Consider the following 57,671-nt stretch of genomic DNA (forward strand, 5'->3'; position numbering starts at 1 on the left):
AAGCGTGTTTCACTCCGTGCGAATCGCGACCACGGGCGGCACCTTGGCGGCATATCGCGCCGGCCCCCACACGGCCACCTGACCGAGCAGCCACAGCAACAGCGCACCAAGTGGCAGTACGTAAGGAGGCATGCGTGGCAACTCATAGACATGCATCAGGCCGAGATTCGCCAAGAACGCAAGCAACACCCCGAGTACGATGCCGCCGCCGACAATCAGGAAATTCTCGGCGTGGAAATAGCGCAGAATGTCGCCCGTTGTTGCGCCGAGCGAACGGCGGATGCCGATCTGTTTGCGCCGCTGGCTGACCCAGAAACTGCTCAACCCCACGATACCGCCCGCGGTAGCCATCAGCAGCAATCCGCTGAGGATGCTCATCAGCAACGCCACGCTGCGATCGGTCGCATAATCGCGTTCGCGCGCCTGGAGCAAGGTAATAACGCCTTCTTTCGGATCGATAAGGCGGACCGCGCCGCGTTCTTGTAGCGCTTTCAGTGCTGCGGCGATCACGGGTTTCATGGCGGTGGCGTCGGTACGCACCAGATACACGACACCCTCGGGATCGAGATAACGTGCGGGAATCAGCACGCTATCCTCGTCGATGGATCGTACCGAGCTGTCAGCATATGAACCTTGCAGGCTGGCGAGGATGCCGATGATGGTGGCAGGCCCAGCGGGCAGGTAAACCGTTCTGCCCAGGGCCGAACCATCGGGAAACAACTTGTTGGCAGCGCTGCGCGTGATGATGATGCCCGGCGGAGACATCTTGTCGTAGGGGCCGATGGCGGTGATTTCCTCGGGACGAAAGTTGCGCCCGGCAGCTAGCGAAATGCCAAGCGTATCGATCGCATGCTCGTCGGCAGCGTAGGCGATGGAAAGTTTCGGGCGTGTCTTCTGGTCCGGTTTGAGTTTCAGTCCCAGCGGTATTCCGCCGCCGCCTTCCAGCGGATAAGCCTCGCTGGAAAACGCGTCGCGCACGCCCGGCACCTGGCGCAGGGCAGCGAGGTCAGTGCGAATATTGGTGTCGATCTGGGCGGCGTTCTGACCATTCTTCCACTCGTTGCGGATGATGAATATATGAGCTTCATCCGTGCCAGTGGGGCGAGACAAATGGATAAAGCGCGTTGCCACGATAAAGAGTGCGTTGGAGGCCACCGCCAGCGTCAACGCCACCTGCAGCACGATGAGCACGGTAGCTACCTTGTGTCGGCCCAGCGCAGCGACGATCGGGCGCAGCTGCATCCATGTCCTGATGAGTGCCATGACGGTAACCTCAACTATTGATCTTGATTTGCCAGGCAGGCTGGATTTTCGCCGCGCGCCAGGTCGGGTACAGGGCGGAAATCACTGTGGCGGCCATCGCAAGCAGCACGGTCAGTACGATCAGCGAGGCGTCGGCGTGCACGATACGCGCAATGCTCGGCTCAAAAAGCGCCCCGGCGCCACGCAGGCCGAGCAGCGTCAGCGCCACGCCGAGTATGCCGCCGACGCAACCCAAGGCGGCCCCCTCGATCAGGAGTTGCCGGTAGACGGCGGCTCGCGAAGCCCCCAGCGCTCGGCGTATACCGATTTCCGGTGCGCGCCGCATGAATCGGGCAAGCATGAGCCCGACGACGTTGACCATCACAATCAGCAAAAAGCTGGCAGACACCAACATGGACAAGTTGGATGCCTTGGGCGTGACGTGTTCGTGCGCCATCCACGCCATCAAGTTGCGCAGTCGTATATTGGGAGCCCATGAAAAGCGACCGTTGCGTCGCTGTTCCTCGGCATAATTGCGCAGGAATTCACGGTAACGCTCTACGTCGCTTGGCGTCACAAGCTCCACCCAGGCATCGATCCATACACATTCGCTGCGCAGGTATTTATCCCAGTCGGAAATGCCAAGGTCCGTGGAATACGAAGGGCAGAGATCGTATTTGGTGCCCTTCTTCATATCGATCGCACGGGTGAACGGTATATAGATATCCCCCGTGTCACTGAAGATTCCCGGGATATCAAGGCTGGCGATATCAAAGAAGCGAGGCTTCGGGTTCCAGTCGTCCAGCACGCCGCCGATGCGAAAAATCTTCCCATCCAGCCGGATCTCCAGCCCAACGCTGTTTTGTCCGCCAAACAGCTTGTCGTTCAAGCGCCGGCTGATGACTACCACGCTGGCGTGCTGTGTATCGTCAGTCGGCGTCCACCCGCCGCCAAAACGAAAAGGCACATCGAACATGGGAAAAAAATCGGCGGTTACCGCATCGCCACTGAGCGGCATGGCCGGAATCAATCGATTATCCGATTCCATTTGCCATGTTGCGGGATAGAGCAGTGTTTGCCGGCTTGCCTTCCGCGCCTGGTACAGCGCGATCGCATCCGTATAGCTCAACACCGGAGATGGCTCGCTCCCGTTCCAGTTGATGGTGGGGCCAAAACTGTCGATCTGCGGCACGTAAAGCCGGGAAGACTTGGCGGGGATGGGGTCGCTCGTTGTGGCACGGAACACGGCATAGGACACCATGCAGGCCGACACGCCGAAAGCCAGCAGTGCGATCACCAGCGCCGTCAAAGCCTTGCTTCGTGCGCTGCTTCGCCATGCCAATGCAACGTAATACCCCCACATAAGGCCCCCTGAGGCGTCATCCGGTGATCGGGAATCGCTTGGTCTGTCGGCCCGAACAATACCTAATAACGCTTTCGATCGGCCATAAAAATTATCGATGCATGTTGGCGCTTACACCGGCACCCCGGGAATTGGCGTCACGGATTTGGCCCGTATGAGTGCGAATGGCATAAGTGATGGCTCATACGGTGCTAGGTCACGTTGACGCTGCCCGCAAATCCGCCAGCTCCTTGCGCAGCGCTGCGTTTTCTTCTTGGAGCTCGGCCACCTGCCTGCGCAACTGCGTCAGTTCATCTACGGCTTCATCGACGTCTGTCTCTAGCGGAGGCGTGACCGGCTCCTTGGCCGCCACTTCCCGCGGTTTGCGCTTGGCATCGCGCACTCGCTTGGCGACTTCCTTCAATTCCTTGCTGCCCGCCAAGGCGGCCTCTCTCTGTTCCTCTTCCGGCAGGCTCGACACCGTTGCCGCGGCATTGATGGAGATCTTGCCCGAGCGTACGGCCGCAATGACCTCAGGCGCTGCCTGTTTCTGGATCTTTTCGATCAGGGCCACTTGATTGCCACTGAGCTTGGCTTCGCGCGCGAGCGCCTCGCGGCTGGGTGGCCGCTCAGCGGGGGCTGTGGCCGGGGCGGGGGATGTATCGGCGGCGTCTGCCTCGCTCTCGTGCTCGGTGATGGGTACAGGGCCTGTCGGGGTTTGGGTGGCCGATCGTTGCGCGAGAATCTCGCGCTTGCGCAGCGCCAGAATGCCACGCTGGAAATCCGACACACTGCGTCGGCCTAGGTGCTGGTCGATCATCCATAGGTGTACGTCCTCGATCGACTGGAAGCGGGGGTTTTGCACCGTCTGAAATGGCAGGCCGTGCTTCTGGCAAATGCCATAGCGATTGTGGCCATCGACCAACACGCTACCCCACAACACCAGGGCATCGCGGCAGCCTTCTGCAAGAAGGCTGCGCTCCAGCGACTCGTGTTCCTCCGGCGTCAGAGGATCAATGTAAGCCTTGAGTTCTTCGTTGACGACGATGTCCAAGTCCGCTTCGCCCGGTATCAGAAGAAAAGGGCGCGCATTGTAGTGTGCTTGACTGGGATGGGAATACCGCCCCGGCGAGCGGGGAGGCTCGGCGCCCATCAGGAAATGCCTGCTCGTTTACTGCAACGGCTTACTTCGCACTCCAAGCCAATTCTCATTACCTAGACCGTCAAGCACATCATCAAGCTGTACGTTGACGGCCTGAAAGATAAAGAAAAGCTCCGCGCGGCCAATCGTTATCGTGGCGTCGCAGTCCTCAGCATGTTCTTCGTTGTAGGTGATGTGTGCCATCAAATCCAGCATGTCTTGAAGACGTTTGAGGGTTTCGTAGCCGTCTCGGGACAATAGATAGAGTTGCGGTCCGCAGCGGCCGCCTTGCATGTCTTCCATTTGTGTTCTCCGCACGCTTAGGTCACGCCGCGTATTGCACGCGGCGTGAAGGGCTTCAGGAAAAATCCTGCCTGTTTTGTCGGAATCAGCTGCTTCCGTTTCGACAAGTGCCCACTTCGGCTCGACGTCGCGCAGCCTGCGCGGCGGAGAAGTAGGGGAAATGCACCAAGGTGGGAGCACGAAAGTGTGCCGGTGCCGTATGATCGAGGATAACCATGGTCAACTCTCCTTTAGTTGGTTGTGGCCAGCGGATCGTTTGGGTTGCAGCCCAGGCGATCCGCGCTACTTCTCTCATGTCGGGCGTGTCGTAGTCATCGTTTCGGATGGGCACGCCCGACAGCCGCACCTTCGCATGAAATGCATCTCGGCATCTGTCGGGCTCGAATGATTCGCTGTGTTAGCGAATGCCTACTTGATACAGAGATTGGATGACGTCGATAAGTGCAGATGCTTATTCGCTTCGCTGCTGAGAATGGGGCGATGCCGCGGCCAGGTCAGCCGTCTATCAGTTCATCGGCGAACCCTGGGTGTCTGAATCACAGTCTCGAATGTATAAGAGCTCCCCAACTTGGGGAAATTGCGCTTTAAGGTCCGGAGCGATTTTTGAAACCAGCCAATCTTTCCAAAATCTTGCTGTCCTCGCCCCAAACAGCCGAATGCGCAATTCAGCGCCAGCTTCTTCTACTTCAGGGATGGCAAGGAATTCATCGCTATAACTGAGCACCTCATCTCTCTTTGTCGCCAAATTTGGACCTGACGCCCAAGTACGAGTCCACGTTTTATTTCGACTTATCCAATCATCGTTGAACCATGATTGGATACGGGCAGCAATGTCCGGCGTGGAATCATCCAGGTGGATTCGAAGCCCAACTTCCACGCAAAACGAACCATCGTGCTTGCGAGTAGGAAATTTTGGATGAGTCATCACGGCACCAGTTGAAAGGTTGCGTTTTGATTTCGCGAATTGATAGTGGTCTCCAGGAGCCGCCAGGGAGGGACGAGTGCCGTTGCATGTGTTATGAAAACGGCTGCTACACAGTTCGCGTGACAGCGGCAGCGAAGTGATGAGTAGGATTGCCATCGACCGTGAAGCTCATCTTTTGCTATTGGACTTACTTTTTAATAAAGGTCGCGTCAACGTGGCCCAAATCATTACGCCATACAAGACTCCTCCTATCGCGCATCCACCTATGAGCTGAAAACAGCGTGCTGCCGTCAAAATTCCTTGCTTTTGACTCAGGTAGGCAAACATAAGAAAAAGCGGAAGCCCTACAAAAATCTCGCCCACTGCGATGTTTCCTACCAGGGTTCTGGCGGCCCAAGTGGCGGGTCCCGACTTTATGACGCGCCTTAGTTTGCTCATCAGGATTACCTTGCCTTGCTCACGACTATGGGTTTGACGTTTGATTCGGCCAGTACTGTTGACCCAAAGATGCATCATACGTAGGAATAGGAGGGTCCCGATGCTGCCCGCGCTCCTTATTCAACTTGTTGATGTGTCTTAAAGTTCACGCACACTGATGCGATGCTTGGCGACGCAGGCTTGCAGTTGCGCCAACAATTCGTTCATTTCGCCAGGCCGCTCTTGAAAAATAATCAATCGTGAAAATACCGGGGCATCCTTTGAGCCCCTTAGTGCAAAAGAACGCACCTTACGGCCGGTCTCGAGGTTGGTGGATCTTGTAATGGTCAGATGCGCAACGTCAGCCCATTGCAAACTTTGCCAAGTCCATCGCTGCACTCTGCGAGTGATTCCCCTGTTTGAAATGCACACGTCAGCCAGACTATGGAAAAGGAGCCACGTTGCAAGTAGAGCGAAGGCTATCCCTATAGCCAGAATAATCAAGCCATCTTGCCACCCAGTCCGTCGGCTGGCCACCATTGCCAGGACGGCGGTCAGCATCACAATGAACGGCAGCCAAAAAAATGGCATGGAGCGCCATTTATATCGGTAAACAATCTCAAACTGGCCAGCTTCGTTGATCATTGTATTCATGGGCAGTTGAGGGGCGGGATCGTCGGCGAAAGCGATAGTTGACCAGGAGATACTTGGATTGGAAAGCTTTCAGCAGTAAACGTTATTGTTCAAGCCAATCCCAACGCCAGGCATGGTCGAGAAAAAAAGGAGCGTAGTAAGCAAGGATTTTTGACTACTTTCGCTCCCGTTTTTCCGAAGATAGACGATTTACCTCTTCGACTTTCTATCCATTGCTGGCTTGGCAACCGTTATCCAAATGCAGACTCCCAATACGACAGATCCTAGAGCTGCAAGCAAAAAAAGGTAGGCGACGCGATCAGGTGACAGTATTCCTTGCACATAACTCTTGTAGGAGAAGACAAAAAATATTGGAAGACCAAATACAATTCCAGAAAGAACCATATTGCCCAACGGGGACCTGCTCAACCATGTCAACTGCTTCGATCTAACAATCTGCCTTAACGTGATCATATTGATGACATTATTTAAGATGAAGTTGCTGGTATACGCATATGGAAAGAGTGTGGTCAGATAGGCAAAACTTATTCAATCCGACAAGGCTTCCTCTATATCTTCGAAGGGAGCGTCCCTATCTATAGGCATGACTTTGGCCAGCTCCTTTTGTCGCAATAGACCTGCGTCCTTATAGCGCCAAAATCGCATATATAAGTTCCTTTTGTCTTTTAGTCCGGCAGTAATAAGCATGCCACATTTTATTGAAAGCACAACGAAAACTGGCAACGAAAAAATATATAGATATTTCCTTATTTTTCGGTATCTAAGCCTTGCTAATAGCATCGCAGAAGGAATGTGCCCTGCCTTCGCTGCTTTCTCTAACATTTTTCGGGCCATCGGATGGTCTTGAAAAACATCTAATCGTGCAATCATAAACGCCCCCATAAATGGGGAAATTTTGTTTGCTTTTGCAAAATAGCGCATGCCAAGTCTCGTATCGCGCGCCAATCTCTTCCCCTGAAACACCGCTTCACCTGCAGCAACAAGGACCTCTGGGTCAGTCGACCGCATGCCGAAATTCAAAAAGAATTCGTATTCGGAGTTCAATCCTTTGCGCTGTGCAATTGATGGGAATTTATGGATAAGCATGGCTGCAGCAATGGCTTCTTTAGGATCCCCCGCCCGCGCAGAAGCGACCTTATCCAAAAGTAGGATGGTGTTACTTTCTTCTGATTTGATCGTGGACATGTATTCTGAGTGCCTGGCACCGCCAGCGGTGTGGTTGCGAGAGTCGTTGGAGCTAGATGGTTCGGCGGAGCAGGGGAAAGCGGAGGTGGTTAAAGCTACTTAACTATTCCCGCCCGATTTTCAAATCCTGCCCTATTTCACAGACGAAGCGAACATCAATAGCCCTTTTCCTTGACTCGTGTCGCTATCATCGAAATCCTCTAGCCCTTCGCATCGGCTCGATAAACACAACCCACATAATAACCGCAAATGCTATCCCAGCAGCGATGCATATAGCAGCGACGATGAGCGCTATATGCAATGTAAACGGACCCCGTTTAGGCTGCTCTACGCAAAAAAACAAAAAAAATGGCAAAGATAAAAAAAGTTGAGACGTCCACATCGCGTAAACGAAGCTGGACCACTTTGTAGCCATACGCTTAGGGTCTATAAGTTTCAGACTCATGGCATCACCCCACTCCAAATGCAGTAGAAATTTGTCCCTTGGAGATGGAATAGTAGTGCCGTGGCCAAGATACAGCACCACTACCGCCTTGACTGTTAGAGCTTGGGTTATTGGTTTGAGGTGGTACATCAGACGTGACATTGCCTATAGCTCCAAGGCCGCCAACGACGCTAGTGAAAGCGGGGCGTCGGTGCTTGGGTGAGGCGTCTTTCAAAAGGCTACTAAGTTTTTGGCTTGTTCCGTACAACAATAACGGAATATCTACGAGGTAAAAAGCCGAAATACTTGATCCTTTCAAGATACTTAATAACCCTAGGGAGGATGCGATCTTTTTCCTCTTCATTCAGTTCATGCACCTCATAATGTTCTCCTCTGGAGCAAGGTAAATAAAGCCTCCAGGCTCGATCGACGAGTTCTACATGAAAACGATATACGTCAGTATCGTCCACATACTTGATGCCCTCATTGCGAGCGACAAGACGTATGGCATAGCGATTATCGCTCATCTATCAGGACCATCGGACGACGATTGAGCATGATTCATTTCGAACGTCGACCTCTGAGCTTATTTCACCCCATGGATATCGATAAATTGTGCAGTGCGATTTCACTTCGTTAGGCGGTCCGAGCTCATTCGAAAGAAATTTATCATGACTTTTTCGGACAACTTCAAGATTTTGCTCAAGCTCATGGCTGATCGAAAAACTTACGACCTTGAGACTTTGATCATTAAATTTGAACAACAAAGTAATTCTCTTTCCGTCCAAAAATAGCGGTGAAGCTTGCTTAAGAAGCCAGCCATTTTGCATGTCGAAATCACGAATAAAGGTGACTCCATGCTTTTCGAGATCTACAGCTGACATATCAGCCATCGCGACTATGTGAGCACCAATACGGACAAGGCCGTGGGAGATATCGAAACGAACGGGCATGGTTGAGGTCATGTGACAGGCAATGTCTTAAGCGAATTCGCTAGTGCCTCGAAGCGCTTCATATAAAAACCTTTATTGTCCTTCGTCATCATGCCTGTGTGGAACGAAACAAGATCTTCATAGTTTGGCCTTTCAACAAGTTTGGCTACAATGATCCCAGTAGAGCAGCGAAACCAAGCAGGGCCACCCCGAACATATGACACCTTCACTGATGGTTTTTCGTTAATTGCAGCATCAATACTTTTAAGTGTTGCCTAGCGATCGAAGTACGGAGCTGCGGCCTCTACATATAAATTAAGCAATTCATTTGCTACTTCGTCCAATTGTGACAATGATTCGAGGATATACTCGTAGGCGCGATTCGTTCCGACAACAATGGCTTCAACGGACGCTCCGACGGTGCTCGTATCCTTTTGATATTTCTGTTCGAAGCCGGAAGTTTGGTGGAAAATGTTTTCCACTCGTTCATGACGTACCCCAACATGTGGTCGAACACGCCAGCCGGAATTATGTTCTAAGAAAACGAGCTGAAAAACATCTGTTCTTCCTTCATGCTCTCGTATGTAAGCATCTTTACGCGGGTGCGCCTTGAATCCTTTCTCCCTCATCAAGGGAGAAAGAGCTTTGTGCAAAGCTTCTTTTAGCTTTTTTCTGTTATCCGAGCGCATGTATCTATCTTAATATGAAAACAGTGGGTGGACCTACGACGTTCACTGGTGTAGGTGGAATCACTGTGCCTGCGGCAAAAGCCGAGGGCGATTTTCTAGGTTTCCAAAGCCACTGGGTCCCGGCTTTCTCCGGGACGACGAATATTGAATTAATCTGAGGTGTGTTCAGTTCGGGCTTTAGCGGTGCACCGCTAAAGCCGCAGCTACCAGCTGCTCAACTCCAGCGCGGATAGCAGGCATGCCGAGTCCACCAAAACGCAGCAGTAAACCATCGCCATCGGCAGGTTCATGCCGATAAGAACTCAATAAATGAAGTGCCAGTCCGCTGGCCTCTGCCGTACGTTGCACTTCGTGCGCATCCGGGTGGCGCAACAGGATTTGCACGCCTGCCGTGCCTTCTTCCCAGGTCCAGCCGTGGTCGGCCAGTGGCCTCAGGCCTTCCGTCAGGATGGCGGCTTTCTCGGCATACACGTTGCGCATATGCCGTACATGGGTGGAAAAATGGCCTTCATCCATGAATCGGCTCATGGCCAGTTGAATCAATGGGGCACTGAAAGCATCGAGCTGGGTGCGGATGTTGGCGAGCTGTTCGACCATGGCTTCCGGTACCACGGCAAAGGCGAGTCTCAGCGATACGAACATGGATTTGCTGAGTGTGCCGAGATAAAGCACGCGTGCATGACGATCAAGCGCATGCAGTGGTGTTGCCGGTTGGCGCGCGTGGCCGAACTCGCCGTCATAGTCGTCTTCCAATATCCAGGCATCGTGTTTCTGCGCCCATTCCAATAGCGCGATACGGCGCTGCATGCTCATGGTGAAGCCGCTGGGGAACTGGTGCGATGGTGTTACGCACGCCAGTCGAGCATGCGATGCGCGTCGCAGCCCTTCTTCGACCTGCAAGCCATGTTGATCGACAGGTACAGGTACAACGGTGGTCTCAGCAAGTTCCAGTGCGGCGCGCGCACCGGGATAGCCGGGATCTTCCACCCATGCGGCATCACCTGGGTTCGTAAGCAGCAGCGCCAGCAGGTACGTGGCTTGCTGAATGCTGTTGAAGATGATCACCTGATCCGGTACGCAGCGAATCCCGCGCAGTTGCGCAAGATGGTGTGCGAGCGAGCGGCGCAGCGCCGGAACACCGCGCGCGTCGGTGAAGTTCATGTCGGCGCGCCGCAGGTCACGCACTGCGCGCGCCTGGATGCGTTGCCATATCTGCCAGGGAAACGCCGTCGTGTCCGCCACGCCAGCGTTGAAAGGCTTGAACTCGCGCATGATGCGGCAGGCGAGGTTGCCTGCAAGCTTGCGCCCGCGTGTCGACACGGATGACACGTGCTGCACGGCTTCCTCATGCCGGGCTGGATCTGTTCGCTTCGTTGCGCGTTGGGCAATGAATGTGCCGCGCCCAATGACGCGCTCCAGCAGACCTTCCTCTACCAGCTGGCTATACACCTCCTCCATCAAACCACGTGACACGCCATAGTCGGTCGCCGCCTTGCGGCTGGATGGCATGTGCTCGCCGGCTGCAAGCGTTCCTTGCAGCACGGCATCGCGCAGGGCCAGGTAGACATCGGCGCGTCGTGGACGGTTGCCGGCTACTGGCGGCAGCAATACACCTCGGGAGCTGCGTGGCATAAGTCCCCTGATATCGGTCCGATTTAGCCGTTCAATACGGTACTGGAATGCGGTTCACGCCACAGTAGCATGGCATCGATTCTCTACTCCCACGAGGTGCCGAATGTCTTTCAAAACGTCTGCTGCATGCACGCTGGCTTTGGTAGTGATGTGCGGTGCGATTGTTGCCCTGCAACCGCTTCGGGCGAGTGCCGACACGTCTGCAGCGCATGATGGGCAGCACGATTTCGACTTCCATCTGGGTACCTGGAAAAGCGATATCTCAAAGCTCCAGCATCCGCTGACAGGCTCCACGACGTGGATTGCGTGCCAAGGCAAGATTGTGGCGCGCAAGATTTGGGATGGACGTGCCCAAATGGAAGAGCTGGAAGCCGATTGCCCGGCGGGTCACATGGAGGACATGCTGGTTTTTCTCTACAACCCAGACACGCATCAGTGGAGCCTCAACGCGGCAGCCGTCGGTGACGGTGTCATCGGCAAGCCCATGTTCGGTGAATTCAAGAACGGACTCGGCGAGTTTTATGACCAGGAGACCTACAAGGGCCGAACCATCCTGGTTCGACAGGTCTGGTCGGACATCACGCCGACGTCACATCATTTTGAACAAGCGTTCTCGGATGACGGCGGCAAGACGTGGGAGCCCAATTTCAGGGCAACGCTTACACGGATGCAGTGAGCGCGTGACGGTCGTCGAGTGGCCCAGTGGTGTCACTGGGCCTTGCGGGATGCGTGTCAAAGGAAATGGGGCTGATCACTTGCTGTATGCGTTAGCAACTTGTCCGACCAGCTTCGCCCAATCCATATCGCTATTTAAAGCAAACGCCCCCAAAAAAAGACCAGCGAAGAAACCTTCGCTGGTTCACCTCTAGGGTGAATTACCGGGGAACTCGTAACGGCAGGGACTGCCATGCACGGGGAGTCGTTTGATGGCGCTCCCCATGCATGGTCGTCGGGTTACTGCACCAGCGTCATGGCCATGATCTGTACATGGGCATTGTTCGGCAGCTGGATGCTCTGAACCGTCTTGGTATGGTCCAGATTGAATCGGTAGTTATAGAGATAGGAAGCGCTGCTGTTGCGGCCACCGACGGGTAGTTTGGCGGCCTGCAATTCACCGGCATAGCTCTGTGGACTGAGCCAGTCGCTGAGGCTTTGCGTAAAGGTCGACTTGGTGCCATCGGTGTACGTGACCGTGAAGGTTTGCGAGGTCTGGTGACCGTTCACGGCGGCCGCCAGCAACTGCAGGCCGGAGAACTGGCCGGATGGCAGGTTGATCGTCTGTCCTGATGCGCTTACGGCATTGGCAGCATTGGCCTTGCCGAAGCGATACAGCACATCATTGAACTCCAGCGATGATCCCAGCAGCTGCGCCGGATAGGCATCGCCTTTGCCATCGGCGCCGCCGGCGGCAGCGGAGGTGGTTCCACCGTTGCTGATGGCACTCTTGTTGAAAGACGATGCAAGACTGACCTGCGTGGCATTCGTGGCCGGATTGCTTAATGCATAAGACAATACTGCCACGTTGCGGTTGCTCGGCAGCAGCACGCTCTTGACGGTCTTGGTGCTGTCGATCGAGAACGAGTAGCCGTACAAGTAGAACGTCCGGTTGTCCTTGCTGCCGCTGCTGCTGTCGCGATACGCCATCGTGACGGCCTCGGATTCGCCAGGGTAGCTTTGCGGCGTGAACCAATCGCTCAGGCTTTGACTGATGACCGTGCTGCTGCCGTCGGTGTAGTTGACCGTGAAGGTCTGCGACGGCTGGTTGCCATTGAGGCCGGTCGCAAGGATGTTGAGTTCGCTGTACTGGCCTTGCGTAAGATTGATGGTGCCACTGCTATAGGCATTGGTGGTGTTGGCGGCACCAAAGCTGAAAGTATTGCCATTCCAGCTCTTCGAGCTGCCGAGCAGGTTGGACGAGTAGGCGTAACCGTCGCCATCCAGGCCACCCGTGGTGAACGTCGTGCCATCGCTGTAGATGCCATACACGCTAGGCCCTGTGGTGCTCGTTCCACCCAGTCCAGCATTGATGGCGCTGGCGTATGCGGCCGTTTCGTTCTGGCCGTTGTAAGTCTTGCCGGCAATGTCGTCATACAACCACAGGAAGGCGCCAGTAATGCCGCACTGCGAATGCCAGCTGCTTATGGCACTTTGCGCTTGCGGGGGCGTGTCGTCGGCATCCCACACGCCGGGATAAACCGGCACGCTGCCGAAATTCCAGCCGGAGCAAGGACTGTTGCCTGAGCCACCGGAATAGGTTTGCAGATGTACCCCGTCGACCGTGCCGGGACTTTGGCTATTGATCTGCGAGACCACGGACGTCCAATAGGAAGCGTTGGTGTACGGATCCACTTCCACGTGGTAGCCAAGGCTGCCGAGCATGACGGCGAAGGCAACGGTCGACGCCGAGTCGTAGCTGTTCTCGTCATCGAAGTCGACGGCGTCGACGGAGGGCAGGGCCTGTTTAAGCGCCTGGAAATCCTTGTAGAGGATGCTGCTTGGACCGGTTCCTTGCGCGTTGACCAAGGCCTTGATGTCTTGCCAGTCACCGACGTTCGACGAGCCGACGCTGAAAGTGATGCGCTTGGGTGTTCCTTGTTTCATGGTGACGAGGTCGGCAGCGAACGACGGCCAGGTGTTGTTGCCGACGTAGGTGCCACCGGATGTCAGCGGGAATTCGCCATTGAAGTTCAGGTCGCCGGCGGAATTGACCTCGACACTCCAGACCACGACTTCGGTGAAGCCGGAGTTTTCGATCTCCGAGATGTTGCTGGCCACGTGCTTGTACATCGGGCCGCCGCCGAAGATGCCGGTATAGCCCGTGCTTTGGGCGTTCGCGCTGCCGCATGCAAATGCAAGCGCCGAAGCCAAAAGCAGCAACGCCGGTTTGCGACGCCACGGCGAATGCTGAGCCTTCGTATGTTTCATGGACATGTGTCTCCTCTGCCTTTCGGCGTGTTAGCTGTTGTCGAGTGCCACGCAGTTTTCTGCGGGCACAAATCCACCTGCGGGCGATGGCTGCTGCCACGCCCCTTCAGCACTGCTTTTCAGAGATACACAAACGGGTCCAACTACTAATGCTGTTGCAAGCGAGATGACCGCCTCGCCATGCCTCCCCCAGAGTCTTTACGGATGCCGATTTTTGAATCGCTCCGAATGCTCGTGACAACGTGAGTCAAATGTCGCGAGTGGGCTAATCAATAAGCCAGTCATTAGCGTCTGTCAACAGAAATTTGCATCGATCCAAATTTAGATTTTCTAAATATATCTGATTGATAGATATGAAATTATTGTGATGATGGTGCTGCGTGACAGCAAAATAATTGAATCGATCTAATTGCCATCGGATTTAATCGGTGCTGCATACGCAAAAATGCCTGGGGCATGTGCGTGGAACGCCTTTGATATGTGCGACGAAATGCGCCGTACTTAATGTCTGAGCTGGTGCTGTTTCAGAGCGACTCGTCATTCGGACAAAAGCCGGAATTCATATATGTAGGTTGGGGTGAAAACCCCAACATCGTGGCGTATGGGTGCGTGGCAATGTTGGGGTTTGCACCCTGAGATATCCCCACGTTTTTTGCGTTGTCCAAGCGAAAAAGTTGGAGTTCAGGTCACTGTTGTTTCAGAGCGAACCGTCATTCCGGCGAAGGCCGGAATCCATCGCCAGTGCGAAGCATGGATTCCGGCCTTCGCCGGAATGACGACTGGCTTCGAAACAAACTTCATGCAAACCCAGGACTTCTCCGGCATAACGGGCAAAAAACGTGGGGATATCTCAGGGTTTGCACCCCAACCTACGAGTCTGGCTTACATTTCGACCCATGGAAGCCCAAGCACCTGCCGCAACGGATTCAACAATCCGCCATGGCGCGGCGCACGCAGTGGTTCCCGCATCTTCGGTGCGTTTCGCGTTTTGTCATAGCGCATGGTGCGGGTGAGAAACAAGTCGAGGTTGTAGCCGTTGACTCTTACCTGGCCTATCGGCGGCTGGCTTAGTGAAATGCCGCAATCGTTTAATACTCTCTTCAAAAAGAAGCATCGCTAAAGCCTGCGAGGCACTAGCGACGCTTCCTTTTCGAGCATATCTTGAGAGAAGAAGTTACGGGACAGACGGTTGAGTAATAGTCCCCTCGGCTTCTATGAGCTCATGTAAATTAGCCCCGCCGCACTGCTGCGATCCTTCAAAATAACCATATAACTCAATAGTGTAAGTACCTGCCGGCAAGAGTATGCCAATGTTCCCCGACACCGGCAAATTGGTTATATATGTACCTCTGCTGGTGAATTGTATACTGGCCCCTGCCGGAATACTGTACGGTACGGCGGTCGTATTACTGAGGTAGATTTGTGAAACGATTACCTGACGAAGACCTCCTATGTTTTGAATACTCCAACTAAGTAGCCCGGATGACGTCGTATTTCCTCCTGGATAATAGTTATATTCACCTTCAGAAGCGGGTGGATACCCGCAGGACTGAGCGTAGGAAGCGCTGGATATACCTAAAAGTAAAAGACCAACGAACGAAACAAGGAATCTAGCGAGTGTAAATCTCATGATTTACTCCTATCCGTGTTGGGTAATGTCATTTTTCGCACTAAGCGAAGGCGGTGGCTTCACTGGTGCTTATGGCCGTAATAGGGTGGGAATGTCGCGGCCGATTTGATGAATAATGAAATAAAAATCTAATGTCAAGAAAAATTTGCATCGATTAAAATTTAAATTTTCTAAATGGTTTTATTGATGCAAAAAATTATTGTTACCTACAATGCTTGGAGTTGCGTGTGAAATATTTGGTTAGATTTGGCAAGTATGCGATATTTTCACCTATTTTATACATTCACGCTAAATAGATAAAATTTTAGGTGAGGAGCTGACATAAGAGGTCGCGGGGGAGGTGGTGATTTCATCCCCTTTTATTTGTTATTACCGTTTATCCATATTTCAATTGCCAACCAGCGAAAAGCCAAGCGCCTCGCGCAACGGGTTCAATAATTCGCCATAGCGTGGTGCACGCGCCGTATCGGCACGCAGCGGTTCCCGCACTTGCATGGCACTCGGTGTGCCGATGGCACGCTGCGTTTCATTGAAACGCAGGCATGCATCTTCGAATGGCAGGCCGCAGAAGGCGAGTAGTTCTCGAATGTGTGTCTCGGGATCTTTAACCAGATTCTCGTACACGTGCTGGTAAACGTGTGCGGGTTCTTTCTCCGCCCAATGATTCGCCGCCGCGTCGAAGCTGCGCCAGTACGACGCCAAATCGGAAAACGCGCGCGTATAGTCATTGCCGGGAAAGAACTGTCGATAACACGAGAAACAGGTTTCCAGCGCATCGCGCCGGCTGATGACGATGCGCGCACCCGGCAGCATCGCGCGAATCATGCCGATGTGCATCCAGTTGTTGGGCAGCTTGTCGGTAAATAGGGGACGGCGCTTGCGCCAGTGTGCAGTCCGTTCCAGATAACGTTGGCCCAATTGCCGCCAATCATCCGCGCCCATGTCTGCAAGCCATCGTGGATAAGGCTTTTTGTGCCGGTTCGATGCTTCGCCAATGATCGAGGGCAGGTCGGCCAGCTCTGCGGTACCTTCGACCTTGGAATGCGACGCGAGGATTTGTTCGATGAGGGTCGATCCGGAACGCGGCATACCGACGATGAAAATGACTTCTGATCCCAGTTCTTGCCCGGCATCGGCGGTGCATCTTGCAGCGTTGATGGACGCGACTGTTGCCTCAAATGCTGGCGCATTCCACGACCGGTGCCTTCGAGCGATGTCGTTCGCCTCGGCCAATGCCTGCATGGATTCGGCATAACGGCCTTGATCGTCGAATGATTTGGCCAAGGCGAAACCCATGGCAATGCGGTCGCCATCGGTAGCGTGCGGGTGCATGAATGCGCGCCGGATGGCATCGCTGTCGGCTGTGTCCATGCGCAAGGTTTTGATTTCCGCCAGACCCCACCATGCCATGCCAGCCCATGGTTGTTCGGCAAGCAGCTTTCGATATTCGGCGATGGCTTCGTCGCGGAGATTGTCCATGCGCAACAAGTCGGCAAGCTGCGCCCGTGCTGCCGTGTAGCCGGGTGCCAATGCCACGGCGCGCCGTAGTGCGTTACGCGCTTCATCGAAGCGTGCAGTACGAGTCAGAAACAAGCCGAGGTTGTACCAGGCCAAGACAAAGCCTGGTTGCAGTTCGCAGGCGTGGCGCAACCCATCGATTGCCAGATCGAGTTCGCCGGCTTCGGCAAGGAAGAGGGCAAAAGCGTTGTGGTACAGAGCTTCCTGCGGGCGTTGCTGCAAAGCGCGACGCATGTCGTGCAACGCCGCTTTGTGCTCGCCGCGCAGGCTCAGCAAGCTGGCACGCATGCGTAACACTTCGGGATGATCGGGATAGCGCGCTAAAACCGGAGCCAGTTGGCCGGCGCCCTGATCGGGGCGATTCATCTCCAGCGCCTGCGCCGTGGCAATCACTTGGTTTGCCGCAGCGGGATCCAGGCCTTGCAATAGCGGATTCAAATTCATCTCCGGAAGCACGGCATACACTTGCATGCAGTCTAGCAAGCCAAACAAAGATGCCTCCAAGCCTTGGCGGACATGGAGGCATCGATGTCAACTACAGCGTCACGCTATTAGTTGTATTGCCAGCGGAATACCAACTGTCCTGTGCGTCCTGCCTGGAACGTCTCCGGTTGCATGAAGTTGGCATTGAACTGCCCGTTGCCATTGGTTATCTGGTTGACGTACGACGTCACGGTCTGGTTATTGAAGAGGTTGAGCACCTTCAAATCCACCGAGAAGGCATTTTTGCCAATAGCCCAGTCGTAGCCAATATCCAGATCCACTTGCTTGGTGGACGGCAGGCGTGTGTAGCTGCCACGGGTGTACAGGATGCTGGATGACACCGGATTGCCGGCTACTGCATTCTGCAGCGTATTGCAGTAATAGGCGTTGGCATTGTTGAGCTGATTACTGCCCACTGCCAGGGTCCCGTTCGCCGGATAGGCGGAAAGGCAGTTAACCGGGCCACCTGCGTAGTACGTGAGGGCACCACCTACACGCAGTCCTCTCAACAGATTGTCCTGATGGACGAACTTGTAATAGCCAAACACCTTGAAGGTGGACGGGATATCGTCGGCCAGATTGCCAGCGGCACCCTGCAAGAAGCCTGGCGCTGACAACCCACCGTCATAGGCGGTTGCTCCGGTGTTGGCGACGCCCTGTGTGCCCTGCGCACCGGCATAGCTGGTGGTGCCATCGGTGTTGCCGAATTCATGGCGCCATGTGTACGACGCGCTTAGATAGTACGGCTCGTCGTCCGAATAGGCGTGGTCCATCGTCAGGCTCAGCTGGTAGATCCTGCGCTTGAGCGACGAGTAGCCGATGTAGCTGTTCGGGAACGTGAACATCGTGAGCGGGCTGTTGGGGCCGTTCAACTGCACGGGGATGGTGATGTCCTTGCCCGGAGTAATCAGATATTGGCCGAGCAACACTGCATTGGGATAGCCCTTGCTCTTGAGGTAGGCATACATCTGGCCTGGATTTCCAGCACTACCCGTATTGCTGTCGATATTCGGCAGCCCCGTCAGCTCGCTGGTGAACAGCGAAGCGCCGGCCACCCAGTTGTTGCCGAGCTTTTGCTGCGCGTAAACCTCGAATTGCTTCAGCTTTGCATTTTGTGCCGAGGTCGCAATGAACTGTCCGGCCGTCAAGTAGTGCAGTCCTGCACCGGCGGCACCTTGCACGGGACCGACTTGCGTCAGGCCGGTCGGCACGGAACCACCACCCACCCCGGAATAGATATAGGTGGTCTTGGTACTGATGTAACCCTGGCCCGGCGTACCACCGTAGGCGTTGAAGTAAAGCGGTATGCCCTCGGTGTACTCACCCGCGGTGGCGCCGATCTTCAGGCTTGAATCGCCATGGACGTCCCAGGCCACGCCAACGCGCGGCGTCGCATTCCCTTTACTGTACATCTTGGTATTGATGTTATCGGTCATGGCGTAATTGTCGTAACGCCCGCCGATATATGCCGTCCAGTTCTCGGCAAAGTGCCAGCTATCGGCCAGATAGAAGCCGTAGGTGGGCGAGCTGTTGTAGTAGATACGTGGTGCGTAGGCCAAGGTGACGTACGACGTTCCCGGCGCAAAGGGCTGACCGGTCGCGGGATTAATCGTCTGACCGTTGATGCTGCAAGCCTCGTTCGGACCCAGTGCCGTGCTGCAGTGGTTGTAGGTCCACGAGTTCGGATTTGGAATATTGGACTGCGCCATGGTGGGGCTGTATTGCTCCCCGCCGAAGGTGATTTCGTGGTTGTCAGTGACGTCCCAGGTGAAGTCGACGCGGGAACCCATCATGCGGTAGCGCAAGGAATAGAGGCTGCTCGCGCCGTTGGATACCGTCTGCGTGTTGTTCGAGTTATCAGGGTCAGCCACCTGCACATAGGGCACGTTTATGCCGTACTGCGGATACGAGAAGAAGTCCTGCTGCGATGTGCCCCACATCGCCGATACCGAGAAGTTGTCGGTGATCTGGCCGTGGTAGTTGGCGACCAGCATGCGATTGCGCCAGGCGTTGGCACCCGAATATTCCAGTGCGGGTGCCGCGCTGGAAGGATCGTATGGCGTCGACAACGGATACTGGGATTGCGAGAAGTTATTGAGCTGACGATCGAAGAAAATGTTGAGCGTGTGGCCGGTGGCAATATTCCAGGTGAAGTTGCCGAGAAGCTGCTTGTTCCGGCTTTCGTTGAGGTCCTTGTACTGACCATTGTAGGTGGTCGTTGGCGTGGCACCTTGCACGCCCTGGCCATAGTTGTTCGGCTGAATTTCGGCGAGCAGATAGAAGAATGCCTTGTCCTTGACGATCGGGCCTGACACCCAATAGTCCTGCAGCACGCTTGGCGACCAGTGGTTCAACTGATTGGCAGAGACCAGGCTGCCGTTGTAGTTGTAAATGTTCTTGCCGTTTTCATTGAAGAAACCGGTGGGTGGATTGAACTGCAAATCCACGCCGCCTTTGAATTCATTCGAACCTTGCTTGATCGTGCCGGAGACGACACCACCCAAGGCGCTGCCGTATTTGGCATCCATGCCGCCGTCAACGGTGGAGATGCTGGCAAAGGCTTCGTTCGGGATCTTGTCCGGCGCAGCACCTTGCTGCATGTCGGTCATGTTGAACTCGTTGATGAAGTACCGGTTCTCGGTACCCGACGCGCCATTGAACTGCGGCGATGCACCGTGCGCGCTCGTGATGCTGGTAACGTTCGCCTGCATGGAGGCGACGTTGAGAAGATCGGCGTTGACCAGCGGCAGTCGATTGATGTCGGTGGAGTTCCAGGTCTGGATTTGCTGGCTCGTGGTGACGTCGATCGCATTGACTGCCGGTTGCGAAGCAGTGACGGTAATCGAGCTCAGCTCCTTCGTGTTGCCGGCCGCCGCGGCACCCGCCGCAGCGCCGAAGATGGCGGGGCTGTTGGAACCGGCGACCACCACCACGTTGCGCTGGTCGACAACGTTGCCGTCGCGGATCAGTTTGACGACGTAATTGCCGGGCATCAGGCCCGTGACTGAGTAATGGCCATTGGCATCGGCATGCACGGTGCTGTCGTAGCCGGTTGCCGGGTTGATCACTTCCGCGGCAATGTCCTTGCCTGCCGGCAAATTGCCGTAGACACCGCCGGTAATGCCTTGCGCAAACAGCGAGCCGCTGGCCATGGCAGTGGCCCATAGGCCAATGCGTATGCTGGCGCGCAAGCTGCTGCCCAAACGAAACTGGTACTTGCTCATTCCTGCCTCCCCTACGTTTTGGTTATTTGCTGTAGTGCCCGCATTCGTGATGTTTTTCGGGACACAAAACCGCCCGTAAGCCACGGTTGTTTGCCATGGCTTTCCTGCACTGCTTTTCAGAGATATGTCGTCGACGTCCAACCACCGGGGCATGCCACAAGCGAGATCAGCGCCGCGCCACGCCTTACCTCAAACTCCCCTGGCATTGAACCTTTGATCGATCCAAGCCCTCGTGACAACGTTGGACTGGCCTGTCACGAGCGGGCCAATCATGGGGACACTGAAAACAGGATGTCAATAGGAATTTGCATCGATTCAAATCTGAATATCTCGTTGATGTGCAAGTAATTCGTCGACCTTCGATATTGCATGACAGCAAGGCAATTAGATCGATTCATATTTTTTATTGGGTTAGCGCGTGCTGCACCCGCAAAAAAGTCCGGTACGCCACGAATGGGCGAATGCCGCCGTGGCCGACTTGCCCTCTGGCGCAAAGGCGCCGGCATGACCGCCAGGACCACCCGTCACGAGCGAGTGCAGCGCGATGCGCGATGCCGCAGAACCTGTCGATTTGCACAAACCTGGTTCGTCGCACGGACAGGAGTGGGATCAGGCAGACCGACTTTCCGCGGCATCGCACTCCGTCACCCACTTTCAAGGAGATACAACGATGCGCTTTCTATCGATGGTACGGATCAACGAGAACTCGGGTTTGTTGCCAAGCCCGCAGCTGATGGCCGATATGGGCAAGCTGATGGAGGAACTGACCCGGGAAGGAAAACTGATTGACACCGCCGGACTCACGCCCACGGCGCAAGGTACGCGCGTCAGGCTGTCCGGCGGCAAATTGAGCGTGGCTGATGGTCCCTTCACCGAAGCCAAAGAGGTGATCGGTGGATATGCCTTGCTGGAAACGGCGTCTAAGGAAGAAGCCATCGAGCTCACCAAGCGCTTTCTGCGAGTGCATGGCGACGAATGGAACGTCGAATGCGAAGTGCGGCAGTTGATGACACCCGACGAAACCTGCGGGTAAGTAATGTCATGGGATGGCGGGAAGCCTTGTGGCAACACCCGTCATCCCAGTCTTGCGTTGCCGAAGAAAAACTTGCTTACGCCATACTGGCGAAAACTTGCAGTGTAATTTTTGTTTCAAAATTTAGACGTCTAAATGTGTAGTGCATCGCAGTACACGAATGCTTACCCGAAAGGGTGCGTAAAAAACTTCCTTTCCGCATTGCGGCGATCCTGAACAGCGCGGATGATTCGGCCACCTTCCCAGGGGTCACTCGGGACAGGTGCGTGGGCACAGGTTCTACGTAGGTTGGGGTGTAAACCCCAACGTCGAATGGTATGTCGGCATAAGTAGGTTGGGGTTCACACCTCAACCTACGCACTCGCTCGCGTGTGTCGGGCATCTGCATGTGCAAAGGGGACGACGGTGGGACTGAACACGTATTGGAAGTGGCTATTCGTGGTGCTGCTGGCCTCGCTGAGCGCCGGTTACGCAGCAGCCCAAGAGGTCGAACCGACGCTGCCCAGCTCGCAGCGACAGACGATCAATCTCGCTGCAGGCATTCCTCAGTACATCGGAAACGCAAGCGCGACGTCGAATGCACCGCAGAGCAACTGGTGGTTCGAGAACAGCAACAATTCGACCGCCTATTCAACGACGGGCTTCAACGAGAGCACCGATAGCACCGGCAATTGGATGCAAGTAGGCTTGCCCTACGACGCCAACGTCCCACGCACCTTCATCAACCAGACGTCCGGCGGCGGCCAAGGCTCGTTGACGGGCAACTTCAACTGGTACCGGCTGCACTTCAAGGTGGATCCGAAGTACGCAGGCCAGAAATTCCTGCTCAAACTTGAAGGTTCGCACACCGGTGTGCAGGTCTTTATCAACGGTACGCTGTTGCAGGGCGTCAGTGCGGTCGCTGCCGATTCGCAGGCGACGCACGTGGTGGGTTTCGTCCCGGTCATCGTCGACCTGACGCCGTACATCACCGCGGATGGCAAGACCGACAACGTCATCGCCATCGACGTGTCGCGTGGCGCTCCGTGGTATGAGCAACCCAACTTCTCCGGTGCGTTCCGCTTCGGCCAGGCGATGGCGGGCCTGTTCCGCAATGTGAAGCTGTACGTCACCAACCCGATTCACATTCCGCCGAACGTTTATTCGAATCAGAAGACCTGGGGTACCTACGTCGGCACGGTATCGGAGGTTCCCGCGGCACAAGGCACGGCGACGGCGGCTTCAGCTGTCGTCGACGTGCAAACCAATGTGGTGAACGAGACGTCGACGGCGCAGCAGGTGACGTTGACCACGCAAATCGTGGATGCCAAGGGCAACGTAGTGGTCACCGCGGCGCCGGTGACGCAGACCGTGCCGGCGATGACGGCCAGCACGTTCCCGTCCGGCGCCACGCCGATGTTCGATCAGAAGATCACGGTGCCCAATCCCACCTTGTGGTATCCGAACAACGCGACCTGCGGCACGCCGGCGGTGTTGTGCGGATCGCCGTATCTGTACAAGGTCTACCACATCGTCAGCGTCAACGGCGTCGTGGTCGATTCGACCGAGGACACGCTCGGCATTCGCACGATCACGTGGGATGCAAACTTCCCTTACTTCAACGGCCATGCCGTGTACATGTGGGGCGGCTCGGGCCGCTACGACTATCCGGGACTTGGTTCGTCGGTGCCTGACGAACAAGTGTGGCGCGACATGGCGCAACTGGCGGCGCAAGGCGGCAACGTCTATCGCCCTGGCCATTCGACCAGCAGCGCAGAGTTGGTGGCTGCCGCGGATGCCTACGGCATCATGATCGATCAGCCCAGCGGTGATGGCGAAGGCTACTGGAATGCCAGCTCCAATCCGACCGCGGACGATCAGCAGCTGAAGCAGGAACTGCATCGCGACATGATCATCCGCGATCGCAGCCATCCGTCCATTCTCGATTGGGAACGTGACAACGGCGGCATGAATACGACGCTTGCCGATGAGCTCGGAACCATCGAGACGACGTGGGACAACATCAATCCGCGCCAGAGCGCCGACCGTACCTTCAGTCCCTCGTTCGGCTACATCGATGAGTGCGACGGCGCTGGCTGCGAAGCCGGCAACAAGCAGCAGAACCCGAACAATCCGGCCTTTGGCGCCGAGTATTGGGACAACATGGGTACCGGCCGCGGCCTGGCTTACGACTATGAGCTGGCCTTTGCCGCACCGTATCTCGATGATTGGCGCAAGGGCAGGGCAGCCAATACCTTCGGCATGGCGCAGTGGTATTTCGCCGAATCGCCGGGTGAAGTGAGCCTGTGGGCGGAATATCAGAACCAGCCCAACATGGTGAACTTCGTGCGTTCGCTGGGTTATTCCGACACCGACGCCAATCGCTTCCCGCGCTTGCTCTACTACATCTATCAGGCCAACTGGATCCCCTATACCGTCCAGCCGGTGGTGCATCTGGCGCATCACTGGAACCGCGCGTACGAGTACACCGCAGGTACGCCGATTCAAGAGAATGCTTTCAGCAACTGCCCGTCGGTGCGCTTGCTGATCAATGGCAAGCCCAACGATCCGGTCACCGGCGCCTTGCTTGCGGACCAGGTGCCCAATCCGTGGAACATCAATTCCAGCGCAGATCTCTCGCAGAACAGCACGGTGATGCCGGGCCAGGTGCATTGGATGGTGAACTGGGCGGCTGGCACCGTCACCGCGCAATGCCTGGATGCAAACGGCAATCCGGTGGCGGGCGCGAGCGACACGCGCACGACGGCCGGTGCCGAAGCGAAGATCGTGCTCAGCGTCGTGCCTGACCTGACCAAGCCGGACGGTTCGAGTTTTCAGTGGACGGCCAATGGTTCGGATGCAGCCTTTGTGGTTGCCGAAGTGGAAGATGCCGACGGCAACATCGTGCCGACCGCAGCGGACAACGTGACGTTCGCCGTGACGGGGCCGGCCACCTATATGGGCGGCACGCAGCAGCTGGTGGCCGATCCGTCGTGGACCAGCTACTACCAGGACGCGTACTCGCAGGCCCACAGCACGGTAATTCAAGGTGTGCCGTATGCCTTCTTCCATTCGCCCGGCGATCCGGAACTGAACTTCGAAGGCGGCTTGCAGAAGATCGCGCTGCGCAGCACGTTTACAGCCGGCACCGTCACCGTGACGGCGACAGCGCCTGGGCTGGAAAGCGGCAGCGTGACGCTGAGTTCGGTGACACCGCCGGCTCCCGCGCAATCGCAGGCACCGGTCATCATTGTGCCGCCGGTGAATGAAGCAACGACATCGGGCTACCCGGCGACCTTCAGTGTGGTGGCTTCCGGTTCGGGCACGCTCAGCTATCAGTGGTCCGACGCGAGCGGCCCGATTGCCGGTGCCACCAGCGCGACGTACACCACGCCGGCAACGACGGCTGCCAACAACGGCGACACGTATACGGTGACGATCGGCAGCAGCTACGGCACGGTGACATCGACGCCGGTGACGCTCAGTGTCGATGCGCCCGCCAACGTGGTCATCACCACGCAACCGGCTGCACAAGCGGTCGTGGATGGTCAATCGGCCACGCTGTCGGTGGCGGTGACAGGTTCGCCTGCGATCACGTATCAGTGGTATCAGGTTGGCTCGGGTGCGATCGCCGGTGCCACCAGTGCGTCGTACACCACGCCGATCTTTACAGCGGCAGGAAGCACCACGTTCTATGTCGTGGTCACCAACGATCTTGGTTCGGTGCAATCCGCCAATGCGGTGGTGACGGTGGATGCAGCCACACCGGTGTCCTTCACCACGCAGCCGGCCAGCACCATCGTGCCGGTGAATGAGCCGGTGCAATTCACGGCCGTGGTGGCCGGGTCTGCACCGTTTAGCTACCAGTGGCAGTTCACGCCGCCGGGCGGCACCGCCACCATTCTTACCAGCGGCACGCAGCAGTCGAACACGCTCACGTATACGATCCCGGCCGTCAGCGTTGCGAATGTCGGTTCGTACGCGGTCACCGTGAACAATGCCGCCAGTGCGCCGGCTACCAGCAACGCGGCGAACATCACGCTTGCGCCGCCTGGCGTCAATCTGGCGCTGGATGCCGTTGCAACCGCCAGCAGTTCGCAGAATGCGTGCAACGATGGCACGACCAACCCGCCGTACTCGGGCACCAACTGCCTGGGTGCAGAGAATGCGGTCGACGGCAGTCTCTCAACGCGTTGGGGTTCGGCCACCGCCGGTGCACCGCCGACACCGGCTGTACCTGGCGTCGATCCCTCGTGGTTGCAGGTCGACCTGGGTTCGGTGCAGCCGTTCAATACGGTGGTGATCAACTGGGAGAACGCGTATGCGACTCAGTACCAGATCCTCTATAGCAACGATGGCAATGCTTGGCAGACGGCCTACAGCACCACCACCGGTGCGGGCGGCACGGAAACGCTCAGCTTCCCGACGGTAGCTGCGCGCTATGTCCGCCTCAACGGCACGCAGCGTGCAACGCAATACGGCTATTCGGTGTATGAGTTCCAGGTCTACAACGTGCCGCAATGCGGCGGCGCGTCGGAGCGCTACACCGTCAATGCATCCAACGCCAGCCTGGTGACGGACAACGTCACCGGCCTGACCTGGACCCGCACCGTGATGACGGATACCACGCCGGGTTCGCAGTTCACCGGCGTGAGTGCGCAGAACTATTGCGCGGGCATCAATATGCGTGTGCCCACGCAGTCGGAAGCGCACAGCATCAGCGGCGTCAACAATGCCACGTGCGCCTTCTCGGGCACCTGGAGCACGTGGACGTCGACGGTGGATCCGAACGATTCCAGCAAGACCGCCGTGGTGAACTTCGATGGCACCTCGGCTTACCAGGTCACCAACAACTATCCTGGTTCCACGCTGTGCACCTCCGGCACGGACGCGGGCGCTGCGCCCACCATTACGACGCAGCCCAGCAACCAGAGCGTTGCGCTGGGTCAGTCGGCAACCTTCAGCGTGGCGGCGACCGGTCTTGGTACCTTGAGTTACCAGTGGTCCAAGAACGGCACGGCCATCGCGGGCGCCACGTCGGCCAGCTACACGACGCCCGCCACGGCAGCGGCCGACAATGGCGCTGCCTTCAGCGTGGCTGTCGGTGACGTGTTCGGTTCGACCAACAGCAGCACTGCAACGCTCGCCGTGCAACAGAACAGCTGCACGGCCGCGCCGAGTGCACCGGGTACCTTGGTTGCAAACGCCAACAGCTCGGCTCAGGTGAGCTTGACGTGGGGTACCAGCACGGCGGGTAGCGCCTGCACGGTCAGCTACAACGTCTATCGCGGTACGGCTGCTGGGTTCACGCCTTCCAGCGCGAACCAGATCGCCACCACGGCCGGGACGACGTATTCGGATACGAGCGTGGCTGCGGCGGCGACGTATTACTACCTCGTGGAAGCCGGCGATGCGGCCGGTGCTTCTGCCGCCTCCAACACCGCGACGGCAACAACGCCCGTCTCCACCTGCACCACGAACTGCAGCAGTCCGGATGCGATTGCGATCAGTGCGGGTGGTCCTGGCGCCGGCAACTTCGCTGCCGATGAAGATTTCAACGGCGGTACGGCCTCGGGCAGCAATGCGACGATCAACATCAACGGCGTGACGAATCCTGCGCCGCAGTCGGTCTACCAGCATCAGCGCTTCGGCAACTTCACCTATACGCTGCCCGGCCTGACGGCGGGTACCAGCTACGTGGTGCGCCTGCACTTCGACGAGTTCTATTGGACGCAGGCAGGGCAGCGCGTGTTCAACGTGAGCATCAACGGCACGCAGGTGTTGACCAACTTCGATGTCCTCGCGGCAGCCGGTGGGCAGGACATCGCGATCGTCGAGCAGTTCTCGGCGACTGCGAATGCGCAAGGCCAGATCGTGATTCAGTTCGCCACGGTCAAGGACAATGCCGACGTCAGCGGCATCGAAGTCGAAAACGCGACGGCAACGAATACGCCGCCCAACGCACCGTCGAACCTGTCGGCAACGGTGGCGTCTTCCAGCCAGATCAACTTGAGCTGGACGGCCTCGCAGACCTCGGGCGTAACGTACTCGGTGTTCCGTAACGGCACGGCCGTGGCCCAGAACCTGACCACCAGCAGCTATAGCGACAGTGGCCTGACATCGTCGACCACGTACTCCTACACGGTGGTCGCGGTGGATTCGGTGGGTACGTCGATGTCCTCCAACACCGCCACCGCCACTACGTTCGATGTGGATTGCGTGTCGGGTTGCGGCTCGGATGTGCTGGCGATCAGCGCAGGTGGTGCTGCCTCGGGTGACTACGCTGCCGATGAGTACTTCAACGGTGGTGCGGCATCCGGCACGGGCTCGACGATCAATACCGCAGGCGTGACCAATCCTGCGCCGCAGTCGGTCTATCAGCACCAGCGTGTCGGCAACAACTTCACCTATACGTTGCCGGGTCTGACCGCAGGGGCGAGCTACATGGTACGCCTGCACTTCGCCGAGTTCTACTGGACCAAGGCAGGCCAGCGCGTGTTCAACGTGAGCATCAACGGTACGCAGGTGTTGAGCAACTTCGACATCGTCGCGACCGCGGGCGGCCAGGACATGGCGATCGTCGAGCCGTTCACGGCGACTGCGAATACGCAGGGCCAGATCGTGCTGCAGTTCACCACCGACACCGACAATGCCGAGATCAACGGCATCGAAGTGATCGCTCCGCCGCCCGGTTCGCCGAGCAGCGTTACCGCGACGGCCGTGTCCACCAGCCAGATCAACCTGAGCTGGACGGCCTCGGCGGCACCGGGTGTGGTGTACGACGTGTTCCGCAGTACGACGGCTGGTTTCACACCTTCCAGTGCCAATCAGATCGCGACGGTAAACGGCAGCAGCTATTCGGATACCGGCCTGGCCAACAACACGACGTACTACTACGTGGTCGAAGCTTCCAACGCGACGGGAACGTCGGCACCGGCTGCACAAGCCAGTGCGAGCACCTTGGCTATTCCGGCGGCACCGGCCAACCTGGCGGCAACGGTTGCCTCCTCCAGCGAGATCGACCTGAGCTGGACAGCCTCCGCAACGTCCGGCGTGACGTACACGGTGACGCGTAATGGCAGCGCCGTGGCGAGCGGCCTGACTGCGACCACGTACAGCGACACCGGCCTGACCGCTTCAACCACGTACACCTACGCCGTCGAGGCGGTGAACGCGGCCGGTACGTCGCCGGCTTCCGACAATGCCGTGGCGACGACATCGGCATCGGTCACGGTAACGACACCGGCCATCACCACATCGCCCACCAATCAATCGGTGACGATCGGGCGCACGGCCACGTTCTCGGTGGCGGCAAGCGGCAGCTCGCTGGCTTACCAGTGGTACAAGAACGGCACCGCCATCACGGGTGCCACCAGCGCGAGTTACACCACGCCGGGAACCACGTATGCGGACAACACCGCCAGCTTCACGGTGACGGTGACCAACGCTGCGGGCTCGGTGACATCGTCGGCGGCGACATTGAGCGTCAACCTGTCGCCCAGCTACACGGTCGTTCCGGGCTATATCGTCACGGACCTCAACAACAACACCAATGGTGCGTGGGCCGACAACCAGATCTATGTCGAGATTCTCGGCAACGATCCGGCGACCGGTGCGCTGTCATGGGTCAACTACGACGGCACGATCACAGCCGCCAGCGTGGCCGACAACACCGCGGCCAATGCACTGGTCGGTCCGAACGGGCAGACGTATCCCAACTACGCGTTCACGCTGGCCCAGGCCAATCATCAACTCAAGCTGCCGCCGATTACTTCCGGGCGCATCTACATCTCGGAAGGCAGCCCGCTGTACATGACGATCATGGCCGGCGCCAATGGCGGCAACGATGGCTACGCCGGACCGAATCCGCAAAACGCCACCGATCCGAACATCAACGTTCACTACGATTGGTATGAGTTCAACTACGCGGCGAACGGTGGGATCTTCATCAACACCACCCAGGTGAACCAGTTCGGCCTGCCGCTGCTGCTGGATGTGTGGGGCGCCAACGAGACCTACCACATGCAGGTAGGTATCAACGAGTCGATCGCCAATCTGGACCAGGAGTATGCCAACCAGACGCCGGCAGCTTTCCACACGCCTGCGCCGAGCAACCTGCGCATCCTGTCGCCGGCGGAAACCACCTTCAATGCCGGTGGCACCAACGGGAATTACTTCGATAGCTACATTGCCAGCGCGTGGTCGCAGTACAGCAGTTCGCCGGTGACGATTACCGTCAATGGCCGCAAGTTCTCCGGCACCGCTTCCGGCTCGACCTTGACCTTTACCGAGGTCAATCCGGCTGCGGCCAACGTCGGCGAAACCTTTGTCGTGCAGCAACCGTCCACGCAGGACATCTTGCTGTGCGCCGGGACGATGGCCTCGGGCGTGGCGGGAAGTTCGGCGCAGCAGCAGGATGAAAACGCGATCCAGCTGCAGTTGGAAAACCAGATCTGTGCAGCAACCAACCGTGGCGTTCTGCTGAATACGGCGAACTGGGCGACTGCTTCGGCCTACTACCCACCCTCGTCGCCCGCCAACTTCTATTCCTGGTTCTGGCACCAGCACTCGGTGAGCGGGTTGGCCTACGGCTTCTCGTACGACGACAACAACAACCAGAGCACGACGGTGACGACGCAACAGCCGGAACACATGGCGTTCGGCATTGGTTGGTAATGTGGTTGATGGGTCTCCCTTTCCCCGCTGGGGGGAAGGGTAGGGTGAGGGGGAATCTCGCGCGGTGAATGCCGCTGCAAGATTCAAAGGGCAAAAGTTTGCCTGCACCAGGCAAATTCCCTGCTTGCCCAACCCCTCACCCTAACCCTCTCCCAGCAGGGAGAGGGGACTGGATTCGTAGATTGGGGTGTAAACCCCAACATCGTGGTCCCGGTGAACATGGCAGTGTTGGGGTTTGCACCCCAACCTACGGGTGCTGGCGTCCGGAATGACGGTACAACCGTACGAATCCGCCGGACCGGACGAACGAATGGCTTTCGACCGGGATCCTGCAGTCTTTCCTGCCGGAGCCCAAGCCCATGAAGTTCGCCCGATACCTGCTGCTGAGTCTGCTCGTGCTGGTGCTTGCCGGTGTCGCCACCGTCGGGTTGAACCGCGATGCGCTGCACATCGGCGCCGCCTCGGTCAGCCAGTCGCTATGTGCGGCTGCCTTTGTGTCGCATGTCGATCCCGACCAGGTTTATGCAGAAGAACAGCGGCCGTTGATGAGTGGCATTGGCTGGGCGGTGCGCTACGCGGTTGACCGTTCGCGTCGCGAGGTGCGCAGCAACATCCTGGCCGTGTTCCGTGCCCGGTCGATATACCGCGATGGCATGGGCTGCATGCTCGTGCTCGGCGATGATCCGGTCCCTGAGACGAGTTTCCGCGAGCAGGCGGCATCCGACAGTTTCGGCCCACGGATCGTCACCCCGGAGAACCCGGCACTGCGTGCCGCACTCGATCAAGCCTTCGCCGAACCGGATCCGGCACACCCGCGGTTGACCAAGGCCGTGGTGGTGCTGCATGACGGCCAACTGATCGCCGAACGCTACGCCAAAGGTTACGGTCCGGAAACGCCGATCTGGGCGCATTCGGTGACCAAGTCGGTGACCCAGGCGCTGATCGGCATCCTCGTGCGTGAAGGGCAACTGCGCCTGGATCAACCTGCGCCGATTGCCGCCTGGGCATCGCCTGCCGATCCGCATCACGCCATTACGGTCAACCAGTTGCTGCGCATGGACAGCGGGCTGCCGTTCGATGAGACCAATGGTCCTGTCACGCTCGCTACCCACATGTGGTTCCGCGAGGCCGATACGGCTGCCTTTGCAGCGCGCACGCCGCTTGCGCATCCGCCGGGTACGGTCTGGGCTTACGGCAATCTCAGTTATGCATTGCTGTCGAAGCTGATCGGCCATGCCACTGGCGATACGGCCGCAGGTGCCGAAGCATTCGTGCGCGACGCATTGTTTGCGCCGCTGGGCATGCATCATTCGGTGATCGAGACCGACGAAAGCGGCACCTTGCTGGGCTCCGGTTTCATGTACGCCTCCGCGCGCGATCTCGCACGCTTTGGTCAGCTGTATCTGGATGATGGCGTTGTGAACGGCAAGCGCATTCTTCCGGAAGGATGGGCAGCCTATGCCCATTCGCAAACACTGGACACCGGCTACGGCGCCGGCTTCTGGACCAACCTCGTGAACAAGGGCAGCGTGCCGGTGTGGGATGCGCCATGGGGCATGCCGCAGTTGCCGAAAGACATGTTCTACGCACGCGGCGCTTTCGGCCAGGACATCATCATCGTGCCTTCCGAGCACCTGGTGGTCGTGAGGATGGGGCTGACCGTGCAGGGCGGCGGCACCGGTATCGGCGATGCGACGGCGGCGATCATTGCAGCCCTGCATCACACGACACACGCTGCGCTTGCCGTCAGGTGACGGGCGTGGCGGCGTGCTGCCGGCGGTAGCTGCTGGGTGTATCGCCTACCTGTTTTTTGAACGCGGCGTTGAACGTGGATTTGGACGTGAAGCCGCAGGCGTAGGCGAGGTCGAGAATGGTGCGCGACTCGGAAGGATCCGCCAGACGTGCGCGCACCGCCTCCACGCGCAAGCGATTGACGTAATCACAGAAGCTGCCGCCCAGCCGCCGATTGATCACGGCCGAAACGAGGTATTCCGGATAGCCGCTGCGCTTGGCCACCTGGCCGATGGTCAGCGCCGGCTCGAGGTAGAGTGGCGCATCGTTGTTCATCAGTTGAGCCAGGCGTGCTTCGACGTCCGCGAAGCGCGCCGTGTCGATCGCTGCTGTCGGTTCTTGCTCGCCCTGTTCGCGCCCAGGTTGCGAAGAGGATGCTGCTGGTCTTGCCTGCACCGGCGGCTGGCTCAGGCTGAACCAGCCCACCATCCACACCCATGCAGCCACCAGGCCGAACAGCAGGCCGTAATTGAGCAAAGGCACGTACACCAGCGCCTGCAGAATGGCCAAGCTCCAGATGGCGATCTGGAAGCCAGCCATCGCATCGATCCAGCGCAGCGACAAGCGGTCGGCATCGGAGCGCTGCTGGTGCAACTGCCGGCGATAGCTGCGCAACAGGGCCAACGCTGCCATCACGTAGGAAAGGCTGTAGAGAAACAGCGGCCCATCAAACCATAAACCGATGGTGCGTTCTCCGGCGATCCAGCGTGCCGACAGCGCCTGCAATTGCGTGTCGCTGGCAACGAAGACATAGCTGTTGAGCACCAGCATGACGATGAAGCCGGCCAGGTGCACTACATCACGCGGCCGAAATCGGCGTTCCTCGACCAACGCGCGCACGTAGAGATAGAACAAGCTGCCGTAGAGAAACGGGAAGAGCGCAACAAAGCGATAGGCGCGGAACCATTCTGACGACAGCAGATGCCAATACAGCGCTTTCACCGCCAGATCCACACCGGTCAGTGCCACCCAGATGGACAGCAAATGGTTGGCTGCCTGGTTTGCGGGGCGACGCCAAAGCGTCAAAGCGAGCAAGGCCGCCTGCACGGCGCCGGCGATGTAGACGAAGGTCCAGAACGTCATGGGAAAGCCAACGAACGTGTGCATCAGCCGTTCAGTGCGTAGGTTGGGTTGGCGCAGCGTAACCCAACCCATTGAGACAGGAACGTAGGTTGGGGTGAAAACCCCAACATTGCCATCTCGATCGAGTCCACGATGTTGGGGTTTGCACCCCAACCTACGCTGCGTCTTTGCGCATACCGGCTTCGTGCCAGCTCATCAACAACGTCCGCGTCTGCTCCTGCACCGAAGCCTTGATCATCGCGCTCTTGTTGGCGTCGATTTCCTTCCACTCAAGCAGTTCCAGGCAGGCGCCCGGTGGGTAGTAAAACGCGAGCACCAGGCCTTTCAGCGTGAGCATCCGGATACGCGTGATGGCATCGTCGGGGCGGGTATGCATGATGCGCGCAAGCAGCGTAAGCAGCAGCTTGTTGATCGGCTGCTTCATTTTTCGCTGCAGCATCTCCGAGGCAATCCTGGGTGATTCGCCGGCCAGTTCCCGCCCGACGAGGCGTCCCTTGGAGAGATGCGGTTGCGTCAGCACGCTATCCAGCGTCGTCGCCTGCATATGCATGTAGGCATCGATCAGCGCCTCGATGCCGGCGTTGTTTTTCAGCGCGTCCTTGGCGTGTTTCATGGACGGTGCGTAGCGAGCTTTCAGGTCATCGGTGATGTATTCGGCGCAGGCTTTGTAAAGGCCTTCCTTGTTTTCAAAGTAGTACTGCAGGGCCGGTGCGTTCACGCCGGCCGCCGCCGCGATGTCGCGCGTGGAAGCGTCCTTGAAGCCGTGTTCGCCGAACAGCTGGATGGCGGCGTCGATGATGCGCTGGCGGGTTTCGTCGCCACGTGCATATCCGCTGGCAGTCGAGCGACGAAGACGCTTGGTCGGAGAGCCTGCTTTCATATGCCAAGCACTCCGCGTTGCCCCTGGGTGGCCGCCATGCGACTGGCATATGAAAGCAGGCTCTGGGTCATTTCGATTCTCCACTCTCTGCCGATAAAGATAGCATTTGACAAAATTATACCGATTGGAATAAATTTTCCAGCTGGAATAATTTCAGGGTCGATGGGCATGCCTCCTTCCAATACCAGCGCATCGGGTGATGCGTCGAATGGTGCTGCGCCGCGCCGGAAAGCGCCGCGGTTTCTGCTGCCGATCTGCATTCTGCTGGCGATCGCAGGGCTGGTGGCGCTGGTCTACTGGTGGGTTGTCGGGCGCTTTATCCAGAGCACCGATGATGCCTACCTGCAGGCCGACAGCGTCACGGTGGCGCCCAAGGTCAGCGGTTATGTCACCGACGTCTACGTGGGCGATAACGCGACGGTCAAGGCAGGCGACGCATTGGTGCGGCTCGATAGCCGCCAGTACCAGGCGGCGCTCGATCAGGCCACTGCCACGGTCGATGCACGCCAGGCGGATATCGCGCGTGCGCAGGCGGGTATCCAGCAACAGCAGGCCGCCATCGAACAGGCCAGGGCACAGCTGCAAGTTGCGCAAGTCAGTTCAAAGCATGCGGAAGATGAAGTACGCCGCTACGGTCCGCTGGCGAAGACCGGTGCGGAGAGCGGCGACCAGTTGTCGGTGCTGATCAGCAATCGTGACCAGGCGCGAGCCACGCTAGCCGCCGACAAGGCTGCGTTGGATCAGGCGCAGGCGCGCGTTGCCGATCTCAATGCGCAGATTGCGCAAGCACGCGCGCAACTGGAGGCTGCGCAGGCATCCGCCAAGCAGTCGCAGCTGGATCTGCAAGATACGTTGATACGCAGCTCGCTGAATGGCCGTGTCGGCGACCGCACCGTGCGCGTGGGGCAGTATGCGCAGCCGGGTACGCGCCTGATGACGGTGGTGCCGGTGCAGAGCATCTATCTCACCGCCAACTTCAAGGAAACGCAGATCGGGCGCATGCGCGCCGGCCAGCCGGCCACGGTGCATGTGGACGCTTTGCCCGATGCGGACCTGCATGGCGTGGTCGACAGCTTCGCGCCGGGCACCGGTTCGCAGTTCGCGTTGCTGCCACCGGAAAACGCCACCGGCAACTTCACCAAGATCGTGCAGCGTGTGCCGGTGCGCATTCGCATCCATACGGATGAGCAGACGCGCAAACGGCTAGTCCCCGGTTTGTCTGTCACGGTGGACGTGGATACGCGTTCGGAAGGCGACATCCCGCAACCGGCCTTGGTGGACAGCCAGCATGGCTGAGACCACCGCCACGCCGGCGCATCATCCGGAGCGCGCCACCGTCGCGGACTGGATTGCGGTGGCGGCAGGTTCGCTCGGCGCGTTGATGGCGACGCTGGATATCTCGATCACCAACTCGGCCCTGCCGCAAATCCAGGGTGAAATCGGCGCCACCGGCACCGAAGGCACGTGGATCTCGACCGGCTACCTGATGTCGGAAATCGTGATCATCCCGCTCGCGGCGTGGCTCACGCGCGTATTCGGCTTGCGCAATTTTTTGCTCGGTTGCGCAGTGCTGTTCATTCTGTTTTCGATGATGTGCGGCATGTCGCACACGCTGATCGTGATGATCATCGGCCGCATCGGGCAGGGCTTTACCGGCGGCGCGATGATCCCCACGGCGCAGACCATCATCCGCACTCGCTTGCCGATGTCGCAATTGCCGATCGGCATGACGGCGTTCGGCTTGATCGTGCTGCTTGGTCCGCTGCTGGGTCCCGTGCTCGGCGGCTGGCTGACGGAGAACATCAGCTGGAGCTGGTGCTTCTTCATCAACCTGCCGGTATGTATCGGCTTGATCACTTTGCTGATTGCCGGGCTGCCATCGGCGCCGTTGCATCTTGAGGCGCTAAGGCAGGCCGACTGGCTGGGCATCGTGGGGTTGTCGGCCGGCCTGAGTTCGTTGACCGTCGTGCTCGAGGAAGGACAGCGCGAGCAGTGGTTCCAGTCCAGCACGATCGTCTGGCTCAGCGTGGTATCGCTGCTGGGCATGGTGCTGATCGCCATCTCGCAATTCACCGCCAAGCGGCCGGTGATGCGTTTGAGCCTGCTCAGCAATCCACGCTATGCCAGCGTGATTTTCATTGTGTTGGTCGTCGGTGCGGCGCTGTACGGTGTCATCTACCTGATTCCGCAGTTCCTCGGCCTGATCTCCGGCTATAACGCAGAGCAATCCGGCTGGGTGATGCTGGTGTCCGGCGTGCCGGCGTTCCTGATGATGCCGATCCTGCCGCGCCTGCTTGGCAAGATGGATTACCGTGTTCTCGTCATCAGCGGCCTGTTGTGCTTTTTCGGCAGTTGCATGTTGGATATCCATCTGACGGCGCAAAGTGTCGGCCACGATTTCTTCTGGTCGCAGCTGGTGCGTGGCGCTGGGCAGATGCTGGCGATGATGCCGCTGAACCAGGCGTCGATGGCGGCGGTGTCGCGTGAGGATTCGGGCGATGCGGCCGGCATCTACAACATGGCGCGCAATCTCGGTGGTTCGATTGGCCTGGCGATCATCGGTACGGTCATCGATCGGCGCAACACGTTTCATGTCGCGTCGATCCGCGAATCGCTTACAGCCAATTCGGTACTCGGCCAGGAACGCATCGCCGCCAGCACCGCGAATTGGTTCGCGCGCACCGGTGACATGGCGTATTCCAAGATGCAGGCGCTGGGCCAGCTTGCCGGGCAAATTCAGCAACAGGCCCTGGTCATGACGTTTTCGGAAGTGTTTTACCTGTTAGGAATCGCCTTGCTGTGCTGCGTGCCGCTTGCGTTGTTGCTCAGAACGCCGCGCCATCACGCGCCGGCCAGCGAGGCTCATTAAGGATGCTTGTCATGTCGATGTTTCCCTCGCGCTATGCACGCATCTCCTGCGCGGCGCTGTTGACGGCAGCGGCCGGACTTTCCGGCTGCACGGTAGGGCCTGATTATCACGGCGCGCCGGACGTCGCTCACGGTGCGGTGCAGGCGAGTGAGTTCGTGCGTACACCGGCAGCCGGCGTCACCACGGTCGGGCATGTGCCAAGCCGTTGGTGGGAATCGCTGGGCGATCCACAGTTGGATGCGCTGATCGATGCCGCGCTGAAAAATAACCCGGACTTGCATGCCGCCCAGGCACGCTTGCGCCAGTCGCGTGCGCAGCTGCAGCAGCAACGCGCGGCGGACATGCCGAAAGTGTCGGCCGATGCCGTGGCGCTGCGCATGCGCGAGCCGGATCTGTCCAGTCTGCAGACATCACAGCAGTCTTCCAACAGCACGCCATCAAACGGGCAAAGCACAAGTACGTCGCACGGGCGCGGTCCGCTGCAGTTCTATAGCGCAGGATTCGATGCGTCCTGGGAGATCGACCTGTTCGGCGGCACACGCCGCGCCATCGAGGCGGCATCGGCACAGGCCGAGGCGGTCGATGCGGATCTGGCCGATACACAGGTCTCGTTGGGGGCGGAAGTCGCGCAGGCCTATATCGATTTGCGCAGCCAGCAACAACGTCTGCGATTGGCCAACCAATCCGCACAGTTGGAGCAGCAAACGCTGGATCTCATTCGCCAGCAACGCGCGCGTGGCGTGGTGACGGATGCCGATGTCGAGCGGCAGACTACACAGGTGGAAAACACCAGAGCCAACCTGATTCCACTGGATGAGCAGATCACCGAATCGCTCGATCAGCTTGCGGTGCTGACCGGCCAGGCGCCTGGCGCTCTGGATAGCGAACTCGCTTCGCCCGTGCCGTTACCTGTCATGCCGGCATCCGTACCCGTCGACGATCCGGCCGCCGTATTGAAGCGGCGCCCGGATATCCGCGCCGCCGAACGCCGCCTTGCTGCCAGCAATGCACAGATCGGTCAGCACGAAGCCGATCTGTTTCCCAAGATCACGATGTTGGGCTTTATCGGCTCCAACGCCAGCGATCCGGGCCATTTGACACGCAAGAGCGCCTTGACCTGGCTTGGTGCGCCTTACCTGCAATGGGACGTGCTGGACTTCGGGCGCACGCGCGGCAGCATTCGCCAGGCGGAAGCAAGCCGGGACGAGGCCACGGCGCGGTATACACAAACCGTGCTTGCAGCGCTGCAGGATGCCAATAACGCACTGTCGCGTTATGGCCACCAGCGTGAGAGCGTGACGCGCCTGCAACAGATCGAGGTTTCCGCCGATCACTCCGCCGATTTGATGCGCCAACGCTACGATGCGGGTGCATCGTCGCTGATCGATCTGCTGGATACGCAGCGCGTGCAATTCAGTGCGCAGCAGAACCTGGTGCAGGGCAGGGCAGATCTGCTCAAGGATTTTGTATCGCTGCAAAAGAGCCTTGGACTCGGCTGGGCTTCCGCGCAGTAACCGCGCAAGGCGATGTCAATGCAGACAGCGCAAAGTCGGAGCATCGTCCGACTTTGCGCTGCCGATCATGCCTGTTGTGATGCTCAGTCCGATTCCGTGAACTGAATCGACGGCGTTGACCCGCCGTTCGTGCTGCATGAGCCAAGGTTCAAGTTGTTGGTTTCTCCCGTTGTGCCTGCGTTGGAGAGGCAGGTTGGCGCGTTGGTATTGCTTTCACGCAGGATTTGAACTGATGCGCAGTTTATTGGAGCAGTGCAAATTGAATGCAAGGTTCTCGTAAGCCTTGTTCTTCATGCAGGCACACATTTACCGTCCACGTTATTGCTGTTTCGGGGCGAGTCGTCATTCCGGCTTTCGTCCACTGCTGTCCGGGGAAGTTTTTAGCTTGCCGGATCGGCCCCCTCCCCTACGTGTAGTAGGGGAGGGTTGGGGTGGGGTGAAGCAACCTCGCCAGAGATTCCATCATGTTTCTTATCCATTCCCGCGTAGCGGGAAGCGAGCTTCGCTCGCCTCACCCCACCCCAGCCCTCCCCTGCAAGCAGGGGAGGGGGCATTTCCGGTTCACTCGTGGATATCGCGTTGAACAAACTTTTTTAAGTCGTTTGCTGCGCGAATCATGCAAAGGTGTTGCCCCTTAAGTGCTCGCTACTTTTTCCGCAAAATTTCCCCGGACAGCAGTGGGCGAAGGCCGGAATCCATGCTTCGTACGTGCCATGGATTCCGGCCTTCGCCGGAATGACGTCAAGGTAACCTGAAAGATCACTCTTAACTTGGGAGGCTTTCTGATTTTGCCGGAAACAAGCAACTCATCAGCCAGGCAACTGGCAAGCGCGCCCAAAAACAATAAAGAGTGATGCTTCAAACATAGCCTCCATTAAGTTTCAGTCAGTGAATTGACCCTTTTCGACGTGTTGATCGAGATCAAGTTCACGCCATGGCAACACATCACGCTGCAAAGTCGGAACGGCAACCGTTCACGCCATAGTGTTTGTGGGTGATGTATTTGATTTCTATATCGTTCTGCTTCAATTCGCATCGATCGGCGAGCGACAACAGTGGCTGCCTTGCGCAAAGCCGGCTTCCCGCCGCCTGGCCGCGCATGAAGATCAGACCTCCGCCATGGCATCTGTCTGCCGGATGGTGGAGTACCACGCCAGTGTCGGCCAAAGTTTCCCTGATCTCCAAAAAAGCCGCATCACTACGCGGTAGAAAGGCTTTTCTCCGGCGAAGCCGTTTGTCCATTTCATCGAGGAGGATTTCTTCCATGCGCTCCTATCAACGTTTTGCTTGTGCAAGCCTGAGTGTGCTGGCCATCGGGCTCGGCGGATGCCAGGGCTATGTCAAGAAAGCCGATTTCGACGCGGCCATCAATGATCTGCGTTCCACGCAACAGAAGCAGCAGCAGGAAATCGACGGCCTGACCCAGCAGATGCAACAGAAGTTCGCCCAATACGATGCAAAGATTGCGGAGATGAATGGGCGTATTCGCGTCGACACGGTTTCCCACTTCGCCTTCAACAGCTCCTCGCTGCGCGATGAAGACAAACCGATGCTCGATGATTTCGCCAAGATCATGTCCAAGAACTATCCGCAGGCCGTGATCACCGTAGAAGGCTTTGCCGATTCCGCAGGTGGCAAGGCCTATAACTACCGGCTCGCGCATAAACGTGCGGATGCCGTGCGCGATTATCTGGTGAGCGCTGGCATGTCGTCTGACCAGCTACATTCGGTCAGTTATGGCAAGGCGACCAATCGCCAGGTGCTGAAGGGCAAATCGGGCGATGACGGGCAACCAAACCGTCGCGTGAGTCTGGTGGTGGATTTCGCCGGCACCGAGGCGCAAGCGCAGCAGTCACAGGCAGCGCCGCAAGGATAGTCACAGGTCAACGCTTGATTGCATCGGCTGCTTATCACGCGCAAGCAAAGGCTTGCGCGTGACTGACCCGAAGCCGCGCAAACAAACCTTGCGCGGCTTCACTTTGGCGATGCGCTGATTTATTCGACATCGCCGACCAACCCATCCCACAATGCTGGCCGTGACATTCGGCCGCAAGGAGATGGTTATGGGCTACCGCGAAGAATTCATCATGCACCCCGGCGCGAAGCTGCACCTCGATCGTATCGACCCTTCTTATAAGGGCAAGCAGGAATCGCATGAGAAGGCGGCGCCGCTCATTGCCGAATCGCTCGCGCAGATGGGGCGATTGCAAGAACTGCTTTACGCTGATGCGAGCCAGTCGTTGCTCATCGTGCTCCAAGGGCTTGATGCGGCCGGCAAGGATGGCGTCGTTCGGCATCTTTTTACCGGAATGAATCCTCAAGGGACGCGGGTCTTCAGCTTCAAGCAACCCAGTACGGAAGAGCGCGCACATGATTTTCTCTGGCGGGTTCATCAACACGCGCCGGGCCGCGGCGAGGTCGTTGTTTACAATCGATCGCACTACGAAGATGTGCTGGTTGTACGCGTACACGAGTTGGTGCCGCGCAAGGTATGGTCGAAACGTTACGAGCTGATCAACGATTTCGAGAACATGCTGGCAAAAAATGGCACGCGCATCCTGAAGTTCTATTTGCATATCAGCCCCGAGGAGCAGCTTGAGCGCTTCAAGCAGCGGCTCGATGATCCTGCGCGGCAGTGGAAGATCAGCGAGAGTGACTATTCCGAACGCTTGCTCTGGCCCAAATATACGGAGGCCTATGAGGAAGCGATTGAGCGCACCAGCACGAAGACCGCACCGTGGTTCGTCGTTCCGGCCAACCACAAGTGGTTCCGCGATCTGGCGATCTCGCAAATCGTTGCTGACGCGATGAGCGGAATGAATTTGAAGACGCCGCCGCCACGCATCGACCTGGCGGCAATCCGCAAGAAATATCACGCCGCTGCAGAGAAGGGTAGGCGGAAAAATGCGTGGGCGTGACGATGGTTTTGCAAAAAGATGACACGTTTGCAGATGGCTAAAAAAAAGCTGACATGGTCATGATTGATCTGTGCGCTTTATAGAAAGCACCTATCACTTCTATCCGAATAATCAATTAGACGAATTATAGGCCGGCTGTCCTAATAGCACGGCTACGGGGCTTAAAGGACAGGCCTTGGTGTGTCACCCGCGCGGGAACAGCATGTCTGGGTCGTGGGAAGTCTTGCGGATGTAGCGACAGCGCGATTCTGTGCTGATCGCTAGTGACCTGACGTGTGCCGTTCGCGTTCGGCAAGTTGGAGTGGGGTAATGCCGAGGTGGTCATGCCATTGACCACTCGTTTCCATGCGTCATGCGTGCGATTTTTCTGCCGGGTTTGCCTGCGATGGACAGCCGGTGAGGGTGCCTTGCGCGCAGTGCCGCATGAATCTTCAAAACAATGCAAAGGGGTAGCATTGATGTCAACGATTCGTCGATCTGCGGCATGGTGGTGTGCCTGTTTGGCCTGGGCGCTTCTGCCATCGGCATCTTATGCGTCAGGCTCATCAGCGGCGGAACTGTCGTCCGAAGTAACCGGGCGCGTGGTTCTGTCTGCCGGGCCCGGTCAGCATGTGGATGCCAGCGACATGCCTAATACCTTGGTGTACTTCGTCCCGGCGAAAGGGCGTGTGCACGTCAAGCCTGGCCATTTCTCCATCTACACCGTCAATCATGATTTCCGTCCGGCGGCGATGGCGGTTCCGTTGGGAAGCACGGTGACGTTTACCAATCTGGATGAGTTGCTGCATAACCTTTATTCGGCAACGCCCAGCTCGACCTTCGATTTTCAATTCCAGGCATCGGGGCAATCGATATCGCATTCGTTTACGCATGCAGGCCTGGTGCTGATCGGCTGCAGCGTGCACCGCTCGATGGAACTGGATTTGGTGGTCGTGCCGACGCCCTACGTATCGCAAGTAAGTGCAGACGGTCACTTCGTGCTGCATGGGTTACCTAGGGGACCTGGTCAGCTCTACTTCTGGAATCCTCGCGTTGGTCTTGTTCCATCGAACGTGAGCGCGCCTGCCTCGGATCTGACGCAATCGTTGGTGGCGACCAAACCTGCGGTGGCGACCGAGCTCAATGCGGGGCAGATCCGATGAAGCCCTCTCTTGGTTTTTTGCTTCGCGGGATGCTCGCCGTCGTCGTGCTGACACTGGCAGCAGCCCTCAGTGCCAAGGCCTTCCTCAAGCAAGCGGCGAACAGCAGCGAATTGGAACGGTTGCAGCAAACCGGATTGATCGAGCAGGAACTGCAGAAATCCGAGTTCGAACAACTGGCGCTGCGGGCGCAGATGTTGGCGTCGGATCGCGATTTCGTCGAATACGTCACCCAGTCGCTGACGCCCAATCCGGCGCGGGGAGGCGCGATCGACAAACTGTCGATCACGGATCTCCTGGGCGAGCGTCGGCAAGGTTATGACGTAGCCATGGTGTTGGATGCGCAAGGGCAGCTCGTGAGCCAATCGGGTGTGTTGGCGGAGCGCAGTGACAGCATCGCGAGCGATCCGTTGGTCACGCAAACCATCAAGGGCGGCGCACCTTCCCAAGGCGCGTGGTTCCAGGATGGCGTGCTGTACTGGGTAGTGGTATCGCCTTTGACTCAAGCCAATGCACTGAAAGGTTTGCTTGTCACCGCGAACCAGGCCAATCACTTGTTTTCGCAACGGGTTGCCGGATTGTCGCGCAGCGATGTGGTGCTGATGACGTCACCCTCCACCGTCGCGGCTTTCAGCGGCGGCGTGGATGTGCCTTCGCAGAATGTGTTGAGCGCGCACGGTGCCGATGTGATGGCATTGGCACGCAGCGGAGGAGGGGCACTCGTCGTTCGTGATGGCCAACGGGACGTCCAGACGTGGGTGACACCGGTGCGTGTGTCTGGCCTTGACCTTGCCATGGTGGCGCTGGATATGGCCGATGACCATGCGTTCGCGCAGAGCGAGTTGTTGCTGGTCGGCAGCATCGTCCTGTTCGGCGTGATCGTGGCACTCCTGGTCGTCACGCAATGGTGGCGTACCTGGCGACCACTCGATCAGATTCTCGATGTGCTTGATCGCGCTGCGCAAGGCGATCACACCCTGGTTCTTCGCGTTCGAGGAAGCGCGCTCGTGACGCGTATTGGCGAGAGCTTCAACCGCATACTCAATCCCAACCGCTCGTGACACCACTGGAGGTCACCATGAAGCAGCATCTTTCAACCTTGCTCATTGCCGTTGCCGCGGGTGCATTGCCGCTGATGGCGCACGCCGCCGATACCGTTTCCGCTGCCGACAAGGCATTCGTTGCCATGGTGAGCCAGGGCGGCATGTTCGAGGTGCAATTGGGCCAGCTCGCGGCAACGCAGGGCAGCACGCAGGACATCAAGGACCAGGGCACGACGGAGGCGCATGATCATCAGCTCGTCGGCGACAAGCTGAGCTCCATCGCCAAGACTGCCGGCATTCCCGTTGCCGATTCGCTCAATGCCGGATTCCAGAAGAAGCTGGATGATCTCAAAGCCTTGTCCGGCCTCACATTCGATATGGCCTATTTGCGCAGCATGGACGATATCCATCACAAGGACGGTGCGGCGTTTGCCAAGGAAGCCGCGTCTGGCACGAATACCGATCTGCGCGCCTTCGCCGCTGAAACGCATCGGATCGTCGTGCGCCATTTGGGTGAGCTGGGCGCCAAGCCCTAAACCTGGTTGGTTGTAAAACATACAAAACCGCGGTGGTGCCGGCCGGTATAAGCCGCGCACCACTGCTGGCATTTTTTGTGCAAATGCCCCTTGTTAATGCTTGCGCATCAGCTCGTCACGCCCGATTAACAGCGGTTTTACCGCTTGACTGATACAGCAGCGGCCACGACTCATTTGACGGCATGGATCATCTGACAGTCGTGATGGGCGGCAGGGGACCGCGACTCTGATATAGGCATTCCCGCATGGGCACCTTGGTTGTTCATGCGCCTGATGGCGCTGCTGTCTTTTCAGGCCGAAACGTCCATGAAACGAATCGTTCTCGCTTGTGATGGAACATGGAACACGCCAGATCAGCGTGACAAAGAAGAACGCGAGCGCTTATGGGCCTACGTTTTACGGCAAGTGCGAGCGTTGAGAGCAGGAGAAAAGCTCGATGGCTTCCGTCCCGGAAAACGCAAACCCACCAATGTCGTCAAACTGATCCGGGCGGTGCTTCCCTGTGATGCCGCCGGAGTCGTTCAAATATCGTTTTACGACAAAGGCGTCGGGACGCATTGGGGCATTTCAAAATGGGTCGAAGGGGCGACCGGCTATGGCGTTTCTCGCAACATCATCGAGACGTATCAATTTCTGTGTCTCAACTATCAAGCGGGTGACGAGATATTTATCTTCGGATTCAGCCGCGGCGCGTTTACCGCGCGCAGTCTGGTCGCCCTGCTCACGAAGGTAGGCGTGCTTCCCAAGGCACATATTTTCTACAGCCCGGAAGCGTACAAGCTTTATCGCACGCAAGCCGATGCCGCGGAATTTCGAAAAGAACATGAGTGCCTGGACGTCACCATCCGTTTCCTGGGGGTTTTCGATACCGTCGGTGCGCTGGGTATTCCCGTCGGCGTACTCAACATTTTCACTCGCCGCCTCTATCGTTTTCATGACGTCAGCCTGTCGCCCATCGTTGAACACGCTTTCCACGCGCTTGCCTTGGATGAACGCCGCAAACAGTTCGCACCGACATTGTGGGACCCGGATCAGCGTGTTCCCGTCGAGCGTATGGAGCAGGTCTGGTATGCGGGAGTCCATTCCAATATCGGAGGCGGCTATGATCCTGACGGCTTGGCCAATATTCCGCTTCATTCGATGAAGAACCGCGCCCAATCGCTCAAGTTGGCGTTTGATGAAGCATTTCTTGCGAATTACAAGCCGAATCCTGCCGGAGAGATGCGCCAGTCTCGAAAGGGCATCTATCGGCTGACAAGAAAGTTGTGTCGCCCTGTTCTGAAGACGCCACATGGCAACGAGCGCATCCATGAAACCGTTGGGGAGCGCGAGGATCGCGCCGTCCCATCTTATAAACCGCAAAATCCCGGTTACAGGAGGCCATCATGAGCACGATCGAGGCTGCGAATGGAATGGTTGACTACACGCGTGACGGTGGTTTGTATTTTGCGTTCGTCGAATCGATCGACGAGCTAAACGGTGACGCGCTGAAAGAGCGTGACGACATGCCGGACTATTGGCGCAATATTCTTGACAGGCGCGATGACGATTCTCTGCAATTCCCCACGCATGGCATTTGGCTGGATTGCGTGAGGTATGACTATTTTTCAAGCATCACATGGCGGGGCGATGTCTGCAGGCGAAACGAGGACGAGGATGCCGTACTGCGCCGCAAGCAACTGATCGAGCTGGATGCCAACCAATTTGCCGTGATATTGCTGCTCATGAATCATGCGGATGGATCCCGGGCGCTTGAGTCATTCCAGGAAGGATCCTGGCATGAAATCCAATTGAGGCAGTTGCATGGATTGCCCGTTGTGGCCGCGTCGGATTTCGATGTCGCCGCGGTACAAGCTTGCCGCCTTGAATGGCGATACGAAGTTGAGAGGCAACAGCGGGATGTTCTGCATAACGTATTCAATTTGGAATTCCTTCCCGATGCGCGATGGGGCGGGCGCGGCGGTGAGCCGTGGCGGCCGCTTTCCTTGCCGCCTTCGAAAGATATGGGTCTGTACGACCTGCCTTATCACATGTTGAAGGGGTGACATATGGAAGAGAAAACAGCGCTTTCCTCGACGGATGTCGCAAGCACCATCACGGCGACGGCCGACACCGCGACATTGCAGCTCATCCCTGCGACCGTTACGGAGATCAAAGGTGTACGCGTGTTCGATGTCGGGCAGGGCGACTGCATCGGCCTGCGCGATCAAAATGATGAGGTGTGCTGCTACGTCGACTACGGTGGCAATGAATATCATCCGGATCAAAGCAATCCATCTCGTACTGCAAGCCGTCTTCCCGTGCAGGCTGGTTCGCACTACGTTCCCGTCATTTTGACCCATTGGGATAAAGACCACTACTGGTCGGCGAACAAGAAAAATCCGGCGGCACAGAAATGCGAATGGCTGGTGCCCCGTCAGCTGGTTTCACCGCAGGCAACCCGTTTTGCGGCGAAACTTGCCAATGCCAAATGCTGGCCGGAGTCGATAGGCGATCAAGCGGTGTCGTTTGCCGTGGGAACGGATGACGAAGTCGAGATACGCAAGTGCGCCACGTTCCCGGCAAATGCTCAAAAGGAAGATCGAAACCATTCCGGATTGGCGATCAACCTGAAGCGCCAGCCTTCGGGTGGCACAGCGACGCACATGCTTTTGCCGGGTGACTGCGCGTTCGATCGCATCCCCAACTTGCCTGCCAAGCTTTCGCTACGTGCCATTGTCGCTTACCACCATGGCGCTTCGACCGATTGGTGTGCCGCGACGGAGCAAACGCTTGCGAACGCATATTCCCCGTATGTCATGGCGTATTCATACGGAACGCATTCGCCCGGAAAGAAGAATCACTACGGCCATCCAAATCGGTCGAACTATCAGAGTTGCCATCCGAATTGGGATATCGGTGCAATCATCACGGAAGATATAAGGGCGAAAGGTCTGAACTCGTCGGATTTGGACTGGTGATGATGAGTAGGGTCGATCCTTTAAGGCAAAAGATGCTCGGTCCCTGAGGTATCCCTACGTTTTCTGCTGGATGATCTGAACTAAATCAGCAAGCTAGCCAAGGTTTATTAAATGACCTCACCGTCATTCCGGCGAAGGCCGGAATCCAGTTCAAATACGCTGTGCGAAGCACTCAACATAAAAAAAATATCGTGTGCTTCGCACGTCATTTTTTAACTGGATTCCGGCGTTCGCCGGAATGACGGTGAGGTAAAAATGCCAAGTATTGGCCGCGAGAAAAACCCTTCCTTGAATAGCTCGAAAAACGTGGGGAAACCTCAGGGCCCAGCCCGCCCTCTTGTCGCTTTCTCCAGGCGACATTGAAATGCCCCGCGCCGCTATCACTCAATACGTCGCGGAAGCGCCGCGGCAAAAAAGTCAGTCACCTGACGCACACGTACCGGTACAAAACGGCGCTTGGGCCAAATAAGGCTGACGTCTCTCACATCACCTATAAATTCGTCGAGAATCGTGACCACGTCCGGATGCCGGAGCTCGGCGGCAAGCGAGGCCTTGGTAAACAGGCCAATGCCGACACCCGCCAGCACACCAGCACGGATCGCCTCGACACTGTTGGACGAAAGCGTGCCGTGAACGGCTACGTTGAATGGACCTTCTGGCCCTATAAACGGCCAATTGGCCAACTCCGGCATGCCGCCGTAGACGAGGCAGTTGTGATCAACGAGCTCGGCGGGCGTCTTCGGCATACCATGTTGCGCGAAATAGCGACGGGAGCCGACGCAAACGAGGGGCGTGCCGGCCACGCGCCTGACAACGGCATCGAGTTCGTTGACGGCGCCCACACGAATCGTCAGATCGATCCGGTCTTCCACCATGTCCCGCGCGGAGTCCGAAAGAACAAGATCTATCTGCAGGCCTGGATGGTGCGATAACAAGTCCGGTATGAGCGGAAGAACGTGCAGCCGCCCGAACGTCGAGGGGGCAGCGATTCTGACCAGGCCTGACACACCGAGCGTGCTGCTTGCCAGTTCGCCATCGGCCTCATCCATCTCGTCCATCAATGGCTTGGTCCGGTCGTAATATCGCTGCCCCTGATCCGTCAGCGTCACGCTGCGTGTGCTTCGGTTGAACAGCGCTACGCCGAGACGCTTTTCCAGCGAACCGATGGCCTTGCTGATAGCGGACTGGGAATCGCCGGTTCGGCGCGCCGCGGCGGAGAAACCACCGGCCTCCACCACGGCGATGAAGGCGCTCAGCTCCTGAAAGCGATCCATCGTATTCCTCCGGAGAATCAATCTTATGAGAAATACGCTAATTATCATCCGCAGGAGCGGCAATTACGATCTTCGCCTCATTCACCAACTGGCAGAAGATTTCCATGTCCACCCTCGCAGGCAAGATTGCCGTCATCAGCGGCGGAACAACCGGTATTGGTTTGGCGATTGCCCAGCGGTTTGTCGCTGAAGGCGCTTATGTTTTTATCTTCGGCCGCCGCCAGGCGCAGCTCGATGAAGCGGCCCAATTGATCGGGCGCAACGTCACCGCGATCCAGGCGGATGCTGCAAATCTCGATGACCTCGACCGTGTCGCGGCAGCGGTGAAGAAAGAAAAGGACATGGTCGACATCATCGTATCGAACGCGGGCTTCACGGAGCAGGCCGCGATTGATTCGCTCACGCCCGAGCATTTCGATAAAACTTTCAATCTGATGGCCCGCGGCCCCGTCTTTCTGGTGCAAAAACTGCTGCCGCTAATGAAACAGGGTGGCTCGATCATCCTGGTCGGTTCGGCCATGCATGTCATGGGTATTCCCGGCCATACCGCGTACGCGGCGACCAAGGCTGCGCTTCGTTCCTATGCACGCACCTGGGCGGCCGAATTCAAGAATCGCGGCATCCGCGTCAACACGCTGAGTCCGGGCGTCACCGACACCCCGATTCTCGATGCCCAGTCGGCGCCACGTGATGAACTGATAGCGATGTACCAAACCATGATCCCGATCGGCCGCCTCGCTCGTGCCGAAGAGGTTGCCAGTGCTGCGCTGTTCCTGGCGTCCGACCAGAGCTCCTACATGACGGGTGCGGATCTGATGAACGACGGTGGCGTTGGCCAGGTTTGAGATTCCAAGCTTACGGTCGATTCAAAGAAACTTGGCAAACTTGTCGATCGGACGAACCTTCAAGGCGTCCATATCCCAGGCAAGCAGACGCGCAATGGCCAAGGTGTCGTGGTTGATTTGCCGGCGATGGGCTGAGAACGGCCGCTGCATCCGGTTCCACCATTGGGACTGAGCTTGCAGCTCGAACACGATCACCGTTGCCGCCAGGTGGGTGAGGTCGGCGGTCAAATCAAGATAAATCGCTGCATGCGCGATCGCGATCAAACGGTCGCGCGTCACCAGCTGGTTCACGCGATCGTCGATGGAAAAACAGTTCGAGTCGCGAAGATCGCCTGACTCGAGCATCGCGTGATAGAGCAGGGCACCCAGAACACGTTCGATGCGTCGGGCCAAACGGTGCTCGGGTGGTTCCCGTTCAATCGCGTTCTCTTCGAAGGTGGGCGTTTGAACTCCCCACGATCCGCCTGGATGAGCACCCAGCCTTCGCGTGTTGCCCCTGATGGGCCGAAACGGCACCACATTGCTTGGGGTGCTGTCCTCGGATTTGGCCAGGGATTTTGGGGTGGTCATTGCGCTTTCCAGTCAATCGGGCGTGCTCGTCAACGCCCCTGAAAAAGCTATCGGCCACGGATCAGGTCTCTTGAATGCGGGACTGCGCTGTAAGCCGCCACACCATCACACGTTGATCCATGGCATGTTCGATTTCTACATTGACCGGCGCTGCACAAGCTGGGTAAAAGCTGGTTCGCAGGAGCGTTATGGGGCATGGCATTGATCTGGATCAAGTGCTGATTTTGGCGCTGAGCTACATTGTCGCGAGCAGCGCCGAGGGGGGAGGGCGGACGTGCGGCTGAAAAGCGAACGGCTGGCGTTTCCCGGCCCGATTTAAACGGTCCTCTTTGCCTTATGTGTCTAGGATGAGCCACCTTGCGACAGCATCCTGATGTTCGTATATTTCCCGCCGGACGATTTCGCTGTTGGCGTTGGCCTGGCCCATTCACCATACGCGTGGAGTTGCTTCCATGAAGAAGGTCGACTGTCATCACAGCGATTTTCTTGGGACGTTTCGCAACGTCGCCGTGTTCATGGCGCTCATCTTGCTTTCCGCGGTGACCGGTCAACTGCACGCGCAGACCCAGAATTCGGTAACGGCATCCGATTCGACCGCAACACGTGTCATGGCTTGCACCGCCTGCCATGGCGAGCGCGGGCAGGGCAGCGGGGACGATTACTTTCCCCGCCTTGCAGGCAAGCCAACCGGATATTTGTATAACCAGTTGGTCGCCTTTCGGGATGGCCAGCGCAAATATCCGCCCATGAATTATTTGCTCGCCTATTTGCCGGATAGTTATTTGCGGGAAATGGCCGACTACTTTGCCGCGCAACTGACGCCTTTCCCGGCGTTGCCCAAACCCAACGTGGCGCCGCAAGTGCTGGCTTTGGGGAAGAGGCTGGTGTTGCAGGGTGACGACACACGGCATATCCCGGCATGCATTGCTTGCCACGGTGCATCGTTGACCGGTGTGTCGCCCGATATTCCTGGCTTGCTCGGTTTGCACAGCAAATACATCAGCGCCCAGCTCGGGGCGTCGCGTTATGGGACGCGAATCGCAAACAAATCCAACTGCATGCAGCCGCTGACGGCTCGGCTGTCAGAGGCAGACATCACGGCAGTCTCCGCCTATTTATCGTCGCTCCCTGCACCCGCGAATCCCGCTCCGGCCCCTGCCGGTTCGCTGAAGTTGGCGCTCACCTGCGAAGGCTCCGAAACGAAATGAACAAGCCATCGCCATCTGAAGAATGCCGTAGACCATGGGCGATCGCCTCGCGGTCGATGCTTTGTCTTGCATTCGGCGTATTTGCCTTGGTTCAAGGCGTGCGAGGCCAGGACGCGTCCATCATTGCAAAGGGCGAGTACCTGGCGCGGGCAGGGGATTGCATTGCATGCCACAGCAATCCGGGTGACAAGCCCTTTGCAGGTGGCCGCGCGATGGAAACGCCATTCGGCACGCTCTATTCGCCGAACATTTCGCCTGATGCTGCGACGGGCCTTGGCGCCTGGAGCGCGGACGAGTTCTACACGATGATGCATACGGGGCGAACGCGGTCGGGAGCGCTGCTTTACCCGGCCATGCCGTATGCCTCCTACACCAAGGTAACGCGTGCCGACTCGGATGCGATTTTTGCTTACTTGAAGTCGGTTCCACCGGTACACCTGCAAAATCGGGAACAGGACCTGCGGTTCCCCTACAACAATCGCAACCTGCTGCTCGGTTGGCGCACCCTTTATTTTCATGAGGGTGAATATCAACCCGACTCTTCGAAATCGAGCGAATGGAACCGCGGTGCGTATCTGGTCGAGGGGCTCGGGCACTGTTCGATGTGCCATACCGCCATCAATGCATTGGGCGGCAGTTCGAAATCGGAAGCGTTTCAAGGCGGGTTGATTCCGATGCAGCAGTGGTATGCACCGTCCTTGACCTCCAATCGTGAAGCAGGGCTTGGCGACTGGAGCATCAAAGATATTTCCGATCTCCTGCAGGCTGGCGTGTCGGCGCGGGGAGCGGTCTACGGCCCGATGGCCGAAGTGGTCTACAACAGTCTTCAATACCTATCAGACGCTGACATCCACGCCATGGCGATCTACTTGAAGGCCTTGCCGTCTACCGGTGATACCACGCCGCCCAACGAGGTGCAGACGCAGGACAAGCTCCGTCTCTTTCCGCTGGGCAAGAAGATCTACGCAGCCCAATGCGCGATGTGCCATGGAACGAACGGCGAAGGCAAAGGCTGGGATTTCCCGCCGCTTGCCGCCAATCAGTCGATTCAAATGGCGTCGTCCGTCAACCCGATCCGCATGGTTCTCAATGGCGGCTACCCGCCGGGCACGCTGCGCAATCCAAGGCCCTATGGCATGCCGCCTTTCGCGCAACAACTGTCCGACGAAGAAGTCGCCGCTGTCGTGACCTACATTCGCACGGCTTGGAATAACCACGGAGCCGCCATCACGGCTCAAGATGTCAATGCGTTGCGTTCGGCTCCGCTGAACTAAAAGGGGCGTAGGCCATGAGTGGACATGATGATCAACGCGTACGCCACGAAGACGAGCGTGTCGAGGAAATCGTCCGCGCCGGACCGCGCGGCGCCCTGATCGTTACCGGCATTGCCGTGGCCATCGTCATAGCGCTGTGGTTCCTGTTCTATTTCCTGGTCTTTCTTCCCCGCGGCGTCATTCATTAAAAGGACTGGTCGTGGCCGAAACATTTTCCGCCAAATCAAACGATACGGCTGCGCTGGCCGCGCGGCTCGAAAAGCGATGGGCTTTCATGATGGTCAGCATCATGGCCCTGCTCGTTGGGGTCATGATTTTCACCGGTCTGCATTGGGCCATGATGCCGCCGTCGCGCGTCGAAACCATCAATCCCTCGACGCTGCATGTGTCGGGCGAATTCGTCGAGAGCAACCTCGGTAGCGCCGTTGAAGCGGATGGATCGATCACCGTGAGAATCATCGGCCAGCAATACTCGTTCACGCCGCAGTGCATCGTCGTGCCAGCCAAGACACCCATCACGTTTCGGGTGACCAGTGCCGACGTGATCCACGGCATGCTCATTACCGGTACAAACATCAATTCGATGGTCGAGCCCGGCTACATTTCCACATTCAAGACCGAGTTTGAACAAACTGGTGATCACTTGATGCCTTGCCATGAGTATTGCGGGGTCGGTCACGAGGCCATGTGGGCAAATGTGAGGGTGGTCGACAAAGACGCGTTTTCGAAAATGGCCGCCAAGGCAGGGAGACTGACTTGTGATCTCTAACAGACGTCTTATGCTCGCCCATTTCTGGTTGGCGTTTGCGGTATTCGGCCTTGCCGTTCTCCTTGGCGAGTGGCAGATGTTCATCCGCAGTCCGTTGCACGGCTGGCTGCACAATCCCGATCTTTACTACCGCTCGGTCACCGCACATGGCACCGTGATGGGGTACGTCTTTCCGACACTCGTTGCCATGGGTTTCGGTTACGCCATCTGCGAGTTGTCTCTCGGCCAGCCGTTGATCGGCCGGCGCTGGGCGTGGGCGGGATACATCATGATCATCGTCGGTTCCGTGGCGGCGGTGGTGCCTGTGGCGATGGGGCTCGACTCGGTGCTTTACACCTTCTATCCGCCGATGATCGGCAATGCCTTCTATTACATCGGTGTCGTGCTGGTGGTGGTTGGATCATGGGTCTGGGTCGTGCTCATGGGCATCAATCTGAATGCGTGGAAACGCGCTCATCCCAGTGCGCCCGTTCCGCTGCCGATGTTTGCGAACGTTGCGGCCGCTTATCTGTGGGGCTGGACGGCGGTCGGTGCGGCCCTGGAGTTGTTGTTCCAGATACTTCCTGTCGCGCTGGGTTTTACCAACACCATCAATGCCGGGCTGTCGCGCGTGCTGTTTTCCTGGACCCTGCATGCCATCGTCTATTTCTGGCTGATGCCTGCCTACATCGCTTTTTACACGATCGTGCCGCGCGCCATCGGTGGCCGTCTGTACAGCGACACCATGGCCCGCATTTCGTTTGCATTGTTCCTGGTGTTTTCGATGCCGATCGGCATTCACCATTTATTTGCCGATCCGCAAGTCGGCTCGGGTTTCAAATTCGTCCATTCGGTGTTTACCGCCATGGTGGCGGTTCCCACGCTGCTGACCGTATTCACGATCTGCGCCTCAGTGGAAATTGCTGCGCGCCTGCGTGGCGGGAAGGGCGTATTTGGTTGGCTCAAGGCACTGCCATGGGACAACCCGCAGATGCTCGCGCTGGCTTTTTCGTTCGTGATGCTGGGTTTCGGCGGCGCGGGTGGCTTGATCAACATGAGTTATCAGTTGGACTCGACCGTGCACAACACCCAGTGGGTGACCGGCCATTTTCACCTGATCTTCGGCGGCGCGATCGTGATCATGTATTTCGCCATCGCCTATGATCTCTGGCCGCACCTGACAGGGCGGGCAATGCAGCATTTAGGCCTTATCCGCACGCAGCTGTGGCTGTGGTTCATCGGCATGATCGTCACGACGTTTCCATGGCATTACGTGGGCATTCTCGGCATGCCGCGGCGCATGGCCTACTTCGACTACACGGGTATGTCTGCCGAAGCGGTCTCGGTCATCATGTCGACCGTCGGCGGTGCATTGCTGGTCGTTTCGGCGATCCTGTTCCTGGTCATTCTTTATCGCAACCATTCCGGAAGCCGGGCCGAGATCGCGCCATTCACCTTCAGCCGGGCGATTCATGAGCCCACCTCGCTGCCGTTGGCGTTGAACGGCCTGGGGCTTTGGGTTGGGTTGATGATGGCGCTGACGATCACCAACTACGGCTATCCGATCGCCAGACTCATCGGCTTGCACGATGCCCAGGTTCCCGCGGTGTTCATAGGAGCGAAGCGATGAACGATCATCGTCCACGCCTGATATCGCTCCGAAACCCCTGGTTTACGGCGAGCGCCGGGGCCGTTCTCATCCTGTTCCTGTTTACGGTGTTCGTGGGATTCGTCTGGCTTCCTTCCGCTCAAAACGATGCCTTGTTCAAAGGGCTGTTGAATGCGATTTGCAGTGCCGCAGGCGTACCCAGGGCCTGGTTGAGCGAGGCGAGTCCGCCGGTTCAACCCAAGGCGCCTGTTTCCAGCGTGGTGCTGACGCCCGACATGCTTGGCGGGCCATCCTCGGGTGGTTCCGTCGGCCGAGGCGCCACCTTGGCATTGCGTTGCACGATGTGTCACGGCGCCCGCGGCGTGAGTGCGGCGAATACCCCCAATCTGGCCGGGCAATACGAAGCTTCGATATACAAGGAGCTTCGCGATTTTCAGAGCGGTGCGCGCACAAGCGCGGTCATGGCGCCAATGGTTGTCGGACTCGGCGACCAGGATCTGCGCGATTTATCGGCTTATTACGCCTCTCTGCCACGCGGCGATGTATCGGCTGCGCAACAGGCGCATGCCATGCCCAACATCGTTGCCACGGGATCACCCATGCGGAACATCGCTCCGTGCGGCTCCTGCCATGGTGACATGGCGATCAAGCTGGGCGCGCCATGGCTTGGCCCGCAACCGCACGACTATCTGAAATCCCAACTCGAAGCCTTTGCAAACGATCGCCGCCACAACGACATCAGTGCTCAGATGCGAAATATCGCGCGTAACATGACGGCGGATGAAATCAACGCATCCGCGAGCTATTACGCAGGAAGCAAATAAGCGTCACGCGATGTGTTGCCAAAGATCGGATTTGCGGTGTGGGCATACGCATGATCAAGTGGTATTGCCGTCACTCAACGTGGAGCCCCCGGTGATCACGGTTGATGCTCGGACATCGAAGGCGGCGCATCACGCGGATCGGCGCCCCAGGCCTTGTTTGGCTCCGATCCCATGGTGAGTACCAAGGTGCCGCCGTTCGCGATGTCGGCATGGCTGAACCACGGTTTGGTCCACGGCTTGCCATTGAGCGCGGCGGACTGGATGTACATGTTCTGAGCTGAGTTGTTGCGTGCAACGATCTCCAACACCTTGCCGTTGCCCATGTGCAGGCGGACCCGGTCGAAGATCGGGCTGCCGAGGATGTAGTCAGGGCTGGAAGGATCGACCGGATAGAAACCCATCGCGCTGAGCACATACCAGGACGAGGTGGAGCCCTGGTCGTCCATGCCGGGAAAGCCGTAGCCGCTGGCGTCGCTGCCGTACAGCTCGTCGAGGATGCGGCGTATCAGCGCCTGTGTCTTCCAGGGTTGGCCGCTCCAGGCGTAGAGATAGGCGGCCTGCTGGTCCGGCTGATTGCCTTGCACGTATTCGCCAATCATGCCGGTGCAGTCGCGGCAGATGCCCTTGGCCTGGTAGGGCGTGGAGAAGAAGGCGTCGAGCTTGGCGTTGAACGCGTCGCGCCCGCCGAGCAGATCGATCAAGCCCTGCACGTCGTGCGGCACCAGCCACAGCGTGGACCAGCCCGAGGCTTCCTTCATCATGAAGTTGTAGTACGGCTCGCCCGGATCGAACGGCGCAATCCACTTGCCATCGGCGGTGCGGCCGCGAACGAAGCCTACCGACGGATCAAACACGTTGCGGTAGTTCGCGGCGCGGCGCAGGAACATCTGCGCATCGTCCGTCTTGCCGAGCCGGCGGGCGATATCAGCCAGCGCATGGTCGTCCCAGGCGTATTCGAGCGTGGTGGCGGCGCCTGCCTTGCCCCCAGCGTAGGGTGGGCTGGGGCTTCCCGGCGGAACGACATCGGAAATCCAGCCGTTCTTCATGTACTCAGCCAAGTAGCCGCGCGGCCCATTAGGGTCGATCGCGTTTTTACGTAAATACGGATAGACGGCCGCATAGTCGAAGGGGACGCCGCGCTGCCATGCGCCGTCGTAGAGAAATGCGGCATGGTCGCCGTGGAACGAGGTGTCCATGTAGCCGCGTTCGCGCGCCCGGTCCAGTTCGGAACGCATGATGTCCTGCACGACCTGCGGTTCGAGCAGCATCAGCAACACGATCTGGTTACGGCCGGTATCCCAGAAAGGCACCGGCCCGTAGTGGTCGTAGTCGGCGGTCTGGACGTGGCCGCTCGCATCGGTGAAGCGCTCGCCCTTGCGCGCAACCAGCCGTGGGCTGGCGAAGGAGTGGTACAGCGTCGAATAGAACAGCATGCGCTGCTTGGGTGTGCCGCCAGTCACTTCGACGCGGTCGAGCAGTTTTGCCCAGGCAGCGCGCGCCTGGGTGTGCACACGCTCGAAATCCCAGTTCGGGTCCTCGCTGTGCAATCGCTGTTCGGCTTCATCAGCACTGTGGCCATGGGCGACCCTCACCAGCACCTGTTCGCCTGCCTGCGTGTCGAAGGTGACGTAGGCACCTGCGTAACTGCCGGATACGGTGCGCCGGCCGGCCTGCACGTCCTGGTCACCGAGACCCCAGCCCGGGGTGTCGTGGTTCGCGCGGAAGGTGCCGAAGCTGGCGAACGGCCGCGAGAATTCGGCGACGAACCAGGGACTGTCCGAATCGTTCTTCGAATGTCCGCTCGCGGCGACGCCGCGAATGGTGCGATCGTCGACGACCTCCACATCGCCGCCTGCGCGGCGCAGGTTGATGATGACGTTCGAGCGATGGCTGGCTGGAAAGGTGAAGCGCATCAAGCTGGTCCACTGCGTCGCCGTCAATTCGACACGCGTGTGGAACGTGGCGAGATCGACGGCGTAGTAGCCGGGCGATGCCTTCTCGCTCGCTTTGTCGTAATACGACGGCGCATAGTCGGGCGGCATGGTCCAGTCGCCCACCACCGGCATGATCATCGGTCCGCCGCGGCCGCCGTAGGTAGAGCCACCGCCACCGGTAAAACCGATCATCGTCGGACGGCCGTAGTAGTAGGGCGTGGCGACGCCGGCGGGATAGCTGAGATCGATGTTGACGTTGACCGGTGCGGTTTCGGTTGCGCTTTGCGGCAGGCTCGCG

44 protein-coding genes (1 of these 44 cut by a window edge) are annotated in these 57,671 nt (G+C 58.0%); 23 read left to right on the forward strand and 21 right to left on the reverse strand.

Going from position 1 to position 57,671, the window contains the following annotated elements; translation table 11 throughout:
- Positions 1–9: 9 nt before the first annotated feature.
- The 10 genes from IEX75_RS15705 to pdxR all read right to left on the reverse strand — a co-directional run bounded on the left by IEX75_RS15705 (position 10) and on the right by pdxR (position 10,886).
- The gene (locus tag IEX75_RS15705; RefSeq protein WP_229720867.1) at positions 10–1,263 is read right to left on the reverse strand and encodes an ABC transporter permease; all 1,254 of its coding nucleotides are present in this window, start codon (positions 1,261–1,263) and stop codon (positions 10–12) included.
- A gap of 10 nt (positions 1,264–1,273) precedes the next feature.
- Entirely contained in the window at positions 1,274–2,605 is a 1,332-nt protein-coding gene (locus tag IEX75_RS15710; protein WP_188795297.1) for an ABC transporter permease, read from the reverse strand.
- 196 nt (positions 2,606–2,801) lie between these two features.
- A complete protein-coding gene (locus IEX75_RS15715) occupies positions 2,802–3,638 on the reverse strand; it encodes a ParB N-terminal domain-containing protein (protein WP_188795300.1) in 837 nt (278 codons plus the stop codon).
- A 117-nt stretch (positions 3,639–3,755) separates the two neighbouring features.
- The gene (locus IEX75_RS15720) at positions 3,756–4,028 is read right to left on the reverse strand and encodes an XAC0095 family protein (RefSeq protein WP_188795302.1); all 273 of its coding nucleotides are present in this window, start codon (positions 4,026–4,028) and stop codon (positions 3,756–3,758) included.
- A 505-nt stretch (positions 4,029–4,533) separates the two neighbouring features.
- Positions 4,534–5,109 carry a hypothetical protein gene (locus IEX75_RS15725; protein WP_188795304.1) on the reverse strand — a complete coding sequence of 192 codons (576 nt, stop codon included), beginning with the start codon at positions 5,107–5,109 and terminating at the stop codon, positions 4,534–4,536.
- 420 nt (positions 5,110–5,529) lie between these two features.
- On the reverse strand, positions 5,530–6,024 hold the full coding sequence (locus IEX75_RS15730; RefSeq protein WP_188795306.1) for a hypothetical protein: 495 nt from the start codon (positions 6,022–6,024) through the stop codon (positions 5,530–5,532).
- A 528-nt stretch (positions 6,025–6,552) separates the two neighbouring features.
- Entirely contained in the window at positions 6,553–7,209 is a 657-nt protein-coding gene (locus tag IEX75_RS15735) for an SEL1-like repeat protein (protein ID WP_188795308.1), read from the reverse strand.
- 954 nt (positions 7,210–8,163) lie between these two features.
- Entirely contained in the window at positions 8,164–8,586 is a 423-nt protein-coding gene (locus IEX75_RS15740) for a hypothetical protein (RefSeq protein WP_188795310.1), read from the reverse strand.
- A 254-nt stretch (positions 8,587–8,840) separates the two neighbouring features.
- Entirely contained in the window at positions 8,841–9,254 is a 414-nt protein-coding gene (locus IEX75_RS15745; protein WP_188795312.1) for a hypothetical protein, read from the reverse strand.
- A gap of 177 nt (positions 9,255–9,431) precedes the next feature.
- Positions 9,432–10,886, reverse strand: coding sequence for a MocR-like pyridoxine biosynthesis transcription factor PdxR (gene pdxR / locus IEX75_RS15750; RefSeq protein WP_188795314.1), 1,455 nt, complete (start codon positions 10,884–10,886; stop codon positions 9,432–9,434).
- A 103-nt stretch (positions 10,887–10,989) separates the two neighbouring features.
- On the opposite strand from pdxR, the gene IEX75_RS15755 reads away from it, so the two are divergent.
- The gene (locus IEX75_RS15755) at positions 10,990–11,562 is read left to right on the forward strand and encodes a hypothetical protein (protein WP_229720868.1); all 573 of its coding nucleotides are present in this window, start codon (positions 10,990–10,992) and stop codon (positions 11,560–11,562) included.
- Positions 11,563–11,840: 278 nt separating this feature from the next.
- On the opposite strand, the gene IEX75_RS15760 is transcribed toward IEX75_RS15755, so the two are convergent.
- The 4 genes from IEX75_RS15760 to IEX75_RS15775 all read right to left on the reverse strand — a co-directional run bounded on the left by IEX75_RS15760 (position 11,841) and on the right by IEX75_RS15775 (position 20,666).
- Complete coding sequence (locus tag IEX75_RS15760; protein WP_188795316.1) at positions 11,841–13,811, reverse strand: hypothetical protein; 1,971 nt, start codon at positions 13,809–13,811, stop codon at positions 11,841–11,843.
- Between the two features lie 882 nt (positions 13,812–14,693).
- Positions 14,694–14,915, reverse strand: a complete 222-nt coding sequence (locus IEX75_RS15765) for a hypothetical protein (RefSeq protein ID WP_188795318.1) — start codon at positions 14,913–14,915, stop codon at positions 14,694–14,696.
- Between the two features lie 913 nt (positions 14,916–15,828).
- On the reverse strand, positions 15,829–17,397 hold the full coding sequence (locus tag IEX75_RS15770) for a tetratricopeptide repeat-containing sulfotransferase family protein (RefSeq protein WP_229720869.1): 1,569 nt from the start codon (positions 17,395–17,397) through the stop codon (positions 15,829–15,831).
- A 113-nt stretch (positions 17,398–17,510) separates the two neighbouring features.
- Positions 17,511–20,666: a TonB-dependent receptor gene (locus IEX75_RS15775; RefSeq protein ID WP_188795320.1), complete on the reverse strand. Its 3,156-nt coding sequence runs from the start codon at positions 20,664–20,666 to the stop codon at positions 17,511–17,513.
- Positions 20,667–21,336: 670 nt separating this feature from the next.
- Between IEX75_RS15775 and IEX75_RS15780 the strand changes: the two genes are divergently transcribed.
- The 3 genes from IEX75_RS15780 to IEX75_RS15790 all read left to right on the forward strand — a co-directional run bounded on the left by IEX75_RS15780 (position 21,337) and on the right by IEX75_RS15790 (position 32,108).
- On the forward strand, positions 21,337–21,699 hold the full coding sequence (locus IEX75_RS15780) for a YciI family protein (protein WP_188795322.1): 363 nt from the start codon (positions 21,337–21,339) through the stop codon (positions 21,697–21,699).
- A gap of 405 nt (positions 21,700–22,104) precedes the next feature.
- The gene (locus IEX75_RS15785; protein ID WP_229720870.1) at positions 22,105–30,354 is read left to right on the forward strand and encodes a beta-1,3-glucanase family protein; all 8,250 of its coding nucleotides are present in this window, start codon (positions 22,105–22,107) and stop codon (positions 30,352–30,354) included.
- A 359-nt stretch (positions 30,355–30,713) separates the two neighbouring features.
- Positions 30,714–32,108 (forward strand): serine hydrolase domain-containing protein, encoded by a 1,395-nt coding sequence (locus IEX75_RS15790; RefSeq protein WP_188795326.1) that lies wholly within the window; start codon positions 30,714–30,716, stop codon positions 32,106–32,108.
- Here the strand turns inward: IEX75_RS15790 and IEX75_RS15795 are convergent.
- The 3 genes from IEX75_RS15795 to IEX75_RS15805 all read right to left on the reverse strand — a co-directional run bounded on the left by IEX75_RS15795 (position 32,101) and on the right by IEX75_RS15805 (position 34,278).
- On the reverse strand, positions 32,101–33,252 hold the full coding sequence (locus tag IEX75_RS15795; protein ID WP_229720871.1) for a helix-turn-helix domain-containing protein: 1,152 nt from the start codon (positions 33,250–33,252) through the stop codon (positions 32,101–32,103). The genes IEX75_RS15790 and IEX75_RS15795 overlap by 8 nt on opposite strands.
- 130 nt (positions 33,253–33,382) lie before the next feature.
- Positions 33,383–34,108: a CerR family C-terminal domain-containing protein gene (locus IEX75_RS15800; RefSeq protein ID WP_188795328.1), complete on the reverse strand. Its 726-nt coding sequence runs from the start codon at positions 34,106–34,108 to the stop codon at positions 33,383–33,385.
- Positions 34,105–34,278 carry a hypothetical protein gene (locus IEX75_RS15805; protein ID WP_188795330.1) on the reverse strand — a complete coding sequence of 58 codons (174 nt, stop codon included), beginning with the start codon at positions 34,276–34,278 and terminating at the stop codon, positions 34,105–34,107. Before IEX75_RS15805 ends, IEX75_RS15800 begins: the two co-directional genes overlap by 4 nt.
- Here IEX75_RS15805 and IEX75_RS15810 point away from each other — a divergent pair.
- From IEX75_RS15810 to IEX75_RS15820, 3 genes are read left to right on the forward strand one after another with little or no spacing between them, the layout of a single operon-like run.
- On the forward strand, positions 34,277–35,404 hold the full coding sequence (locus IEX75_RS15810; RefSeq protein WP_229720872.1) for an HlyD family secretion protein: 1,128 nt from the start codon (positions 34,277–34,279) through the stop codon (positions 35,402–35,404). The genes IEX75_RS15805 and IEX75_RS15810 overlap by 2 nt on opposite strands.
- Entirely contained in the window at positions 35,397–36,977 is a 1,581-nt protein-coding gene (locus tag IEX75_RS15815; RefSeq protein WP_188795334.1) for an MDR family MFS transporter, read from the forward strand. Before IEX75_RS15810 ends, IEX75_RS15815 begins: the two co-directional genes overlap by 8 nt.
- 11 nt (positions 36,978–36,988) lie before the next feature.
- Positions 36,989–38,491 carry an efflux transporter outer membrane subunit gene (locus IEX75_RS15820; protein WP_229720873.1) on the forward strand — a complete coding sequence of 501 codons (1,503 nt, stop codon included), beginning with the start codon at positions 36,989–36,991 and terminating at the stop codon, positions 38,489–38,491.
- A gap of 945 nt (positions 38,492–39,436) precedes the next feature.
- Here IEX75_RS15820 and IEX75_RS15825 read toward each other — a convergent pair.
- A complete protein-coding gene (locus IEX75_RS15825) occupies positions 39,437–39,757 on the reverse strand; it encodes a hypothetical protein (protein WP_188795336.1) in 321 nt (106 codons plus the stop codon).
- Here IEX75_RS15825 and IEX75_RS15830 point away from each other — a divergent pair.
- The 8 genes from IEX75_RS15830 to IEX75_RS15865 all read left to right on the forward strand — a co-directional run bounded on the left by IEX75_RS15830 (position 39,756) and on the right by IEX75_RS15865 (position 47,087).
- Positions 39,756–40,367: an OmpA family protein gene (locus IEX75_RS15830; protein WP_188795338.1), complete on the forward strand. Its 612-nt coding sequence runs from the start codon at positions 39,756–39,758 to the stop codon at positions 40,365–40,367. The two genes, IEX75_RS15825 and IEX75_RS15830, sit on opposite strands and share 2 nt — an antisense overlap.
- Positions 40,368–40,554: 187 nt before the next feature.
- Entirely contained in the window at positions 40,555–41,409 is an 855-nt protein-coding gene (locus IEX75_RS15835; protein WP_188795340.1) for a polyphosphate kinase 2 family protein, read from the forward strand.
- Between the two features lie 626 nt (positions 41,410–42,035).
- Positions 42,036–42,551, forward strand: a complete 516-nt coding sequence (locus IEX75_RS15840; RefSeq protein WP_188795342.1) for a cupredoxin domain-containing protein — start codon at positions 42,036–42,038, stop codon at positions 42,549–42,551.
- Complete coding sequence (locus tag IEX75_RS15845; protein WP_188795344.1) at positions 42,548–43,609, forward strand: methyl-accepting chemotaxis protein; 1,062 nt, start codon at positions 42,548–42,550, stop codon at positions 43,607–43,609. The genes IEX75_RS15840 and IEX75_RS15845 overlap by 4 nt, the downstream gene beginning before the upstream one ends.
- 17 nt (positions 43,610–43,626) lie before the next feature.
- Entirely contained in the window at positions 43,627–44,127 is a 501-nt protein-coding gene (locus tag IEX75_RS15850; RefSeq protein WP_188795345.1) for a DUF4142 domain-containing protein, read from the forward strand.
- A 264-nt stretch (positions 44,128–44,391) separates the two neighbouring features.
- Positions 44,392–45,516 (forward strand): DUF2235 domain-containing protein, encoded by a 1,125-nt coding sequence (locus tag IEX75_RS15855; protein WP_229720904.1) that lies wholly within the window; start codon positions 44,392–44,394, stop codon positions 45,514–45,516.
- Between the two features lie 50 nt (positions 45,517–45,566).
- The gene (locus tag IEX75_RS15860; protein WP_188795349.1) at positions 45,567–46,172 is read left to right on the forward strand and encodes a hypothetical protein; all 606 of its coding nucleotides are present in this window, start codon (positions 45,567–45,569) and stop codon (positions 46,170–46,172) included.
- Positions 46,173–46,175: 3 nt separating this feature from the next.
- A complete protein-coding gene (locus tag IEX75_RS15865) occupies positions 46,176–47,087 on the forward strand; it encodes a hypothetical protein (protein WP_188795351.1) in 912 nt (303 codons plus the stop codon).
- A gap of 380 nt (positions 47,088–47,467) precedes the next feature.
- Here IEX75_RS15865 and IEX75_RS15870 read toward each other — a convergent pair whose 3' ends face one another.
- Positions 47,468–48,361: a LysR family transcriptional regulator gene (locus IEX75_RS15870; protein WP_188795353.1), complete on the reverse strand. Its 894-nt coding sequence runs from the start codon at positions 48,359–48,361 to the stop codon at positions 47,468–47,470.
- A gap of 104 nt (positions 48,362–48,465) precedes the next feature.
- On the opposite strand from IEX75_RS15870, the gene IEX75_RS15875 reads away from it, so the two are divergent.
- The gene (locus tag IEX75_RS15875) at positions 48,466–49,206 is read left to right on the forward strand and encodes an SDR family NAD(P)-dependent oxidoreductase (RefSeq protein ID WP_188795355.1); all 741 of its coding nucleotides are present in this window, start codon (positions 48,466–48,468) and stop codon (positions 49,204–49,206) included.
- A 21-nt stretch (positions 49,207–49,227) separates the two neighbouring features.
- Here IEX75_RS15875 and IEX75_RS15880 read toward each other — a convergent pair whose 3' ends face one another.
- On the reverse strand, positions 49,228–49,776 hold the full coding sequence (locus IEX75_RS15880; protein ID WP_188795357.1) for a hypothetical protein: 549 nt from the start codon (positions 49,774–49,776) through the stop codon (positions 49,228–49,230).
- On the opposite strand from IEX75_RS15880, the gene IEX75_RS15885 reads away from it, so the two are divergent.
- From IEX75_RS15885 to IEX75_RS15915, 7 genes are all read left to right on the forward strand, one after another.
- Positions 49,769–49,981: a hypothetical protein gene (locus IEX75_RS15885; protein ID WP_188795359.1), complete on the forward strand. Its 213-nt coding sequence runs from the start codon at positions 49,769–49,771 to the stop codon at positions 49,979–49,981. The genes IEX75_RS15880 and IEX75_RS15885 overlap by 8 nt on opposite strands.
- A 247-nt stretch (positions 49,982–50,228) precedes the next feature.
- Entirely contained in the window at positions 50,229–50,984 is a 756-nt protein-coding gene (locus tag IEX75_RS15890; RefSeq protein ID WP_229720874.1) for a c-type cytochrome, read from the forward strand.
- A gap of 56 nt (positions 50,985–51,040) precedes the next feature.
- Complete coding sequence (locus tag IEX75_RS15895) at positions 51,041–52,258, forward strand: cytochrome c (protein ID WP_229720875.1); 1,218 nt, start codon at positions 51,041–51,043, stop codon at positions 52,256–52,258.
- Between the two features lie 14 nt (positions 52,259–52,272).
- Positions 52,273–52,446: a hypothetical protein gene (locus IEX75_RS15900; RefSeq protein ID WP_188795363.1), complete on the forward strand. Its 174-nt coding sequence runs from the start codon at positions 52,273–52,275 to the stop codon at positions 52,444–52,446.
- Positions 52,447–52,457: 11 nt separating this feature from the next.
- Positions 52,458–53,027 carry a cupredoxin domain-containing protein gene (locus IEX75_RS15905; protein ID WP_229720876.1) on the forward strand — a complete coding sequence of 190 codons (570 nt, stop codon included), beginning with the start codon at positions 52,458–52,460 and terminating at the stop codon, positions 53,025–53,027.
- 10 nt (positions 53,028–53,037) lie between these two features.
- Positions 53,038–54,636 carry a cbb3-type cytochrome c oxidase subunit I gene (locus IEX75_RS15910; protein ID WP_229720877.1) on the forward strand — a complete coding sequence of 533 codons (1,599 nt, stop codon included), beginning with the start codon at positions 53,038–53,040 and terminating at the stop codon, positions 54,634–54,636.
- The gene (locus IEX75_RS15915) at positions 54,633–55,439 is read left to right on the forward strand and encodes a c-type cytochrome (protein ID WP_188795366.1); all 807 of its coding nucleotides are present in this window, start codon (positions 54,633–54,635) and stop codon (positions 55,437–55,439) included. Before IEX75_RS15910 ends, IEX75_RS15915 begins: the two co-directional genes overlap by 4 nt.
- 95 nt (positions 55,440–55,534) lie before the next feature.
- Here the strand turns inward: IEX75_RS15915 and IEX75_RS15920 are convergent, their stop codons facing one another.
- Positions 55,535–57,671, reverse strand: partial view of a GH92 family glycosyl hydrolase gene (locus IEX75_RS15920; RefSeq protein WP_188795368.1) — the 3' portion only. It continues 263 nt past the right edge of the window; the window shows 2,137 of its 2,400 coding nt (coding positions 264–2,400); its start codon lies beyond the right edge, outside the window; its stop codon occupies positions 55,535–55,537.

The sequence above is a fragment of the Dyella nitratireducens genome, assembly GCF_014642835.1.
Classification (GTDB): Bacteria; Pseudomonadota; Gammaproteobacteria; order Xanthomonadales; family Rhodanobacteraceae; genus Dyella_B; species Dyella_B nitratireducens.

Bases quoted from the DNA above. Each gene is read 5' to 3' on its own strand.
- IEX75_RS15810 (WP_229720872.1), top strand. From the start codon at position 34,277: ATGCCTCCTTCCAATACCAGCGCATCGGGTGATGCGTCGAATGGTGCT.
- IEX75_RS15855 (WP_229720904.1), top strand. From the start codon at position 44,392: ATGCGCCTGATGGCGCTGCTGTCTTTTCAGGCCGAAACGTCCATGAAA.
- IEX75_RS15845 (WP_188795344.1), top strand. From the start codon at position 42,548: ATGAAGCCCTCTCTTGGTTTTTTGCTTCGCGGGATGCTCGCCGTCGTC.
- IEX75_RS15710 (WP_188795297.1), bottom strand. From the start codon at position 2,605: ATGTGGGGGTATTACGTTGCATTGGCATGGCGAAGCAGCGCACGAAGC.
- IEX75_RS15740 (WP_188795310.1), bottom strand. From the start codon at position 8,586: ATGCCCGTTCGTTTCGATATCTCCCACGGCCTTGTCCGTATTGGTGCT.
- IEX75_RS15910 (WP_229720877.1), top strand. From the start codon at position 53,038: ATGCTCGCCCATTTCTGGTTGGCGTTTGCGGTATTCGGCCTTGCCGTT.
- IEX75_RS15835 (WP_188795340.1), top strand. From the start codon at position 40,555: ATGGGCTACCGCGAAGAATTCATCATGCACCCCGGCGCGAAGCTGCAC.
- IEX75_RS15890 (WP_229720874.1), top strand. From the start codon at position 50,229: ATGAAGAAGGTCGACTGTCATCACAGCGATTTTCTTGGGACGTTTCGC.
- IEX75_RS15840 (WP_188795342.1), top strand. From the start codon at position 42,036: ATGCCTAATACCTTGGTGTACTTCGTCCCGGCGAAAGGGCGTGTGCAC.
- IEX75_RS15870 (WP_188795353.1), bottom strand. From the start codon at position 48,361: ATGGATCGCTTTCAGGAGCTGAGCGCCTTCATCGCCGTGGTGGAGGCC.
- IEX75_RS15830 (WP_188795338.1), top strand. From the start codon at position 39,756: ATGCGCTCCTATCAACGTTTTGCTTGTGCAAGCCTGAGTGTGCTGGCC.
- pdxR (WP_188795314.1), bottom strand. From the start codon at position 10,886: ATGCCACGCAGCTCCCGAGGTGTATTGCTGCCGCCAGTAGCCGGCAAC.
- IEX75_RS15725 (WP_188795304.1), bottom strand. From the start codon at position 5,109: ATGGCAATCCTACTCATCACTTCGCTGCCGCTGTCACGCGAACTGTGT.
- IEX75_RS15730 (WP_188795306.1), bottom strand. From the start codon at position 6,024: ATGAATACAATGATCAACGAAGCTGGCCAGTTTGAGATTGTTTACCGA.
- IEX75_RS15795 (WP_229720871.1), bottom strand. From the start codon at position 33,252: ATGCACACGTTCGTTGGCTTTCCCATGACGTTCTGGACCTTCGTCTAC.
- IEX75_RS15825 (WP_188795336.1), bottom strand. From the start codon at position 39,757: ATGGAAGAAATCCTCCTCGATGAAATGGACAAACGGCTTCGCCGGAGA.
- IEX75_RS15780 (WP_188795322.1), top strand. From the start codon at position 21,337: ATGCGCTTTCTATCGATGGTACGGATCAACGAGAACTCGGGTTTGTTG.
- IEX75_RS15915 (WP_188795366.1), top strand. From the start codon at position 54,633: ATGAACGATCATCGTCCACGCCTGATATCGCTCCGAAACCCCTGGTTT.
- IEX75_RS15895 (WP_229720875.1), top strand. From the start codon at position 51,041: ATGCTTTGTCTTGCATTCGGCGTATTTGCCTTGGTTCAAGGCGTGCGA.
- IEX75_RS15865 (WP_188795351.1), top strand. From the start codon at position 46,176: ATGGAAGAGAAAACAGCGCTTTCCTCGACGGATGTCGCAAGCACCATC.
- IEX75_RS15805 (WP_188795330.1), bottom strand. From the start codon at position 34,278: ATGCCCATCGACCCTGAAATTATTCCAGCTGGAAAATTTATTCCAATC.
- IEX75_RS15745 (WP_188795312.1), bottom strand. From the start codon at position 9,254: ATGCGCTCGGATAACAGAAAAAAGCTAAAAGAAGCTTTGCACAAAGCT.
- IEX75_RS15775 (WP_188795320.1), bottom strand. From the start codon at position 20,666: ATGAGCAAGTACCAGTTTCGTTTGGGCAGCAGCTTGCGCGCCAGCATA.
- IEX75_RS15800 (WP_188795328.1), bottom strand. From the start codon at position 34,108: ATGAAAGCAGGCTCTCCGACCAAGCGTCTTCGTCGCTCGACTGCCAGC.
- IEX75_RS15875 (WP_188795355.1), top strand. From the start codon at position 48,466: ATGTCCACCCTCGCAGGCAAGATTGCCGTCATCAGCGGCGGAACAACC.
- IEX75_RS15735 (WP_188795308.1), bottom strand. From the start codon at position 7,209: ATGTCCACGATCAAATCAGAAGAAAGTAACACCATCCTACTTTTGGAT.
- IEX75_RS15900 (WP_188795363.1), top strand. From the start codon at position 52,273: ATGAGTGGACATGATGATCAACGCGTACGCCACGAAGACGAGCGTGTC.
- IEX75_RS15880 (WP_188795357.1), bottom strand. From the start codon at position 49,776: ATGACCACCCCAAAATCCCTGGCCAAATCCGAGGACAGCACCCCAAGC.
- IEX75_RS15790 (WP_188795326.1), top strand. From the start codon at position 30,714: ATGAAGTTCGCCCGATACCTGCTGCTGAGTCTGCTCGTGCTGGTGCTT.
- IEX75_RS15755 (WP_229720868.1), top strand. From the start codon at position 10,990: ATGTCTTTCAAAACGTCTGCTGCATGCACGCTGGCTTTGGTAGTGATG.
- IEX75_RS15720 (WP_188795302.1), bottom strand. From the start codon at position 4,028: ATGGAAGACATGCAAGGCGGCCGCTGCGGACCGCAACTCTATCTATTG.
- IEX75_RS15705 (WP_229720867.1), bottom strand. From the start codon at position 1,263: ATGGCACTCATCAGGACATGGATGCAGCTGCGCCCGATCGTCGCTGCG.
- IEX75_RS15850 (WP_188795345.1), top strand. From the start codon at position 43,627: ATGAAGCAGCATCTTTCAACCTTGCTCATTGCCGTTGCCGCGGGTGCA.
- IEX75_RS15760 (WP_188795316.1), bottom strand. From the start codon at position 13,811: ATGAAACATACGAAGGCTCAGCATTCGCCGTGGCGTCGCAAACCGGCG.
- IEX75_RS15815 (WP_188795334.1), top strand. From the start codon at position 35,397: ATGGCTGAGACCACCGCCACGCCGGCGCATCATCCGGAGCGCGCCACC.
- IEX75_RS15820 (WP_229720873.1), top strand. From the start codon at position 36,989: ATGTCGATGTTTCCCTCGCGCTATGCACGCATCTCCTGCGCGGCGCTG.